This is a genomic window from Noviherbaspirillum massiliense JC206 (assembly GCF_000312045.1).
In the GTDB taxonomy this organism is placed as follows: Bacteria; Pseudomonadota; Gammaproteobacteria; order Burkholderiales; family Burkholderiaceae_D; genus Noviherbaspirillum; species Noviherbaspirillum massiliense.
Map to the genome: position 1 here is coordinate 1,027,281 of NZ_HE978634.1, position 55,487 is coordinate 1,082,767.

Consider the following 55,487-nt stretch of genomic DNA (forward strand, 5'->3'; position numbering starts at 1 on the left):
GTAAGCACGCAGTTCCGACAGAGACATCGGGGAAAGGCCGGCGCAGCGAGAAGCTGTGCCGGCCTTTATGCTTTCCGTGGACTCTCCAGCTCCGCGCCCGACCCGTGGCGTCGCCTTCCCCATGTCCTGCTGCCTGCGTCTCCGTCCTCGCTGCAGCGCTATATCTCGAACTCGATCCGGACGCAGGCAATGCGATTCATGCCCAGCACATCGGCTTCATGCAGGGTCGCGTGCTGGGTGATGATGTATTTCTGCGGGGATCTCGGGTCGCGGTTGGGATAGATGTTCAGGTAGAGCTCTTCCTTTGGAGGAGCATTTTCCAGGAACACGGGGCCGTTTTCGGATAGGCGCCCATCGAGGGTAAAGACGGTAATGGTGTCATTGTCGCCGATATACGCGTGTACCTTGTAGATCGGGTGGCGCGCCCGGGTAGTAAGGATCTCGACCGGCTGCTTGCTGGTAATGGTGCGTATCGGCAAGCTGAAATCCAGCGTATCGGGGTTGGGAGGTTCCGGCGGCGGTGCGGATTCAGCCTGCACGGGAGGCGTATGTTCCAATTCCGGTTCCTGAGGTGTTTGCGGCTTGCGGCGATTTCTCTGAAAAATTCCCATATTCATTTCTATGCTGCGCGCCTAGATGGTCACGACGACTCCCGCAGCAATATTCGTACCTTCCGGAAGAACCTCGGAAGACGCTCGTAGTTCTCGGTGCGCGTCAATCATTTCAACTTTGGGAACAAATCATTGCAAATAGTTCCATTTTTTTCTGAATGAGCAATATATAAACTGCACTTCATCGGTGAGGCCACAAATCTTTCTAGCCATTCATTGAAGCAGGCTCCAGCGGCAGCAGGACAAGCCGGCGTGAGCCAGGACCATGTGCCTGTATTTCGATCGGAGAAAAAAATGAACACCAAACAATTGCTCGCTGCTGCCTTGCTTGTCGCCACCGGTTCCGCTTTTGCCCAGCAGCCTGAATATGTTGCGCCCGACGCGACGTTCGTATCGACCAAGACGCGCGCCGAAGTTAAGACCGAATTGGAACTGGCCCGGACAGAAGGTGTATATGTGGCCGGAGGGGAGCAATACCCTGGGCAGTTCGCCCTTGTGGCGAAGTCGAATCGTGGTCGTGCCGACAGACTGGAGTCAGCGCGCAACTCGCAGTCCACATCCAAGGTTGCTGGCAGCTGAGACGGATACAGTCAAACGAAACGCCACCGCGAAAGCGGTGGCGTTTTTATTTTGGTCTGCGCTGCGGCAATAAAGCGTGTTCGGGATCGAATGCCAGTCCGGGTTGTCCCAAGGCTGCCGATACAAAAATATTTTGGTTTGGACGGCCAGAACCCGAATTGCAGTCAGTCATTGGTTCTTTCGAATTGATGCAAGCCCGTCTTCACTTCGCCTTTCATCGGCTTTGCATCTCTGACGGAATCCTCATGACTGCCGACTAATCACGAAGCTCCTGTGCGACAGGCAGGGGCACGTTTTTGCGAGGGCCGAACATGCATGCATATATAGTCAAGACTCCCGACGGCTTCGTCTATCCCTTTGCCGGCGATGCATCACTCACCGACAATGAAAAGCAGGCGTGGCATTTCCTGAGCACCGACGAGGCGCGGGATACTGCCGAAAAACTTGGCTACTACGACGATCGCTTCGAGATTCTTGCGGTCGAGGTCGAAGAGGGAAAACTGAACCGGCAATAAGTGCAGTCAGCTTATGGAAGCGGGGCGAGCCTTGTATGGAGGCGAGCTGGCCCGGGTCTTGATCGAGCCAGCGTTGGATCAAGCGCTGTTCAGCCCAGGGTGTTCATCCATCCCAGGCCTTCGAGCGTACCCTTGGCCGGGCGGTATTCGCAGCCGATCCAGCCCGTATAGCCTATCTGGTCCAGCAACCGGAACACGTAGGCGTAATTGATTTCTCCTGTATCCGGTTCATTGCGTTCCGGCACGCCGGCAACCTGGATATGACCGATCTGCGGCAGGTACTGGCGCAGCTTCATTGCAAGATCGCCTTCCATGATCTGTGCATGGTAGAGATCCATTTGCACTTTGAGGTTGGGCGCACCGACTTCTTCGCGGATCGCATGTGCCTGTGCCTGCGTATTCAGGAAATAGCCCGGCATGTCGCGGGTATTGATCGGCTCGATCAATACCGTGAGGGCGTGTTGCGCGGCTTCGGCGCAGGCGAATTTCAGGTTCTCGACGTAAGTGGCGCGATAGCGCGCAGCGTCGGCTCCCGGTGGCATCAGCCCGGCCATTGCGTGCAGACGCGGCGTGCCGAGAGCTTTTGCGTATTCAATCGCCTTGGCTACGCCGCTCCGGAATTCCGCCTCCCGGCCGGGAAGGGAGGCTATTCCACGTTCGCCCGCGGCCCAGTCTCCCGGCGGCATGTTGAACAGGACGTTGTCCAGCCGATTGGCTCGCAATTGTTCTGCAATTTCGCCTGTAGGAAATTCATACGGAAAGAGAAATTCGACGGCCTTGAAGCCGGCCTGCGCAGCGGCCTGGAAGCGCTGCAGGAAGGGAACTTCGTTGAACATCAGGCTGAGGTTGGCGGCAAATTTCGGCATGGGCATCCTTTAACAATATGCACGGAATTATAGGCCAAGGACATCGCTGCTTCAGGCCTGGGTTCTGCAAATTGCGCTGCCGGTCCATGCGAGGTGGGGGTGGATGCTGGCGCTATGCAGCCCGCCGGCCGCGCCGCTTGCGCAGAGCCATGTTCTGCGCCTGCAGAATGGCGTCCACCCGCTCGGAGGCCTCGCGTGCCAGCTCCTGTGCCAGTTCGACGCTGGGAAAATATTCCGGGCAGCGATAGCCGAGCCATGCATATGCGGAATACAGGCGGCACGCGTCCTCCACCTCCTGCAGGTTATGGCGGTAGGTTTCTTTCGGATCACGATGCAGGGTGCAGACCTTTCGCTTAGCCAGGGCATGCGCCCAGTCCTGCCAGGCCATGTGCAGCGCGGGCACCTTGGAAGAAATCGGCACTAGCGAGAGCGTGAATTTGTCCGCTATCGAAAGCGGCAGAGTGTCCAGCCAGAGCGCGCGGTCGGACTGCTCTTCGGTAATGCGCGGGAAGAAGAAGCCATCCGGGACGTCGATGTTGTGCACGAATCGCTTGAACAGTTTGCTCAGGGATTGTTCTCCCGTTACTGCCGCAATCCGATGCAGTTGTTCCAGGGTTGGCGCGACCGAAAATCCGGAAGGCGGCACCGGCGGGATTTTTTCCTTCAGTAGCGAGCGCATGATGTAATGGGTTTCTTCGTCAAAGCCGGCAACGAAGCCTTCCTCATGCACGCCGAAGCGGCCGGCGCGACCGGCGATCTGTTTTGCAAGCGCGGCCGGTATCTCTTCCTCTTCGTAACCGTTGTACTTGACGCTGGTGGTCATCACGACCCGCTCGATCGGCAGGTTCAAGCCCATTGCGATCGCATCGGTGCCAACCACGATGTCAGCCGCCCCCTCGCGAAAGCGCGCCGCCTGCGCACGCCGCACCTCCGGCGACAGGTTGCCGTACACCGTCGCCACCGAGAATCCGCTCTCCGTGATCATGTCGCGCCACATGAGCACCTCGCGGCGCGAGAAGGCAATGACCGCATCACCGCGGCGCAGGTTGCGGAGCTTGCGTACCGGTGCCGGCTCCATGGACAGCGGCCCCTTGCGTTTCATGACATGCACTTCGATCGGGCATTCCAGCCGTTCCGCAAGCGCTTCGACCGCGCGCCGCGCCTCGAGCGCGCCGACCAGGTAGACCACGTTGGCGGGCGCGCCGCACACCGCAGCAGTCCAGGCCGCGCCACGATCGCGGTCCCCCAGCATCTGGATTTCATCGATGACTGCGACATCGACCCGGGTGCGGGTGTCGAGCATTTCAACTGTACTGGCGACATGCGTTGCGCCTTCCACGATCCGGCGTTCTTCCCCCGTCACGAGGCTGACCTTGATTTCCCGGCCGCCCGGTCTGGCATTCTGCAGGCGCTCATAGTTTTCCAGCGCCAGCAGGCGCAGCGGCGCAAGATAGATGCCGGTTTTCGCCTTTGCCAGCGCTTCCATTGCCTGATGCGTCTTGCCGGAATTGGTCGGTCCCAGCAGGGCAATGAAGCGGCGTGGCAGGCGATAGGCCATTTCGAAGGAGGCCGGATATTCTGCCAGGTTGATGCTTTCCCTCGTGAGCGCGGCATGCCGTTCTTCCTGCTGCCGTTCGATTGCATGCGTGAGGCGTTGTTCGATGCGTTCGAATACGTACTCAGCCGGCTCCGAAGATTCCGGGGCCGACAGCGCCAGCAGAAACATCATGGGATCGAGCCCGGCATCTTCTGCCCGCGCACAGATGTCTGCCGCGAATGCGGTCACCATCCGATGCAGCTCCTCCTTCGCGTCGGCGCTGGCGCGCTGGGCCACGAGCTGTAGCTGTTCCTCCGCCCCCATCTTGCGCCACTTGCTGGGTTTGGCCAGGACGCCCTCGCGGGGGACGAGCTCATATGACAGCTGCAAGCCATTGACCTCGGCCATGCCGGAGAAGCGCAGCAGGACCCGGCCTTCCAGCTTGGCCAGCTCTGCGCCGAGGTCTTTAGCAAGCGCCTCCGGTGTCAAGGGCTCAGCGGTATCGGGAATGTCGCCGGGTGGAGGAGGAGACACTGTCATGCGGATGGATAAGATCGGGAAACACGGATTGGGACTGCATTTGTCGCAGCCAGTTCATCCAGCCGGGACGCTGCCCGAATGCGCTTTTCAATCGATTGACTCGGCCAGGCACGATTGCCTGGCAGCCATGTCATCACGCTTGTTTTCGGTCCTGCGAGTTACCCGGAATTTCCCGCCGCTCATTTCGGTGCGGTGGAGGGATAGTTTTCAGTATCTGGCCTTGGACAGAATGACCAGCCAGCGCCTGAACAGCAGGATCTCCAGATGGCCGGGCTGGAGTCCGGCGCTGCATTCGATGACCGGGTTGACCCAGTAATACCGTTTGCGGAAGTCGCGGCAGATGAAGATTTCCCGGTTGCCGAGCCGGATGGCAAAGGAATCCGGAGCGTATTGCAAGCCGAACTGGCTGTCGAAGGAATTATGAATGTGTGCCATGGTTTTTATTCTCCCTTTCTTAAAAATTCATCGGGATTTACTTTAGCACAACTACTGTATAAAAAAACAGTAAAAATTTTCAACTCGTGGCAGAAATGGCACCAAACTCAAGGTTGACTACTGTATATGAATACAGTAATTTGTCCAGCATTATTTACTGTACGGTTTCATGGCCCAGCCACCGGGACCTGCGAACAAGACATATGCGTGTCATTTTTCTGGAATTCGACGGCGTGCTCCATCCGGCCAGCGCTGCATCGCGATTTGTTCCGGCCCGGCCGCTCAAGCGTGCGGTGCAGCAGGCCTGGCTGTTTCGCTGGGCCTGGATACTCGATGAACTGCTGGAAGCCCATGCGGATGTCGGCATCGTCGTCCATTCGAACTGGCGCATGCTGGCTGCGGACGAGGAGTTGCAAAGCTTTCTGGGTCCGCTCGGCCGCCGTTTCCTTGGCAGCACGCCGCGCGGGTCGAAATGGGAGGGTGTTTCGCATGTCGTGCAGCACAATCAATTGCGCCATTACCGGATCCTCGATCACGCGCCCCAGGCGTTTCCCGCTGGATTGCCGGAACTTATCGCCTGCGATCCGGAAATGGGATTGCGGGCTTTCGGAGTAAGGCAGCAACTGCAAAGCTGGTTGGATATGTGCCAGCATGCATAGGAGATCTTGCGTGGTGAATTTCCATGACGGCTTTGCATTTGTCGGTGGCGATGCCTACCATGATCTGACAATGCCGATGACAGAGGGCTATGAAGCCATGAGCATGAAAAGCGCAGTCCGGGATTTTTTATCGGGGATGGGAGTGGACAGCCGGGGACGCAGGCTGGACACCATACTTGCCTGGTCCGACGATGCGCTCGAACTGCGTCATGACTTCATCCAATGGCTCTTTCCACTGGAACAGGCGAGCCGCTTCAACCCGGGCGCGCCGGTGCTGGCTCCCGCAGATTTCGCCGAACTTGGCAGGGATGAGGGCGTTGTTGCCGGGCTGCGGGCAGCGTTCCGGCGCATGCTGGCTTTCTATGGTCTCACCTTGCGCGGACCGGAAGTCGTGAAGGCGGAGAATTGGGCTGTACGCAGCGCAAACTGGGCATGGTCGCCAACCCACAACGACTTGCGCATCACGCGGATATTGCATTCGCTGGCCTTGTTCGGGCTCCATTCGGAGGCGGCGGCCTTGCTGCGCTTTGTCGAAACCTTGTTCAGCGAAACATCCCTGCAGCAAGGCCGGGCAGAGGCATTGAGGTATTGGCGCGATGCCCTGAAGCCCGAGGCTTTCAGTCAATAAAAGCAATCCTTTACATCGACTACATTGTCCGCACGAGTGCAATCCCGGCAGCGACCACTGCTACCACCGCTGCGGCCAGCGAAATCATTTTCTGCCGCCTGAGTTCCTGTTCGAGCTGGCCGAACCGGGCATCGATCTTTTGCGCGATTTCGGCAATCGCCGCGCCCTGTTTCGTCGCAACCTCCTGCAACTCGAGCACATCCTTGTTAAGAATTTCCAGGACTTGCTGTTCGCTGGAAACTTTCAGGTCCTTGTCCTTGCGCGACTTGAAGACACCCCTGACCAGATCGATCAAATGTGGCGTCAGCAGGGATACGGTTTCTGGCGTGATCACTGGCATCGTGTTTCCTTCGGTGGGAATCGGTATGAGCCGGGTTTTCTGTCGTTGGTATTACAGCATACGCGCGAAACCAGCATCTCTTCCATGAAGCAGCTCAGTGGCGCCTGCCGCGAGGGGCCTGCGTTTCACAATCCGGGTAGCGATACGCTCGCCTGAAGCCTTCTGGCAGGTGAGGAAATGGCCTGCATTCCTAGTGGGTCCGCTGGTACGCCGCCCGGATCATTACTAGGGCTTCCGGCAAAGCCTTGTGCCTTTTGAGATCGGCGGGCTCATCCACCTTCGGTACATAACCCCAGCGCGAGGAGCGCATCATGCGGATATATTTGCGGTCGAGGTCGCCAGCCTGTTCCAAGGTTGCCAGCGCTTCGCTCTCGATTTCATGAACCAGTTGCCAGGTAAGCACTTTCCCGTCCGTACGGTGGCGTTCCACGATTGAATTCACTGCAAGATTCAGTCTTTCCTTTACGGCAATCAGCTTGTGACCTTCAAATCCCTTCATTTACAAGTCTCTCTCAACAAGCAAAAACTGGATGAAGATACAGTATCGGGAGGGGACATGAAATGGAGAACTTTTAATTCCGGGAGAAATTTTCGCCTTGTCCGGGAGTTCAATGCCGGTGGCTGAATCTCTGCAGCACGTCAAGCCGGATGATGTCCAGGGCGCTTTCATGCGTGCTTTCAAGAACAACACGCGGCGCGACGCCAGCCTGTAGGGCTTCCGCCCAGCGCAGGGCGCACAGGCACCACTGGTCGCCCGGCTTCAGTCCGGGGAAACCCCATTCCGGCATGGGCGTGATCAGGTCATTGCCCCGGCTGAGACTGAACTCTAGGAATTCCTCGCTCATTATTGCGCAAATGACATGGGTGCCGACATCATCCGCGTTCGTCTTGCAGCAACCGTCACGGAAGTAGCCGGTCAGCGGCTCGAAGGAGCAGGGAACCAGGGGCTGGCCAAACACGTTTCTGGCAGGCGGAGGAGCAGGTTGCATCGTCATGGTCATGAACAGGTTTGCATGGCCTCACTTGCGTTCCGGGGGAATCTCCTTTTCGCCCGGTTCCTTTCCCTTGGGCGAAGAATGTTCGATCACAGCATTGACTTCCGCCCCGAACAGCAGCACGGCGGATGAAATGAAGAAGTACAGCAGCAGCACGATGATCGTGCCTATGCTGCCGTAGGTGGCGCTGTAGTCGGAGAAATTGCGCACGTAGTAGTTGAACGCGAGCGAACCGGCGATCCACACCAGCACCGCGACGACCGATCCCGGGGTAATGAAGCGGAATTGCTGTTCGACGTCGGGGGCAACATAGTAGATGAGCGCCACCGCAAGGCAGAGCAGGAACAGGGCGAAGGGCCAGCGCAGCCATGCCCACAGGGTTGCAAACAGCTGTTCCATGCCCAGCTGGCTGGTGAGCCAGTGTATCGCTTCCGGACCGACCGACATCAGCAGGCCGGCAACGACCAGCATGCCGGCGATGCCGATGGTGTACAGCACCGAGAGCGGATACAGCTTCCATGCCGGCCGGCCTTCCTTCACGTCGTAGGCAACATTCAGAGCATGCATGATGGCCCGGATGCCCCCCGATGCGGACCATATCGCCACGATGGCGCCCACGGAGAGCAGTCCGCCCTGGGGTTGCTTGAGTTCGCTGATCGCACGATTCACCCCGGTCATCGCTTCCTGCGGCAGCACAAGCTGGGCACGCTGCCGCAGCCATTCGAAGAAGGACGACATGTCCAGCATACCCAGCAGCGCAATGAGGAAAATGATGAAAGGGAACAGGGCGAAGAGAGCCTGATACGCCAGCGCAGACGCATAGGTCGTCATGTCATCGTCAGCAAAGTCCGACACCGATTTTTTAAGGAGCGCAAAGGCGCTCATTCCGCGTAGCCCTGGTATCCGCATGGTTGACCAATTCTCCTTTGTGAATGCGCAAGGCAGGAACATCTCCGGCATCCACCGCCTTGCCGCGCATGCAGGTGCCGGCAGATGTCATCTGCCGGACGCTTGTGCAAGCGGCGTGCGCTGCCCGAAGGCTTCCCGGCGCGCGCCGACAAAGTCTCCAGGCTCAGGCGTGGCGGCCGAAGGTGCGCCTTGCGAAATAGGTGCCGGCCAGCACTGCGCCTGCCGCCACCAGCATGGAAGTGGTCGGGAAGCCGCGCACGGTATTGACTGCAATCTCGCCCGCATGCGGCGCAACAAGCTGCAATCTGCGCTTGGTCATCTGCGCGCCGAGTTCGCCGAGACGGTCCGCCAGCAGGCGCTCGGCGGCGGGCAGCAGGGTGGTTTCTTCATCGGCCACGTGATGGATGACCACGCGCATCAATTCCATGAACGTCTGGTCATACTCCGAATCGGTCGGTTCCATGGAACGGAGTTTCGCGATCAGCTGGCGCATTTCATTGTGCTCGGGCACGCTCTTGTCCAGCACCGGCGTATCGGCGCCGACGTCGCGCATCGCGGGATAAAAAATTTCTTCTTCAAGTTCCGCATGGATTTCGAGGGCGAGGCAAGCCGTGTTGACGAGCGCCTGCTTGGTTTGCGGGCTGGAATCCATCTCGTATTGATGGAAGGTGGTCAGGACATGCGTGTGATCCATGCGGATCATGTTGGTGATTGACGGGGAAAGCTTGTCCGTGAGGGAACCCATGATGGAACCTCCAATAATGTTGACGTGGCGGGAGCGGTCAGGGTGGAAGCAAGCGACATGCCCGGCCGTTCGCGAGCAGGCACTTTGTGGATATGGAAGGGAAGTGGCACGAGGGTGCGCCGTGCCGGGGAATGCGGAGTGCTTCGGGAAAATTCGCTCTAATAATCGTAGCCGAGCATCAGGCCGCCACCCCAGTCCGAACCTCCATACGAGCCTTTCGACACATAGGTTTGTGCCTTCCATGACTTGTCGAGCTTGTGCACATAGGACGCGGACAGTTCGCGCTGAGTAAAGTTGGTATGCGGGTATTTTTCGCGGAAACCGAAAGCAACGCCGGCGTCTGCGCTATTCAGCCTGGGTACGGCAGCCGGCGCGCCATTCAGCATGCTGGTCATCGGACTGGCCTCAGCACTGTCCGCATAACCGGAACCGGACAGCACGCCTTGCCGGTTGTAGTGCTTGTAAATTTCCGCGTGGGCGCTGTAATCATTTCTCGCCGTGACCGATCCCCTGTCATTGATTCCGGGCCGTGGCCCCATATCGAAGCCATACAGGAAACGCTGATCCTTGAATGCGTTGTAGGTCACCTTGTTCCGAGGCCTCTTCTTGGAAAAAGGCTTTGGCTTTCCGGTTTTTGCCCGATCACCGGCCTTGTTTGTATTCATCGCGTGCCGGCCGGCGCGAGTGGACTTGGCAGCGTCTGGCTTGTGCAGCTTGCCGGTATCAGCGGCAAGTGCGGGATTCGCAAGAATGCCGCCAGCAATGAGAGCGAGAAAAAGGTGCCTGAATAACATTACTCGTCTCCAGGGAAATTCCTGCCTGCCAAATGAAGGATGCGCAATAGAGAAGTGGCAATGTAGATGATGTTTGTTGTCATTGGTGTAAGGAAAGGTAACAGCTGCGGCAACCCTAGAAAAATGGCCGATGGTTGTTGTGAAGTCGCACTTTCCATTGCATCGGAAGCAACAGCCGGCGTGAACCGGCGTCCATGTACTTTCACCAAAGCCCAAGGCGATTTCTTCCCCGTCAACATTCCCGGCGGTTTTTGAACTGCACGATTTTTGATTTCAGTGAATATCCATGTTCGTATTCCATTCGGCCCGAGCAGGCTTGTTGCAGAATGAATGCAAGGCTGCTGAGCCAGCCGAATTGATTGTCAGCATCGGGAGGAACCCATGGATGTCCTGGAACACTCGGTCTTGTTTGTTCTGGCAGGCTTTGCGGCTTTCGGACATTTGACAGAGCGACGCAGCAATATCCTGACGCTCCTCGTTCTCGTGCTGCCCAGCTTCGGCGTGTACTGGCTGGGCCCTTGGGCCTTGCTGACGTATGTGGTCGGGTATGTGATGGGCATGGGCTTGTTCGTTTCCCATTCTGCCAAGGACAAGGACCTCCATTAGTTCCTTGCGTCTGGTGCCGGAGGTTAGCCCGGCGTCAGCTGGCAGTTCCGATAGAAGGAAGAATCGAAAAGAAACGTGGGAGGAAAGTGGATGGCATTCACAACGCGGCACGCGGGCTGCCCCGGCATTCCAGCCGGAAGCCATAGGCTTCTGATCCCATCCGTTATTCCGGGCGGCTGACCACGTGATGGCCCGGCCTCTCTTTGCCGCCACCGTTTTTTCCGGTGCGTTTCTTCTTTTCCTGGTGCAACCGCTGATTTCGCGGCAGCTCTTGCCATGGTTCGGCGGCTCGGCGGCCGTATGGGCAACCTGCCTGGTGTTTTTTCAGGTCGTGCTGCTGGCCGGCTATGCCTACTCCGACTGGATTGCCCGGCACCTCAGGCCGCGCCATCAGGCAGGCGTGCATCTGGCTTTGCTGGCAATCAGTCTCATCAATCTGTCGGTGATCGCCGATCCATCCTGGAAGCCGAAGGGTGGGGAAGATCCGTCACTCTGGATCCTGTATCTGCTGGTCGCCACGATCGGCCTGCCGTACTTTCTCTTGTCGACCACTGGTCCCTTGGTCCAGTCGTGGGTGGCCCGCACCCTCACCGGATCGCAGGTCTACCGCTTCTTTGCGCTGTCGAACCTCGCATCGCTGATCGCCCTGATCTGCTATCCCTTCCTCATCGAGCCGCATGCCTCCATCGCGCTGCAAGCCCGGGCCTGGACTGCCCTCTACCTGTTCTTCGTGCTGGCGTGCGCGGCGTCTGCGCTGTTCTTCATGCGCCATGCATTGCCGGCGGCCGCTCATGCGAAGAAAGAAGAATCGGACAAAGATGTGAAACCCGGTCTTCGCAGCCATGTCTTGTGGCTGGCGCTGTCCGCCATGGGGACCTGGCTCTTGCTGGCCACCACCAATCACATCACCCAGAATATCGCCGCGGTTCCATTCCTCTGGCTGCTGCCTCTCACCATCTATCTGCTGACCTTCATTCTCTGTTTCGAAAGTGACCGCTGGTATGCCCGTTCGCGTCTCCTGCTCCCGACGGCGCTGATGCTCGTCGTGTGCGCCTACGGCTTGCAGCATCGCCATCTGGGCTTCGAGATACGGATCGCGGTTCCTCTCTACGCGGCCGGCCTGTTCCTGTTCTGCATGTTCCTGCATGGAGAGCTTGCCGGTATGCGGCCTGCGCCGCGACACCTGACCCGGTTTTACCTGATGGTTTCCCTGGGCGGCGCCCTCGGCGGGATTGCCGTCGGCCTCGTCGCTCCGCGCATTCTGCCTGCCTATTACGAGCTGGGCATCGGCTTCGTCATCCTCGCCCTGCTGGCGGCCTGCCTCTTCCCGGGCAGATTGTTGCCTGTCGGAGCGGGTGTTCTCGCGGTGCTTTGCGCCTACTTCCTCTCGGTCCAGGTATCGAATGATTCCCGGCAGGCGCGGCGCATGGAGCGCAGCTTTTACGGCAGCCTGCGGACGGTCGATACCCGACACGCGAATCCGGAGAAAGACGTGCGCGAGCTTTTCAACGGATCCATTCGGCACGGAGAGCAATACCTCGACCCGAAGCGCCGTTCCGAACCCACCACTTACTATGGGCGCACATCCGGGATCGGCCTCGCCATTGCCTGCACCCGGACGCAAGGGAGAAAGCTGGGAGTGATCGGCCTGGGCGCCGGCACGCTTGCCGCATACGGCCGCGCCGGCGACGTCTACCGCTTCTATGAAATCAACCCGCAGGTGATCGACATCGCCAGGAGCGAATTCAGCTTCCTGCGAGACAGCCGGGCGCGGGTAGACATCGTGCAGGGAGATGCGCGCCTCGCGCTGGAAAGCGAGGCGCCGCAGCGCTTCGACGTGCTGGCGATCGACGCCTTCTCCGGCGACTCGATTCCCATCCACCTGATTACCCGGGAAGCCATGGACGTCTACCTGCGCCACCTTGCGTCGCAGGGCATCCTCGCCTTCCACGTCACCAACCGCTTCCTGGAGCTGGCGCCGGTTGTGGCGAACCTGGCTAAGGAGCGCGGCTTGCATGCCGTCCTGATCGAGGATGAAGGGGAGGGTACGACATCGCACTCGACCGACTGGGTGCTGGTGGCGCGGGACAAGAACGTCCTGGAGCAAGGGCCCATCGCGGACGCGGCAAGTCCGATCGAGCCGATCGAGGGGCTGGGCATCTGGACGGATGACTTCAACAACCTGTTCGACGTGCTGAAATAAGCCGGATCCGTCTTCCGCGGCGCCCGGGCGCGGGAAGCCGCCGGCATAGGACTGTCAGGTGCTCGTGGCGAAAAAACAAAAAATTCTGCCGCCCCACGGCGCCGACGCGTTCAAATGATTGCTTTCCTTGCAGGTATCCGTATATTCCGCAATGTTGCGTCGATTTCAATGTATGATTCCGGCGCGATACTTCAGGGTGAAGCGGGATACAAAAACGATCATGGCGAACAGATTCGAAGGCCCCGGCGGAAAAGAGCAATTGGCGGAAGCACTCCTGCAGCAGTTCATTGTGGGGTCGGATGAAAACCTGGCGGCCCGGATGGCGCAAAAGTGCATCGTGGCGGAGCACCCGGCCGGAACGGAAATCATCAAGCAGGGCGATTACGGCAACGAGCTGTTCATGATCCTCGAAGGCAGCGTCAGCATCGTGGCGCACGGCCGGGAAATCGCAAAGCGGACCGCCAGCCAGCACATCGGGGAAATGGCCCTGATTTCACCGAATTCGCGTCGCTCCGCTTCGGTTCTCGCGATCGACGACACCATCACCGCCACCATCACCGAACCCGATTTCACCAAGCTGGCCGAAAAAAAGCCGGCACTGTGGCGGCTTCTCGCCGGAGAGCTCGGCGAGCGCATCGGCAAGCATAACGAATACGAGGCCCAGCTCGAATTCGCTGCCAATCATGATGCCCTGACCTGGCTGCCGAACCGCAAACTGTTCACCGAGCGCCTGGGCGACGCCATCCGTCACGCCCGGCAGGCGGGCGAAGAGTGCGCCGTACTGTACCTGGACCTCGACAAGTTCAAGCCGGTCAACGACACCTTTGGCCATCCGGTGGGTGACCAGCTTCTCAAGCAAGTCTCCGACCGCCTTCGTCACTGCGTGGACAAGCACACTACCGTTGCCCGCTTCGGCGGCGATGAATTCGCGGTTCTGCTTCCCGGTGCCGACGTCCGCCAGAATGCGAAGGAGCTTGCGGACAGGCTGGTCAGCGAGCTGCGCCGCCCCTTCCGTATCGATCCCATCTATGTTTCGATCTCCGCAAGCGTCGGCATCGCCTTCTACCCGCAGGACGGAGAAGACATCAAGACGCTCATGCAGCATGCCGACACTGCCTTGTACGACGCGAAACGGGCAGCGGGAAACTTTCCCACGGCGTCCGCATGAGCCACGCATGAATGCCGGTTGCTCGCCTGTCGAGAGTTGGTATTTCCGTCGAAACTTCGTATATTGGCAGGCGGAATATTTCCGGAAAGGATGATGCCGATGGCATCATGTGCAAGGCCAGGCACGGCAATGCCAGTCCGGAAGCGGTCGCAAGCTGAGGGAAACAAGGAGATGCAGATGAATCGAGGCCAGGCGGGAAGCAGTTTTCAATCCCTGGGAGCAGGAATGACATCCAAGCAGGACATGTGTGAAATGATTGCGGCCACGCAGCTGTTTGCGGATGCATCCTGGAACGACGTCGAGGCCTTCTCCAAATATGTCCAGTGCTTCGTGACACCCGCCGGCACGGTCATCTTCAAGGAAGGCGATGCCGGCAACTTCCTGTGCCTGCTGGTCAAGGGCGAAGTCGATATCTTCAAGGAAGACCATGCCGGCAAGGCGCAGCGGATCGCCTCGGTGTCCAAAGGAAAAACCATAGGCGAGATGTCGATCATCGACAGCGAACCGCGCTCGGCAACCTGCATCGCCTTTACAGACAGCGTGGTGCTGATGCTGACCAAGGATAATTTCGCACGCATCATCAAGGAGCGGCCGGGACTGGCCGTCTTCATCCTTTCGAAACTGGCGAAACTGATGAGTCAGCGCCTGCGCGGCATGAGCGGACAGCTCGTGGAGCATCTCGGGCGGGAAGCCGGCTGAGCGAAATTCGTTCGCACCGGGAATCTTCCACCTCCTTCTCCTTGCGCGCGGCGAGAACGATCGCCGCGCAATCGGCACTTCCATCCCCAAGCCCGGTTCATCGGCCGGATCCACGATATTGCCGCCTCTGCTCGGGCAGCTCCGACATGGGCCACCACTTTCAGCAATGCGGCAGAGGCTGCAATTGCCACCGGCAATAAGGTTTCGCCGGAAGCCGGAGTGTCAGCCGGTACGGGATGTGCTTCATCCGATGGTTGGGCATGATCTGAGGCACAGCTTTCATCGCGATTCATCTGCCCCGTCCTTGTGCTACCGTGCCCAGGAGGAAAAAACAAGAACATTTCGAGACAGGCTTTTTCCCGGATGATTGCCATCGGCCGGTGTGGCTTTTCATCGTCGCCGCTTTTTATGACCACATGAGAAATGAACGTTGTTCAAACTTTAAGTTCTTAGTCAAAAAGGTGATCCGATCAGATCATGGGCAATCCTGGCTTCAGCGAGCAAAACCGGCTCGATGTCCTGCAGTCCTTTCACATACTCGATACGCCACCTGAGGCGATTTTCGATCGTCTCGTGGAATTGGCTTCGCGCATCTGCGAAACGCCAATCGCGAGCATTTCGCTGATTGACAAACACCGGCAATGGTTCAAATCCAAGATCGGCCTCGATTTGCAGGAAACTGATCGCGAAATCGCATTTTGCCGATTCACCATACTTGGCATGGATCCGTTCATCGTGCACGACGCGAGAAAGGATCCGCGCTTTCACGATAATCCGCTGGTGACGGGAAAGCCCGGCCTAGTCTTTTATGCCGGAGTGCCGCTGATTTCGCCGCAAGGCTTTGCCATCGGCACGCTGGCGGTGATGGACTATGTACCTCGGACTCTGACCGATGCGCAACTTGCGGTCCTGAAAATGCTTGCCGAACAGGTGATGATGCATATCGAACTGCGCCGCCAGCGCGCGCAGCTGGAATCGCTGGCGACGGAACGCGACCGCATCAATTCCGCACTGGTTCGCAAGACCGAACACCTCACCAAGGCGCAGCAGCTTGCGCATCTCGGTAGTTGGGAGTTCAGAAGCCGAGGCAGGCAACTCACCTGGTCTCCTGAGATCACCCGCATTTTCGGAATAACCGATGAGAATTTTCCACGGACAGTCGAAGCCTTCCTGACCATAGTGCACCCCGATGACCGGCCACGGATGGAAGCGACGAGCCGGGAGGCCAAGGAGGGAAGAAAGCCTTTCGACGCCGAATATCGGATCGTGCGGCCGGATGGGGAAATACGCCATATCCATGCGCTGGCCGAACGATATCCGGATGACGGCGAGCAAGGGCAATACATACTGGCAGGCACGGTGCAGGACATCACAGTGCGGCGCAAGACCGAACAGCAGATGCACCTGCTGAAAACCTGCGTTGCACAATTGAACGACATTGTGATGATCACCGAAGCCGAACCGATCGAGGAGCCCGGACCGCGGATTGTCTTCGTTAATGATGCCTTCCAGCGCATTACCGGATACAGCCCCGAAGAAGTATTGGGCAGGTCGCCGCGCTTCCTGCAAGGGCCCAACACCCAGCGCGGAGAGCTCGAACGCGTGCGTGCGGCGCTTGAAAAGAAAGAGCCGGTCCTGGTCGAAGTGATCAACTATGCCAAGGACGGACGGGAGTTCTGGTCGGAAATCAGCATCTTCCCGGTGGCGCAGTCTTCAGACCACTTCACCCATTTCGTCGCGATACAGCGCGATGTCACCGACCGAAAAAAGCGCATGCAGGATCTGGCGTACACCACGCGGGCGCTGCAGATGCTGACGCGTTGCAATGAAGCAATGATGAAGATGGAGAGCGAGCCGGAACTCCTGGTGCAGATCTGCCGGGTCGCCGTGGACATAGGCGGTTATCGCATGGCCTGGGTAGGGTATGCACATGACGACGCAAGGCGCAGCATCGAGCCGGTTGCCCATGCCGGGGCAGGCGAAGAAAGGAATTACCTGGCTAATGTGGAATTCAGCTGGTCGGAAGATGATCCTGCCGGATGCGGCCCGGCAGGACGCTGCATTCGCAGCGGCAAGCCGATCGTGGTGGTGGATGTAGGAACCGATCCCGGTTTCCGTCCCTGGCTGCCCGCGGCACGGCGCTACGGCTTCAATGGCGTGATCGTGCTGCCCTTGCGCGAAAAGAACACTACGTTCGGATTGCTGAGCCTGCATATGCAAGACGTGCGACCAGTGCGGGAGGATGAGATCCTGCTCTTGCAGGAACTGGCGGACAACCTGGCTTTCGGCATCAGCAGCCTGCGTACTAAGGAAGAACAGCGGAGATTCGAATCGGCGGTAGTGAAGGTGGCTGCCGGCGTGTCCGCAAGCTCCGGAGGTGAATTTTTCGAGCGGCTTGTTTGCAACATGCTTGCCGCACTTGGAGCGGATGCCGGTTTCGTGGCCCGCTTTGTTCCGGAAAGTCCGGGGAAGGTGCGCACCATCTGCGCCGTGATCGACCGCGAGACGGTGCAAAACTTCGACTGCCCCGTAGAGGATTCACCGTGCGGGAGCCTTTCGGCGACCGTCGACTGTGTCGTGCGCGATCATGGCGCCGAGCTGTTTCCCGAGTGCCCGCAACTGGCCGCGATTGGTGCCCATGCTTATGTCGGGCGGCGCCTCGACAGTTCCGGCGGTGAGCCGCTGGGCATCCTGTTTGTCCTGTTCCGCGGGCCGCTCCGGCAGACCGAGCTGGTGATGTCCACTCTGCAGATTTTTGCGGCGCGCGCAGCGGCCGAGCTGGAGCGCCAGGAAGCCGATGCACGCATACGCGACCAGGCCTCGCTGCTCGACAAGGCGAAAGATGCGATTTTCGTATGCGGCATCGACTTTCGCATCACGTACTGGAACAAGGGGGCGGAGCGCCTTTACGGATGGACGGCTGAAGAAGCATTGGGCAAGACCAAGCTGGAGCTGATGTACGACGAGTCTTCCGAGCTCGCCCACGCAACTGCCATGGTCCTGCGTCAAGAGGAATGGCGCGGCGAAAACAGGCAGCGGCGCAAGGATGGCAGCCCGGTGGTGGTGGAGACCCATTGGACACTGGTGCGGGATGAGGAGGGAAAGCCGCAGTCGATCCTGGCAATCAATACCGATATTACCCAGCGCAAGGAAGCCGAGCGCGAGATCGAGCGCCTTGCCTTTTATGATTCACTGACCCGGCTGCCCAATCGTCGTCTCCTGCTCGATCGGCTTGAGCATGCGCTGGCTACCAGTGGCCGCAGCGGGCATTCCGGCGCGCTGCTGTTCATCGACCTCGACAATTTCAAGACCTTGAACGACACCCTGGGCCATGACAAGGGCGACCTGTTGCTGAAGCAGGTGGCGCGCAGGCTCGAGGGCTGCGTACGCAAAAGCAATACTGTCGCCCGCCTCGGCGGGGATGAATTCGTCATCATGCTGGAAGACTTGAGCGCGCATCCGCAGGAAGCTGCCGCCCAGGCGGAAATCGTCGGTGAAAAGGTTCTTGCCGCATTCATCCCGACTTTTCCGCTCGATAGCGTCGAGCACCACAGTTCTCCCAGCATAGGCATTGCCTTGTTTGGCGGGCGGTCGGATACCGTCGATGAATTGCTCAAGCGCGCGGACCTTGCGATGTACCAGGCCAAGGCGGCAGGGCGGAATGCCATCCGCTTCTTCGACCCGGAAATGCAGAACGTGGTGAGTGCGCGCCTGTCGCTCGAGGCAGATTTCCGGCATGGTCTGCAGCGTCAGGAATTCCTGCTGCATTACCAGGCGCAGACCGACGGCAATGGTCACGTCAAGGGTGTCGAGGCGCTGGTGCGCTGGAAGCATTCGGTGCGCGGTATGGTATCTCCCGCCGCTTTCATCCCGCTGGCGGAGGAAACGGGACTGATCACCAGCCTGGGAAAATGGGTGCTGGAGACGGCTTGCGCGCAGGTGGCAGCCTGGGCAGCGAGACCGGAGACTTCGCACCTGAGCGTGGCCGTCAATGTCAGTGCCCGCCAGTTCCATCACCCGAAGTTCGTGGATCAGGTGCTCGACGTGCTGGAATACACCGGCGCCGATCCGCGGCATCTCAAGCTCGAGATCACCGAGAGCATGCTGGTGAAAAACATGGAAGACACCATCGCCAAGATGGCCGCGCTCAAGGCCAAGGGCGTGGGCTTTTCCCTGGACGATTTCGGCACCGGCTATTCCTCGCTCACCTACCTCAAGCGCCTGCCGCTGGACCAGCTGAAGATAGACCAGTCCTTCGTGCGGGATGTGCTGGTCGATGCCAACGATGCCGCCATCGCCCGCACCATCGTCGCCCTCGGGCAGATCCTTGGGCTGGAAGTCATCGCGGAAGGCGTCGAGACCGAGGACCAGCGCGATTTCCTGGCGCAGCATGGATGCCACGCCTATCAGGGCTATCTGTTCAGCCCGCCACTGCCGGCGGAACAGTTCTGAAAGCGATTTTCCTGATCAAGGAATTTTTCCCTGCCTGTTCTCGCATGCCCTTTTACAGGCAATGCCCTGGAACACCGGCTGCGCAAATTTGACTAAGCCGAAGGAGGTGACGTATGGCTGGCAGCAACTGGTTCGAGCGGGGAGAGGTCTTTTCATCCATCCGGAATTTTTGGCGTCTGGCAATTCCGCTCTGGCACTTTCGCGATGCGAGCCGGGGAACCCTGGAGCAGCGCATGGCCAATTACCGCTACAACCGCTCCCAGCGCAAGATCCTGCCCTTTTATGTCATGAAGTGGATAGGCATTGCCACCTGCCTGCTGCTGATGATGCAGGTCTTGTCCGAGATGATGCTGCTGACGGCCGCTGGCAGCGCCAATCATTTATGCGCGACCCTGGCCTGCATGAGCGCCGGCATCGGCTTCGCCTTCGCCTGCGTGGTGGTCGCCGTTCTTTTCGCCAGCTACCTCTTCCTCACCTATATCAAGCGCTGAGAGGGGGCGAGCAGCGGCTTCCGGATCACGATGCCCTGCCGGGCGCCCATCCGAACAAATCGCGGAAAGCCCGCCGGTATGCGGAAGCGCCCACGCGCATGCTGTTGTTGTGCGTGCCTCCGGGTACCAGCAGCAGGCGCTTTCGCTCGGGCGCAGCCATATACAGCGCTTCGCTGAAGCGCGAAGGCACATAGCGGTCATCGGTGCCATGCACGATCAGGACCGGCATGTTCACCCTGGCGATCTTCGTGAGCGAATCGAATTTTTGCGACAGCAGCAGCTGTGCCGGCAGCCAGGGATAGCTCAGCGATTTTGCGATATCGGCCAGCGTGGTGAACGAGGATTCGACGATCAGGCCACGCGCCGGTGCCGGCATGCCTGCCTGTCGTCCTGCACTGAGGCTGGCGGCAAGATCGACGGCGATCGCGCCGCCCAGCGAGTGGCCGTAGATATAGCGCCGGGCCGGATCGGGCTGCAGCTGTGTCAGCTTTTCCCAGGCTGCGCGCGCATCTTCATACACCGTCTTTTCTGAAGGCAGGCCGCCGTCGCTCCGGCCGAAGCCGCGGTAGTCGATCGCCAGCACGGAAAAGCCGAAATCATGCAATTGCTCGATCCGGAAGGTCTGGCCGGTGAGGTTCCAGCGCGCGCCATGCAGATAGAGCAGGGCCGGTGCCTTCGGATTGGCGGCAGGCCACCACCAGGCATGAATATGCTGCGCCTTCCCATCCGTTTTGACTGGAAGGTCCGATTCCACCACGCCGTCGGGCAAGCCGCTGTACCAGCTTGCCGTGCCTTCGGCCACGCGGAAGGTGAGTTCGCGTTCTTTCTGTTCCAGCTGGCTGCAACCGGCTGCCACCAGCACTGACACCATGCCGATACCGGCAATGATGCGCAATCCGGCGCGGCGCAGCCGCACCATCCAGGAAAACCTGAGAGCTTGATCAAACATGTTCAAAGGGAATGACAACAGAAGTGACTGGCGTGGCAACAAATGCTGCACGCCGGAACTATGACAGGCAAATCAGGCGGAAAATTTCGTACGACGCAAGAAAATCAGTGCGTCCCGAGAACGACTGCAGAGCATTGCTGGCGAGGAAGAAACGTTTGGCGAGGAATTGATCCCTGTCATGCCAAAAACAGGAGAATTGCCATTCGGGCTATTGCCCTTGGGCAGATGCTCCGTATAATGAGCTTTCGCAATAGATTGCCTAATCTCAAAAGGGAGCCACATGAAAAAGGCCTTATCCCCTTCAGCCGTGCTGGAGCCGAAAAAGCCGGTTGCCTTCAACTACAACAAGTTGCATGCCACTCTCTGCATCCTGGCTTCCTCGGCAGTCAGCATCAGCCTGATCGTCTGGCTCGTCAAAACCCTCTTCTGAATGCCCTGCGTCCGTCAGGACAGCTTGTTGCAGCACCGTCGAGATCTCACACTTTCCTGAACAGGCTGCGGGAAAAATGCCCAAGCAGCATCCGCAATTTCTGAAAGAATTTCACTGGTTTCAGGGCAGGCTGCCGGCTTGATCGGCGGCGGCCGGAACCGGAGCGACGACGCACATCCTGGGCTTTTTTTTCCGTTGTGCCACCTGCGGGCCTTGAAGATTTTCTTTCCGTTGCCGCTTCCTGCGCCTCCGCCCTGGCTATCCATTCATCATGCTCCTGGCGCTTGACTGGGTCGGAAAGTACTTCATAAGCCGAATTGATGATCTGGATGATCCTGATTGCATCCGCGCTGTTGGGGTTGCGGTCCGGATGATACTTCTGCGATAGCGTCTTGTAAGCCGCACGGATGACTTCAGGGGGAGCATTGCGCGCGACCTTGAGGTTGTCATAGTGTGTATGGATGCGCGCCATCAGTCTAAACCCGAGAGGGAATATTAATCAGTAATCGTATTGAAACTTCAGCCGGAAACGCGAAGGTTTCAAGCCGTTTCTCCACCGCTTTTTTGTTGTATGCAACTGCACGCCAATAGTAAATGGGTTGAATGCAAAATCTACTGCTATATATCAACTAAGCAGGCAAATCTTGTGAATTGACTGATTAAAAGCCTGCATTTGCAGGCTTTTTGATCCGGGCAAGTACTTCTCTTGCAAAGACCCAATAATCCAGGCCCTGAGAAATTCGGACTGGAAGCCGGCTTGTCGCTGCCGCTCGGAAAGGACATTGCCGGCCAGAATGAGTACGGGTGCAGGAAGACGAAGCAGCGCTCATCCTGATGCCAGTCGTCTTCGTCCCGCCTGCATGTGAGCGCGTTTCTATGTCGGATCAGTGCATCGAGCTCGGCTGCTGTTGCTGCTGTTGCTGAGACGAGGCCATATTCTGATCCATGGGTTTTGGTTTCCCTTGGGCATCGCTCAGGCGGTACTTGGTCCGCCGGTCGCCCATCAGGTCACGCAACTCCCGGATATTCATGCCGGAGACTTCATGCATGCGGATCAGCAGTGAAGCTCCCACAGGAAGCCGCCTGTGCCGGATTTTGCTGATGACAGGCGGCGCAACTTCCAGGGCGCGGGATAGCGCTGCGTCGTTTTTCAGGCTCATTTTTTGAAGCAGAGTGTCAAGCAGGCGATTGGGATCATAGGTTTCCTGCCCTACTAATGCGTGTTCGGCCATGATTTCATCTCCAATGGTTGATTGTTAGGGACAAGCGTGTAACAAATGACATCTTGTCGACGATTAAATTCCCGACATGACATAAATTTTGCCAACCGCTGGACGCAAACAGTTTGCCGAAACCAATTGAGCAAGTGCATGAAAGAAGTTGCGGCCGGGGTGAAAGCCTGTATCCCACCGCGTAAAAAGCTGGAATGAGCCGATGCGCTTTCAAGGGCTCAAGACTTGAAGAACAATAGGGGAGATGGCGGCAAGCGCCGCCTGCCGTTTCAGCCGAAGGGGTTGTTCACCCGGTCGGTTGGCGCCAAGGGCACCTGATCGGGTAACTTTTCCGACTGCATCACCTGCAGTACATCATCGATCAGTGCCTTCAATTCCTGCGCCAGCTGCAATCCCGCCTTGTCCCGGGTGATTTGCAGGGAGCCATACAGGGAAATGCGGTCCACCCGGTTTTCAACCGTCAGATCGCCGATGGCGGCGGAGTCTTCCTCATTCTCGAAAGGCTTGATTACAGACATGGCCTTACCTCGTGGATGTGTTCGGTTCGGATGGCGCAGTGCGCGGCTTCCTGAAATTGCGGGGCGTCGGGGTCGGCAATTCCATCTTTGCTTCTTTCACTTCGGGCGGCAGCTTCGGAAAAACATTGATGCCGATCCGTGTTTCCAGCTCCGCGATGGACAGAGTTTCATATTCCATGCCCGGCGCATTTGCCGTGAAGTAGGCCGCAGCCTGCTGCCGCGAGGGAATGTAGATTGCCTTGAATATGGAAGTGGGGACCAGAACCCGACCATTCAGGCGCTCCAGCGACGTGCCTTCGAAAATCGGGCCGGTGACGACATAAAGTTCTCCTTCACGGCGCGCAAGATTGCGTGTGGCTTCTTCCATGCCTTCCCACAGGACCTGGTTCTTGTTCGGATTCTGCGGAATCATGTTTGCCAGCGAAAAGCTCTCGTACTGGGCGCTCTCGGTAGGCATGTCGCCAGATGGGCTCATATGGCCGCGGTCGTAGCCGGAGCGAACATAGTCCCGCAATTCGGCGCGATCATTGGCAGGCAGCTTCTCTTCCGCATGGAAAGTATTCTTGCGCTTTAGTCCCCGCGCCTGTTCGACGCTCGCCGCGGTCAGGTGTTCAGCAGACCATAGCGGGGTGCGTGACACGCCGCTGTGCAGCACCCCATAGGCTTCGAAGCACAGCATCGCCGTCCTGGTTTCCAGCTTTTCATTGACGATGACAGGTGCTTGTCCCTGCGCGAAATGCTCGGAGCAGGTAGGCGTCTGCTTGCATGCGGCAAGCAGGGTGAGCAATGCGATGCCAAATAGAGTGCGTAGAGTGCGCAGGCTCATGTCAGATTCAGGATCTTTCTGGGGCGGTAAATATTTGTAACGGTGGTCTTGTCTCTGGAAGCGGGTTGCTATATTGATTATGCGTCTCTTGATTCTCTAAGGTTGAGATTTGGCCCGCGACCACATGGTTCGCGGGCTTTTTTATTTGCAAGCATGCTTTGCGCCAGCGCGCCTCTGTGCAGCAACCTGTCTTCCAGACTAAATAATGCACGGAGTAGAAAGATGCTGCACGGAAAGTTACGCAGCTTCACATGTTGCGGCATATCAATGGAAAATTGAAGGCCAAGCCTAGAATGAAAACCATCCCTCAAGGATGGTTGTTATCAGCCTTTCGCCCGCCGGCAAAACCGGCGGGCTTTTGTTTTGGCATAGATGGGTATCTCGTATCCGGTTGCTCAGGACTTTTCGGAATGACTGCCACCTGCCGTACTTCTGATTCAGTTGCAGGAGGGGCGGAAGATCCAAGACGTTCCGGTAAGTGAATTGCCGGCGTGTTTCGTGCGCCAGCTTCCGCTGCCGGAAGGCAGGAATAAAGGCGCAGCTCATGGCGAAACGGAAGAACGTCAAAACGGGCCTAAAGAAAAATCGCGGCGACATCGACTTTTGCCTCAGGTTCCCGATGTTGATCTTGCTCAACTCGAAAAAACCATTGCAGATCAAAGTTTTACGTATGCTTATTCTTGGTTGTCCACAGTTTTGAGCACAACAGGCGGGACGGGTAAAGCGCAGTTTTGCAGCTTGCCTGGATTGATTGGGACGCTTGAAGGAAAGGTGACAAAGGGCAGGGGCGTGGAAGGAATGCGCGGACCCGCAGATCTCAAGGAACGTCAGATAGTCATGGGTCCGAAGTCCGGCCTTATTCATGCACGCGCCTGCAAACAAAAACCGCTTATCCCGTAAGAGGATAAGCGGTTAGCTGTTCATGCAATGCACGTTGCGGATGCCATCTTGCAGTGCAGCGATGTGCACGGCGAGCGCAGATCTGGCAGACGCTGTAGCCAGTGACCTGGTTCAGCTTTTCATTGCTTCACTCGAACGCTCTTGCCAGCAGTTCGCGGAATCGGGCTGAACAATGCCCGACACAGTGGCTGGCAGCATGACTGCATCCAGCCGTTCATCCGCAGCCAATCCTGATGGAGCGCCAAGAACTTCAGAAAACCAGGCGGCCTACGCAGCTGCCTGCCCATTCGATGATGAAGTGTCCTTGGGCTTGAACTGCTTGTCGCTGATGCGGAATTTGGTGCGGCGGTCGCCCATCAGCTCGCGCAAATCCTTGATGCTCAGCTCCGAAACTTCATGCATGCGGATCAGCAGGGACGCGCCTACCGGCAGCCTGCGATGACGGATCTTGCTGATCAGCGGAGGAGCCACTTCAAGGGCACGTGACAATGCTGCATCGTTCTTGAGGTTCAGCTTTTTAATTAATGATTCCAACAGATTGTTTGGATCATACCGAAACTGTTCGGTCTGTTTTGTCTCGTTCATCTGGCCTCTCACCCTTTTGTTGTTGCGATCTGACTCTATTGTGTCAAAACGAATAGATGCGATTTTGATAATTCTCAGTGATATTTATTTCTATGGCTTATAAGAGAAAGCCATGGTCCCGAACAGCAGGACTGCGCCGACCCAAGGATCGCATCGGGTACTGAAGGCTCATACGAAATAAGCGGCACCGAGTATCAGCGGCGCGCCCCCGACGCCGGCAACGACAAGACGACGGGCGACGCTGTGAATCTGGTCTTCGAAAGACCAATAAATCTCCATGAAGTCCTGCTGGCTGCCCTTCAACCGGCGCAGATGCGCCAGCGCGTTTTTGGAAACCAGGCATTCACGATCGGTAAAACCGACTTCCACGGTGAAAAATACGCCTTCATCTTCAAGCCGGGGTTCCGCTGCAGTCTTGATCATCGTCATCCTCATCATTAAAACCATCGCCCAAGCCGGGATGAGGCGATGGTAATGAGAGGGTTCTCATGAAGTATTGACAAGCGTCAACCTTGTGCTGTCTGCGCCCTTTAGCCAACAAGGGGGAACCCGGACTGGCCGGGAAAGTCCGTTCGCATCTGGCGCGGGCGCGGGCGGCGCCGCTTCACAAACCGGGGGCGCGATACAGGGTGAGCTGCCACTCCAGGTTCAGTTCGTCATGGCGCAGGATGTAGGTGGCGCCGTCATCGGCGCGGATCTTGAAGTAGCTGTGGTCGCGGGCAATCCAGCGGTCGCAAATTTCCAACACCGAGAAGCGGCGGCCACCGAGCAGGAAGCTGCGCGGTTCGATATCGCCATGCAGGCCGGTCCCGCTTTCGACGCTCAGGTTCATTGATTCGCTTCAGAGAAAATCAGGTGCAGCCATTCTTCCTCCCGCAACCAGGCCTTGCATGCATCGGGGGACGGGCTGAGAGGACCAAGCACGGTCCATGCCCTTGCCTCTGTGACGAAGCGCATGGCCGCGCTCGTCATCGAGCGCCGATCTCCCGATGAAAAGAAGTTGCGGACGCCAATGAAGAAGGGCATGCGAATTGCTTGGCATGCGGCCAGGCTGATGTTCGTCAACGACGGTCGCGCGCTTTTGCGGCGTAGTATGGGTCCGACGACTTTTTTATCCGGCGCTTCAATGCGTCCTGGTTGCGACTATACTTTTCTGAGCGCTGTCGCGAGCTTACATTGGAATTGATCCTTATTCTGGGTAGATGAATCATGGATGATGCAAAGCATATCGACAATCGTTTTGAAATGAATGCGCTTGCAGCGCAGCAAGCCGCAGCCAGCATGGCCGCTTTGAAACCGAAAGGTTCCTGCTGGTACTGCAATCAGCCTCTCGACAATGTCCGGCGCTTTTGCAGCAAGGCCTGCGCCGACGACTACCGCACTGAAGAAGAAGTATTCAAGTCATTCTGAACCGGCCCGGTGCAGACGGCGCCGGGCCTTCCCCGTTTTGTTTTCTTGCGTGCGCGGGTAGTTGCTGCCCGCATGCGGGATCATGTCACCCTCATGAGGACAGCACGTTGGCTGGCGATCGAAGCATGAAAGCTTGACTCCCCGCAATGCTGCCCTGCCTGCCAGGACAAATTTTTGCGCGGGCATTGCTCCATAATTGAAGGCCGCCCTAACTGGGCCATCATCAAATACCTGCGAGGAGCAGAGATGACGCCAGAAGAAATCGCCGCGGATATCAATAGCAAAAACCGCCAGATGCTGTATGCGCGCAAGGACTATCAGAATTTGAGCCATCAGCAGGTGCTTGCACTGATGGATGCCGCCGCAATGCAGGGCTTTCGCATCGGGAGCAATATCGCCTTGTCGATGATGAAGGGAGCGATGCTGGTGCGGACCACGAAGAACATGGGTGCGAAAACAGGGATGTAAGCATGGGCGCAGCGCCCGGCCCGTTTTCATACTAAGAGAGTTGGAATGGACCAGCCCGGAAACATTCGATTACATTTCTTCTCTAGCCGTGTTGTCATTTCCATCGTTTAATCTTCCGTCATTCATGACAAAAGGCAAACGGGGAGGGGGGAATGAGAGGAATGCTGAAGATATGCACGGCCGTGCTGGGCCTGGTCGTGATGTCCTTTGCGGCGGCAGATGAATTCGAAGACTATGCGCAGGTAACCAAGGTGACGCCGCGCGTCGAAGAAGTGAACCAGCCTCAGCAGGAATGCCGCCTCAATACCGTCGCCGGGCATGCGATGCGCCAATGCCGCACGGTGGACCAGTGGCTGACAAGGGCCAATGGATATGCCGTGACTTACGAATACCACGGGCACAGCTACACAAGCGTCATTCCCTACGACCCGGGCAACAGATTGAGGATTCGCGTATCGATTTCTCCGGACATGTAGCGCTGTCCGGGAGCACGTCCCCTCCAGGCCTTTCGCCCCATCGCTGCGCAGCAAAGCAAAGATCCATCCTTCCTTGTCCCCGTGATCCAGGCTATCTGCGGTCACATTCCCAAGCCACTTGGGCCTTCCACATGATGCTCGTCGTGGCACGCGATTCTCTTCTTCGGCATTCCGCCCCGGATTCCATGAAACCCCGTTTTTGAACGTTTTCCTGCTCGCTCTGTCAGGAGCTATTGCAAGGGATTAAGCAATTTTTTCTTCATGGCAGGAGGGATGTCTCCTTGCCCCGCATCAAACATGGCGTGCCGGGAGAGGAGCCAGAGACCTGTATCAAAAAGGAGGTTTGCCGGCAGGGTAGAGTGTCGTTGAGTTCTTGGGGCAAACCGATTTTCCCATCCAAGCTTCCTCGATATGAATTCAATCAACAACAATACTTCCGACGTCTCCACGCAGCAGACACTAGAACTTTGGGGCGGCATCGAATGCACGGTCGTCCGCATACAGGATCAATACCGAAACCAGATCAAAGAAACAGGACATGCGGACCGCATGGAAGACCTGGACGCAATCGCCGCACTCGGGATCAAGACCTTGCGCTACCCGGTGCTGTGGGAAACGATCTCGCCCGATCACCCGGACCAGGCGGAATGGGGCTGGCATGACAAGCGGCTGGCGCGCCTGCGCGAGCTCGGCATTGCGCCGATTGCCGGCCTGGTCCACCATGGCAGCGGGCCGCGCTATACCAATCTGCTCGACCCGAATTTTCCGCAAATGCTGGCAAGGCATGCGGAGCGCGTCGCGCGCCGCTACCCGTGGATCGACATGTTCACGCCGGTCAACGAGCCTCTGACCACGGCGCGCTTCAGCGCGCTCTACGGGCACTGGTATCCGCATGCGCGCGATACGCTGACGATGCTGCGCGCACTCTACATCGAGTGCCGCGCGACGGCGCTGTCGATGGAAGCCATCCGCAAGGTCACGCCCCATGCCCGCCTGGTGCAGACCGAAGACCTGGGGAAGACGTTCAGCTTTCCCGACCTGAAGCATCAGGCCGATTACGAGAACGAGCGGCGCTGGCTCAGCTTCGACCTGCTGTGCGGCCGCATCGATGCGCGCCATCCCTGGTATGACACCTTCATCAAGGCCGGTATCGGCAAGTCGGAGCTCGCATTCTTCACCGAGCAACCCTGCGCCCCTGACATCATCGGGATCAACCACTATGTGACCAGCGAGCGCTTCCTCGACCGGCGCGCCCGCGAATATCCGCCGGAATTCTGGACCGATGCCGTGCCCTACGTGGATGTGCATGCAACCCGGGTGCCGTATGTGGAGGGCCTGACCGGACCGGAGGCGCGCCTGCGTGAAGTCTGGGAGCGCTACCGGTTGCCGATAGCGGTGACGGAAGCGCACCTCGGCGGCTCGCGTGACGACCAGCTGCGCTGGCTGAATCAGATCTGGAAGGCCGCCGTGAAGCTGAAGGGCGAAGGCGTCGACATCCGCGCGGTCACCATCTGGTCGATTTTCGGGTGCGTGGACTGGAACTCGCTGCTGTTGCAGAACAGCGGCTTTTACGAGAGCGGCGTGTTTGATGTGCGAGGCGGGCAGCCCCGGCCCACGGCGCTGGCTCACGCCGCGGCATCACTGGCGAAGAACGGCGAGTTCGACCATCCGGTGCTGGATGGGCTGGGGTGGTGGCATCGGCCGGACCGCTATTTCCAGCGACCCAGCCAGGCCGTCGAGGCCCCGCAGATTATCCGGTCGGACCGCAGGCTGGTGATTACTGGTGCGCGCGGCACGCTGGGTCAGGCATTGTCGCGCATCTGTTCCGCACGCAGCCTGGAGCATGACTTGCTGTCCCGTGCCGAGATGGACATCGCGGACCAGGCATCGGTGGAAGCCGCGCTGATGAGACACCGGCCATGGGCAGTAATCAATGCCGCCGGTTATGTGCGCGTGGCCGACGCCCATCGGGAGTCGGAGCGCTGCATGCGCGAGAATGCGATGGGGGCGGAAGTGCTGGCCAAGGCATGCGCCAAGCTCGGCATTCCTTATGTCACCTTTTCCTCGGACCTGGTATTCGATGGGAAGCTGGGGCGCGCCTATGTGGAAAGCGACAAGCTGTCCCCGCTATGCGTCTATGGAAACAGCAAGGCAGAAGCGGAGCGACGGGTGATGGCCGCCTTTCCCGATGCGCTGGTTGTGCGCACCAGCGCATTCTTCGGTCCGTGGGACCGCTACAACTTCGTGCATGCGATCCTGCGCGAACTGGCCGCGGGTCGTCGGGTGGAAGCAAGCGATGATGCGCATGTTTCGCCGACCTACGTACCGGACCTGGCCCATGCCGTCCTGGACCTGTTGATCGACAGGGCAAATGGCATCTGGCACCTTGCCAACCAGGGAGCGCTTTCCTGGTACGAGTTCGCGGAACGGGCAGCACGGGAAGCACGGCTGGATGCTTCCGCGCTGGTCAAGACGCATGGCGGCGGCAGGAGCATCACTGCCTTGTCAAGCGAGCGCGGCTTGCTCCTGCCCACCTTCGGCAATGCCTTTGATCGCTATTTCCGGGAAAACACAATTGCCTGGGATGCCGATCCTGCAGAACGCGCAGTCGCTTAGCCTTCCAAGACGACGTTTGTTTCGATGCACGGCCTGCGCCAACCCGGAACATTGGGGGCGCAGGCGCTACTTTGGCTTCCATCGGGAACGGGCTTGACTGCCGATAATCAAATCGGCATGTCCATCGCTGCAAGGAAGAAGAATGCCTGATACCGCTTACCCGCGACCGCAACTTGTGCGTGAACACTGGCAATCCCTTGATGGCCAGTGGAAGTTCACCTTCGACAACGAGAACAGATACAGCCAGCCTCAAGATCCCATCCAGTGGACCCATGAAATCCGCGTCCCCTTTCCGCCGGAATCCGAAGCCAGCGGCATCGGGGATCGTGGCTTCCACAGCCATTGCTGGTACCAGCGTGAATTCGACATTCGCCCTGAAGGCGGGCGAGTGCTTCTGCATTTCGGCGCTGTTGATTACCGTGCATGGGTATGGGTGAACAGCCATCTGGTGGCCGAGCATGAAGGCGGGCATTCCTCCTTCCATGCCGACATCACCCATGCGCTGGGCGACGCCAGCCATCATGTCCTGACGGTGCACGTCGAGGATGACCCATTGGACCTTGCCAAGCCGCGCGGCAAGCAGGACTGGCAACTGGAGCCGCATTCCATCTGGTATCCGCGCACCACCGGCATCTGGCAGACCGTCTGGCTGGAGCGCGTTTCGCACACTTATATCAGCAAGCTGCGCTGGACGCCGAATTTCGAGGGCTTTGAACTCGGCTATGAAGTCTTCGTCACGGGTGACCAGCGTGAAGATCTGACGGTGGATGTCAGGATCTGGCACGGAAACAAGGTGATCGCCGACGACCACTATCACATCATCGGCGGCGAAGCCCATCGCAAGATCAGCCTTTCCGACCCCGGTATCGACGACTCGCGCAATGAATTGCTGTGGAGCCCTGAGCGCCCGACGCTCCTGGATGCGGAAATCATCCTGCGTCACAAGGATGAAGTGCTGGACAAGATACGCTCCTATACGGCATTGCGTTCTGTGAATATCAACCGTGACCGCTTCATGCTCAATGGCCGGCCCTATCATCTCAAGCTGGTGCTGGACCAGGGTTATTGGCCGGACACGCTGCTCGCCGCACCATCGGACGAAGCCTTGCGCAAGGATGTGGAGCTGGCCAAGGCGATGGGCTTCAACGGCGTGCGCAAGCATCAGAAGATTGAAAGCCAGCGCTACCTGTACTGGGCCGACAAGCTCGGCCTGCTGGTATGGGAAGAGATGCCGTCCTCCTATCGCTTCACGCCGGAAGCCATCGGACGCATGGTGCGCGAATGGACCGAAGTGATCGAGCGCGACTACAGCCATCCCTGCATCATCGTCTGGGTGCCGTTCAACGAGTCCTGGGGCGTGCCGAACCTGACCGCAACGCAGGCGCATCGCAATGCGGTAGAAGCGCTGTACCACCTGACGCGTACCCTGGATTCGACGCGGCCGGTAATCGGCAATGACGGCTGGGAAGCTTCCGCCACCGACCTGCTCGGCATCCATGACTACGATCCCGATCCGGAGCGGATTGCCGCGCGCTATGCGCCCTCGAATGTGCAGGACCTGTTCGACCGACGGCGTCCCGGCGGACGCATCCTGACGCTGGATGGTTACCCGCATCGCGGCCAGCCCATCATCCTGACCGAATTCGGCGGCATTGCCTACCGCAAGAAGCCGGAGAAGGGCGTCAAGGAAGTCTGGGGCTATTCCGAAGCCGACAGCGACAAGGAATTCCAGGAAACCTACCGCCGGCTGCTGGAAGTCGTGAACGAAACCCAGATGTTCAGCGGCTTCTGCTATACCCAGTTCGCCGATACCTTCCAGGAAGCGAACGGCTTGCTGACTGCCGACCGCACACCGAAAATCCCGATCGAAAAAATTTCGGAAGCAACCCGCAATATCAAGCCGAACGCAAAGAGGTCGTACGGCATCTGATTGGCATGCTGCCGGGCTTGCGGTTCAATCGTCCGCCTGACCGGCGCCGCAGCATTTCTTGTACTTCTTGCCGCTGCCGCATGGGCAGGGATCGTTGCGGCCGACCTTGGATTCGTCGCGCCGCACCGTGGCAACCGCGGATTTCCGGTGCGGCAGCCAGAACTTGTAGATGTGCGGAATCGCCGCTTCCAGTTCGATCGCGAGCTTGTGACGCTTGACCGGATCGTCGACCAGCGGCATTTCCTCTTCCTCGATCTCTTCGGCGCCAAGCAGGTAGACCGGTTCCAGTATGCCGGCGAGATCCGATGACCAGATCGGCTCCCATGCCAGTGCACGCAGGTTCATGCCTTCCCAGAATCCCCAGGCCCAGCCTTCGGCATCGATCAGCCTGCGGCCGTCGACTTCATGCTCGCAATACAGCGGCTCGTACTCCTTCGGCGCGACTTCGAACGTGATCGCCACTTCATTCATGAAGCGGCCGATCAGACTGACGATGCGCTGCGCTTCCTTTTCCGACTTGAACTTCGGTCCTTCATCGGCATACGAGCCCCATACCCGCGGCAGCCATTCCGTCATCGGCACCACTTCCGGACCGATCGCCAGCGCGGTGAGGTAGCCATGCAGCGAATCCATCGTCATGCCGTCGTCCGCGCAGCGGTCGGATAGCAGAAACTGGTCGAGTTCGTCGAATTCCTTGTCGGATAGGGGTTGGTCAGGGTGCATGGGACTCGGGATGGAAAAAGGCGGTGAAAGATCCGTAGTGTAGCGCTTTGCCGGCGGAATCTGATACGAAACGGTGTGGCCATCATACGGGAACTTGCGGATGGCCGAGATGCCGGTCCCCACGTACAATGTGATGATGAATACCGCAGCGCCTTCTTCATACGCCGCTCTCACTCCCGACACTGTCCTCAATGCCTTGGAAAGTGTCGGCTTGCATGGCGACGGCCGGTTTCTTGCTCTCAACAGCTATGAAAACCGGGTCTATCAGATCGGCATGGAGCAGGGCCCGCCGGTGGTCGCCAAGTTTTACCGGCCACTGCGCTGGAGCGATGCGGCAATCCTGGAAGAACATGCCTTCGTGCACGAATTGGCGGAGCGCGAGATTCCGGTGGTGCCGCCGCTGGCATTGGCCGGTTCCACGCTGCATGAGTTCGAGGGATTCCGCTTTGCCGTGTTTCCCCGGCATGGCGGGCGGGCACCGGAACTCGGCGACAGCACCACCTTGGAATGGATGGGGCGCTTCATCGGGCGCATTCACGTAATCGGGGCGATGCGCCCGTTTTCCGAACGGCCGACGCTTGACATCGCCAGCTTTGGTGAAGAGCCGCGCGACTATCTCCTCAAGCATGATTTTGTGCCGCCCGACCTGATCGATTCTTACCGAAGCACGGTTAACCACGCTCTGGAAGGCGTGCGGCGCTGCTATCAGCGCGCAGGGGAGGTTGCAGTATTGCGCCTGCATGGCGATTGCCATGGCGGCAATGTGCTGTGGACCGATGCGGGGCCGCATTTCGTCGATTTTGACGACAGCCGCATGGGACCGGCGGTGCAGGATCTGTGGATGCTGCTTTCGGGTGAACGGGCCGAGATGGTGCGCCAGCTGTCCGATCTGCTGGCGGGATACGAGGATTTCTGCGAATTCGATCCGCGTGAACTGTACCTGATTGAAGCGCTGCGCACCCTGCGCCTGATTCATTACTCGGCGTGGCTCGCCTTGCGCTGGGACGATCCTGCTTTTCCAGCAGCCTTTCCCTGGTTCAATACCCAACGTTACTGGCAGGACCGCATCCTGGAATTGCGCGAACAGATCGCGCTGATGGATGAGCCGCCGCTATGGCCGGTGTGAACGCTCCTGCCACTCACACTTTTTGTGCAGCGGCAGCAAGCTTGTCCAGCGTCTGGATAACCTTGTCCGGCTCCGGGTCGCTGTTGGCGATCAGTACCGCGCGCTCGAGTGCGGCATCGCGATTGTTTTTCCCGTAGAACCCCAGCAGATAGTCGGCATTTTCCATTCCCGGGATGCCGCGATGATCATCCTTGCCGAGGCGCCGGACATACCATATCGAGTAGCCGTTCGCTTCTTCGCAGCAGTAAATCTCGATGGAATGGTAGGGTCCCAAAGGATGAACTTCCGGATCGGTATGCCAGATGATCTTGCGCCAGAGATGGCTCTTCTTGGATTCGGGTATGGAATTCATCCATTCCTCCTTTTGTGCTGAGCAGATGCGTTGATTACGGCATGGCAAGCGAATTGTTTAGACTCGACGCAATTGCCATTCTTGCAGAGCGGTATTGCTTGCGCTTGATCGCTGGAACATCCTGTTACAAGGATTTCTTTCCAACTATAGCGAGGTGCACTGTTTTATTCTTTAATGTAGATAGGACTTCGGGAGATTTTCATGAACAAGCGCCTTGCCTTGCTTGCCGGGTTTGTCACCGGCTTTCTCATGCTGACCTGCGCAGCACCGGTCTGGGCGCATGGAACGGTGCAATGGTCCGTCACGGCCGGCACACCGGGCTATTACTATGCTCCACCACCACCCAGGGTGTATTCACAGCCGCAGTTCATTTACGGCGCACCTCCCTCCGTCTATGCACCGCCACCTCCGGTGATCTACGTACAGCCGGCGCCAGTCTATCAGGATAGGTGGCCGGGTTATCGCGATCCCTATTATCCTGACCATTCCTGGCGCGAACGTGAATGGCGCGAGCGCCACTGGCGTGATGGCGACGGTCGCCGCGACGATCCGCACTGGAGAAATGGCGAGCAGCGGCGCTAGGCCGGAAGCGGCTCAGGCTGCGTCGATCATTTGCCGCAACTTTCCGCTGATGCGGGCATATTCGGTTTCAATCGCAGCCAGTCTTTGCGCGCACGCTGTGCCGGCCTCCCGCTTGGCCCACACTTCCAGCTCCCTGCACAACACGCATAAGGCGGTCGCGCCGATCGACGCGCTGCTGCCGCTGAATGCATGTGCGACTTTCGCCAGCGCTGCACGGTCGCCGGCGTCGGCCGCCTCGCGCAAGGCCGCGATGCGTTTCGGGCCATCGGCAAGATAAAGCTCCGCCAGTTCGACGAAATCATCCGGGAAGTCGGCCCGGAACGCTTCCAGTTCGTCTGCCGGCTGGCCAGGAGAGGAAGGGGCGACAGATAACAGCCAGCGCTCCAGCATGTCCTTCAGCGCGGGCAGCCGGACCGGCTTCGGCATCACATCATCCATGCCGCTGCGCAGGCATTCTTCATGTTCGCTGGGCAAGCCGAACGCCGTCATGGCGATGACGGGCGTGTGCCGGGGCGGCCTATCGATCGCACGGATTTGCCCGGTCGCCAGATAGCCATCGAGCTCCGGCATCTGGCAATCCATCAGGATCAGGTCGTACGCATGGGTGCGGTGCCTTGCCACGGCTTCCTTGCCGTCCCTTGCAGCATCTACGCGGCAGCCAAGCTTTTCCAGCATGCGTACCGCGATTTGCAGATTCACCGGATTGTCGTCCGCTACCAGGATGCGTTTGCCGGAAAGCGACACCGCTGTGCCGGCAGCGGCTTCTCCAAGCGAGGCCGGTTCTGCGTATTGTCTGTCCACGGACATCATTGCCCCCTTGTCTGCTGGCGCACGGTTCTTTGCCGGACCGCCTGCGTGGTCGATTACATAACAGCAATATAGCGCAAGCCTGCCGTCCGGAGTCAAGCAATCCATCCCGGCTCCCAACGCATTTCGATGAATTGAACACAGTTTTTCCTTCTTATCCGCGGCTCGCTTGCAAAGCGCACGACGATAATTCAGCTTAAGAAAATCCGAACAATGCCGTTATCCACGGCCCGCCAACATCATCCGACAGCGGCAGCAGGGGAAGCAGGAAATGAAATCACAGCATGCGATGAGCGACGACCCGGTCCTGGAAGGCTTGGCCGCAGCAGACGCCATGGCCGAGGCCGGCTCGAAACCCGGGCAGGCAAAGCCCGCGCATGCCGGTATTGAATTGAAGGCGATACGCGAGGCGATCGCGCGCGTCGAAGCCGAAGCGAAGGCCACCGTTGCCGCTGAAAACCGCGCCTATGCCGAAGCCCGCGCCCGGGCGCTGGCGGAAGACCGGGCCCGCATCGACGCGGCCGCCGCGGCCGAGGCTTACCGCAATACGAAAGCGGTCGAGGAAGAGGTCCAGGCAAGCCGGGCTCGACTGGACGCGGAACGTGAAGCCCGCGCAGCCGCCGAAGCGCGGATTGAAGCGGCAAGGAAGGAAGCTGCCGAACTTCGTGCGCGTGCCGAGGCGGAAGAGCAAGCCAGACAACTTGCGGAGCAAAGGGTCCAGGCCGAAGAGCAGGCCCGCAAGCGGGCTGCGGAACAGATCGCAAGCGAAAAGGAACTGGCGGCGCGTGCGCTCGCCACTGCCGAAGCCCTTGCTCAGGAAAATGAAAAGGCGCGCCTGCTTGGCGCGGAACGGATCGCGGCAACCCGCGCTGCAGTCGAAGAAGCCGAGGCGCGTGCCCGTGCGGACGCTCGCATGGCGGAATTGGCGCGCGAGCGGGAAAAACTCGAAAGGGAAGCACGCCTGAAGGCGCAAATGCTTGCCCAGGCGCGCAATGAGGAATTGCAGCTCGCCCGCGAGCGCGAAATAGCCGAAACCCTTGCACTGCAATCCCTGCTCAGCCGCGTTCCTGCGGAAGTGCGCGCGCGGGAAGAGGCGCGCGCCCTCGCATTGACCGAGCAGGAGCAGGAGGCGGCGGCACGTGCCCGGGCCGACTCCGAACGCCAGGCGGCAGAAGCCTTGCAATTGCGCCTGCAGGCGGAACTCGAACTGAAGGAAGCGGCGGCCAAGCGCGGACACGTCGAAACGGTCGCGGCCGAGGCCGCGCAGGCAAGACGTCAAGCGGAGGAACAGATTCGCGCCGCTGCGGAAGCGCGGATCAGGACGGAACGCGAATTGCATGAGTTGGCGCTGGCCCGGGCCGAAGCCGAGTGGCGCGCCGAGGCCGAGGCGCGCGCACGCGCAGCGGAGGAAGCGCGTGCGGTGGAACAGGCCCGAGCCCGTGCCGAAACCGAGCAACAGGCGGCGCAAGTCATGAAGGCGCGCGGTGAGGAAGAGCAGCGCGCACGGGTGCTGGCAGAACAGCGGCTGGTTGCCGAAAAGGCTGCCGCCGAGAGCGCCGCAGCGCAGGCCGAGGCGGAACGGCAGACCTATGAAAAGGCTGCGGAACAGGCCGAATGGCAGCGCAGGAATGCGGAACTGGCGGAGCGCAAGGCGCGCGAAGCAATCGAGCTGGCCCGCGCCGAACGCGAACGCGCCGCAGCCGAAGAGCAGGCACTTGCAGCCATGCAGGAAAAACTGGCCGCAGAGCAGGCGGCCAGTGCCGAACTCAAGGCACGAGCAGCAGCCGAACAGGAGCAGGCGGATTTGCTGCGGATGCAGGAGCAGGCGGAGCAGGCCGCACGCGTGGCGAAGGAACAGGAATGCGCAGCCACGCAGCTGGCAGTCGAGCAGGCGTTGGAGCAAGCTGAAGCGCAGCGGCGTGCTGCCCAGGCGGCGACGCTGAAAGCCGCGGAAGCCGTCGAGCTGGCAAGGCTGGAACGCCAGAGGGCGCAAGCTGAAGAGCAGGCGCTCGCCGTGCTGCAACAGAAGGCGGAAGCCGAGCGGCAGCGCGCTGCGGCCGCACAGGCTGCGCTGGAGGCGGCCGAGGAAAAATTGGCGGCAGAACAGGCCGCCTGCACAGATGCTGAAGCCCGTGCACGTGCCGAGGAAGAACATGCTGCGGCGATGCAGGCGCGCAGGCAGGCCGAGCAGGAGGCGCGCGATGCCAGCGAAAGGAAAAGCGCTGCCGAGAAACAGGCACTGGAACAGGCCAGGCAGCACGCTGAACAGGAGCGTCAGGCCGCAGCGATGGCCGAGGCCCGGGCACGCGAAGCCACTGAACTGGCACGGCTGCAGCAGGAGCGCGCGGCGGAAGAACAGCGCGCATTGGAAGCGATTCAAAAGAAAAAGGCTGCGCAGCTCGCCGCCCGCAACTATGCGCAAGCCCGTGCCCATGCTGAACAGGAGCATGCACGGCTGGCCCAGGCTTGCGAGCAGGAAGAACGTGCTGCGCGCGAAGCGGCCGAAGCCAGGACCGCGGCAGAAAAGGACCGCCTGCAGAAGCTCTCGCGCATTGCCGAGCTGCAGCGCAAGCTGGCAGAAGCCGCGGCAGCCAAGGCCCATGATGTCGCCGAGCTGGCGCGCGCAGAGCATGAGCGCGTAGAGTCCGAGCAGCGCGAACTGTACGCAATCCAGGAAAAACTGCGGGCGGAGCGTGCTGCGCAAGACGCCAGCGAAGCTCGTGCGCGCGCCGAAAAGGAAGAAGCGAGCCGCTTGCAGCAACGCGAAATGGCAGAGCGCGCCGCGCGTGAGGCGAGCGAGGCGAGAGCGCTCGCCGAGCAGGAGCAACTGCAAAAGGCAGCCGAGCAGCTTGAACTGCAGACGCAGGCGGCCGAACTGGCGAAAGCCCGTGCGCATGAAGCCATTCGTCTTGCACAGGAAGAGCGCGAGCGTGCGGCGCTCGAGCAGCGGGCTTTCGAAGCCTTGCAGCAGCAAGTGAAAGTCGAACAGGAACGCAAGGCCGCGCAGCAGGCGACGCTGGATGCGATCGAGCAGAAGCTGGCGGCAGAAAAGGCTGCCTGCGCCGAGGCGGAAGAAAGCGAACGCATCGAGGCAAGGCAGGCACGCCTGAGGCAGGCACGCCAGCAACTCGAGCGCAAGACGCGCGAAGCCAATGACGCCAGGCTGGCAGCCGAGCGGCACCTGCTCGAAAAGGCGCGGGAACAGTCGGGCGCGCAGAAGAGGGCTGCCGATGCCGCCGAAGCGCGGGCCAGGGAAGCGATTGAACTGGCACGCATGGAATGCGAGCGCGCGAAGGCGGAACAGGATGCGCTGGAAGCGGTTCGGCAAAAAATACGCGAGGAAGAAAAGGCACGTATCGATGCCGAAGCGCGTGCCGCGGCCGAGCGTGAAGCAGCGGAACTTGCCGCAAGGCGCGCGCAAGTGGAACAGGAAGCGAAAGAAGCGGCACAAGCGCGCCTTTCTGCGGAGCGCAGGGCACTGACGGCTGCGCGCTGGCAGGCAAGAAAAGAGACGCGGGCTGGCAGCGCGGCGAAGACCTTGAGCGATCAGCTCGAACGCGCACGCGCCGAGGCGCAAGCGGCAGCGATGGAACTGCTGGAGCGCATGGAGCAGCAAAGCGGGGAAATCACGGACTGGCACGCCCGTGCGAAGGCCTTGCTGGACGAAGCTCCGGTACCGGTCGCCAAGCAGCCAGGCAGCAAGCGGCGCATGGCTGCATTGCTGGGCGGGGCCATGATGTTCGGTGGCGTGACAGCAGCCACTACTGCATGGATGATGCAGGGCGAGCGGCTTGCGATACCTGCGGCGCACGCGGCCAGCCTGGCTGCAACCGTTCCCGTCACTGCCGTGCCTGCAGGATTCCCGTCTGCTGCGGGCGGACAGCCCTCGCAACTGCAGATGTCTTACGCACTTAGCGCTCCAGCCGATGTGCAGCTCGCGAGCCGCACGGTCCCGAATGCGGGAGAAGCGGAATAGCCGTTTCGGGCGGCCGCACGCGTCTGGCTATGCGAGGCGTCGCGCATTTTTTGCCACGTATTCCAGTCATTTGTCGGATTGGTAAGTGCGCTGCCTCCAAATGGCGTATTTAACTTAGTCCGTATAGAATGCTCGGGTTTGCGGCCAGCGGGACAGGAAGGGCACCCAAGCTTTACCGCTGTCCTTGCAAAGACGGCAAACCGCCTGCGCATGCGCAACCATTCATTGCAGCGTGCGTCAGCCGGAACAGATCGGGATCGGCGGCCGTATCGAATGCTTCATCCTGTCGCAATAAAATACGAGCGAAAATCATGATATTCACGTCACGTCCGACATTCCGCTTTCCGCTGCGTCCGATGACAGGCAAAGCCCTGGCGCTCGCCGGCCTGCTCGCTGCCCTGCATGCGGCGCCGGTCTTCGCTGACGAGGTGGGCGATGTCAACAAGCTGGTACGCGCCGGACAATATGCCGAAGCGCTGAGCAAAGCCGAAGCCTATCTTGGCAAGCACCCGCGCGACGCGCAAATGCGGTTTCTGAAAGGCGTCATCCTGACGGAGCAGAACCGCTCCGCCGAAGCGATCACGATCTTCAGCAAGCTCACCGAGGACTATCCGACGCTGCCCGAGCCTTACAACAATCTCGCGGTCCTGTATGCGGCCGCCGGTCAGTACGAAAAAGCGCGCACCGCGCTGGACGCTGCTATCCGCACCAATCCGGCCTATGCCACTGCCTATGAAAACCTGGGCGATGTCCATGCCAAGCTGGCAAGCCAGGCCTATGACAAGGCCTTGCAGCTCGACTCCGGCAATTCCACTGCAAAGTCGAAGCTGACCCTGGTGCACACGCTGGTCGGCAGCATGGATGGCGGCAATGCGAAAGCCGCTGCCGCTACCGCTGCAGCCCCGGCGAGGTCGGCGCAGCAGGCGCAGACACCGGTGGCGCCATCTTCCCAAGGCAAGGTGGCGGCGATCGCGCCTGCACCGGCGTCGCCCAAGCCGGCTGCGGCAGCGCCTGCGGCGCCGGAGCGCCCGGCTGCAGTTGCAGTGGCAAAGCCGGAGCCGGTGCAGCCACAGCCAAAGGCCAAGCCGGAGTCCAACCCGGAACAGGATGACGTCCTGGCAGTCGTGCATGGCTGGGCCAAGGCCTGGAGTTCGCAGGACGTGAAGAGTTATCTTGCTTTCTACGGAAACGATTTCCAGACGCCGAAGGGGCTATCCCGCAAGGCTTGGGAACAGGAGCGCCGTGCGCGCATTGCGGGCAAGGACCGCATCAGCGTGAAAGTGGAATCGCCGCAGGTGACGTTCAAGGGCGACACGGCCACGGTGAGATTCCGTCAGGCGTATGTTTCCGACCGCCTGACTGCAAATACCCGCAAGACGCTGGTTCTCGCCAAGCAGGGAGGCAGGTGGAAGATCAAGCAGGAGCAAGCAGGCAGCTGATGTCGCGTTTTCATTCATGTCTCGCCCCGGTACGCATAATCAGGCAGGCGCTGCTGCCGGGATTTTCCGCTTTGCTGATCGCTGCCGGCTGGGCACCAGTCCCCGCATCCTTTGCGAAAGATCAGCCGGCTTCCAGAGTCCAGCAAAAGCCTGATCCCGAAACACTCCTGATCGAGGTGTACAAGGCGCTTGGCGCCAATCAGTTGCGCATTGCACAGGCAAAGGCAGATGCCCTGGTCGAGGCTTATCCGAATTTCCGGCTGGGGCACCTGATCCGTGGCGACCTGCTGATGATGCATACGCGGCCCGTGACGGCCCTTGGTGCGGCGGCTGGTGCTCCGGAGGACAAGCTCAGGGACTTGCGCGACGAAGCGATGGTGCGGCTGAGGTCCCTTCGCGAAAGGCCGAGCCCGGACCGGGTGCCTCGTCCGGTGTTGCAGCTGCGCGAAGACCAGAAGCATGTCCTGGTCGTGGATGCGAAGCGTTCCCGCCTGTATGTGTACGAAAACCAGGGCGGCCAGCTCAAATTTCTCACCGACTATTACGTCAGCCAGGGCAAGCTCGGCATCCACAAGGTGAAGGAGGGCGACCAGCGGACGCCGGTCGGCGTGTATTACATTACCAGCCGGCTGTCGGGCGCACGCCTGCCGGATTTCTACGGCTCAGGCGCCTTGCCGATCAATTACCCGAATGAATGGGACAAGCTGCACGGACGCAGCGGTTCGGGCATCTGGCTGCATGGCACGCCTTCGGACAATTTCAGCCGTCCGCCGCTGTCTTCCGATGGCTGCGTCGTGCTGACCAATCCGGATTTGCACAAGCTGAGCGAGTCGGTCGAGATCGGCAAGACGCCGGTGGTGATCAGCGAGCAGGTGGAATTCGTCGATCAGGCGCAATGGAACAAGGAGCGTGAGCTCGCGGCAGGCCTCGTGGATGGCTGGCGCCGCGCAATCGAAAGCGCCGACCTGACGAAACTGATGTCGATGTACTCGCGCCAGTTCCGTTCCGAACGCGGTGAAGACCTGTCTACATGGTTCGCCAGGCATCAGCAGTTTGCCGGCGCTCCGAAGAACGTCTCGCTTACACTGAGAGAGATGACATCCTTCTTCTACCCGGGTAGCGACAACCTCATTGTCAGCACCTTCACCCAGGATGCGGTCATCGGCAAGGTGAAAAGCTCGGTGCGCAAGCGCCAGTATTGGGCGAAGGAAGGCGCCCAGTGGAAGATCGTCTACGAAGCAATCATCTAACCCGCACAGTGTGCCATCGCTGCGCGGGCACTCCCGAATTCCCCGGTTCTTTCCATTCATGTTTGCCGCCAGGCGGCAAATTCCTTAATGCAGAGCAAAACCGCCGACGGAAAGCATGACGTCGATCAAGCATGCATTGATTTCTGTCCGATCTCGCTGCAAAGCTTGGTGTAAGGAACATATCCTTTCCAGATTGGTCACAGCTGTGAAGCGCCTGACAACATGTTCCTGGCCTTGCACATCCTTGTCGTACCGCCAGCGCCGCTGTGTCTTGCTTGTCGGGAATCGCGTTGCTCATGTTGTCAGACGCGTTTCGTCTGCTTCAACTCCGTGTGATGTTCATTCTGTCGCCAGGACGGCCTATCCAATATGCAGTGCCGATATTGTGGGATTGAGAACTCCAGCTCGGCGCGCGCGTGCGCATCGTGCAATCGCTCCTTGCCCGTGCCCAGTTTGCAGAACAGGGGGCATGGAACGGAGCATGCGGGCAATCGCCGGGCCCATCACTCCCTGTCCGGATTTCATGTGAAGTCCGGCACTGAGTCGCGTGCCGGAAGGCATGCAGCAACCCAACGAACCTCGCTCGATTCGGCTCCGCATGCAGCAGGGGCGGAAGCGGCAGGGGTGCAGTCAAAAGGCGAGCGCGCGCCTTCGGTATCGTCCCGGACATCCAATCCCTCTGGCGTGCAGGCTGCTTCTTCCCCGTTGTCTGCGCCGGCTTCTCCGTCGCTCTCCCGGTCTGATGCCTCTGTCAGTGGCAGTGGAGCCGGTGGCGCATTGAAGCCGGCAGCACATGCATCCTTCAGTGCATTTCCAAGAGAGCCCGTCCAGCAGCATCGCGATGCTGCTGGGCCAACCGGTCCGGTTCCGAATGCAGTCGGGCCGGCATTCTCGGAAACGAGACCGTTTCCTGCACCTGACCCGCACGGACGCCAGGAGCCATCGTTTGTGCGATCGCCCCTGGCGGGATTGGGCGACCTCGCCTCGCTCTACGAGACGAAGCCGCGTTCCGCGAGAAGAGGCATTCGGCTTGCAATGATGCTGTGCATTTTCCTGGTTGGTGTTGCTGCCGGCTTGTCCGCATTGTGGTGGATCGATCGCGGCAATCTGCAAAGGCTGTTCGTCAACGTGCCGCCCGTGCGGATATTCGGAGAAGCGCGGACCGCTGCCGCTGCCCATGAAAGCAGGCAGGCTGACGCGCAGGCGCCGGCCCGGGTACCGGCAATCAGTCGGGATGAACTGCCTTATGACGGGAATCCTCCGGAATACCAGCAGGCCCCATTGGCGCCGAGCACCAGTGTTGCGGTCAGGACCGTGCCGCAGGAGCCGGTTGTTGCAGCCGAGCCAGCAAGATCCTCCGGCAGCAGCGCCGACGAGGAGAGCAGCAGCGAGCAAGCGAGCATCGGGACACAGGACTCAGGCAAGGAGGTGCAGCAAGCGGCAGAGAACGCACCCGATCGTCATGCGGCTGATTCCTCGGCTCCGTCCCGTACGGTGGCAAGAAAAGCCGCCAAACCATCGCACAAACACCGCGCACAGACAAAGGCTGCGAAGGATACGGAAATCAGTCGCATCAGGCAGCAGGCAGCGGACGAACTCAAGAAAAAGAGTGATGGTCCGAACCCGGCAGGGGCGCCGGCATCGCAAACCAGCCGTTCGCAAGCTGGCTCGATCGGGAAGGAAGCGAATGCCCGGACGGTTTCACCCCAGGGCAGTGCAAGCGTGGTACTGGCCCGGTGCGAGCGTGCCTCCAATATCATCCTTCGTGAGAAATGTAAGTGGGAAATCTGCAGCGGGAAGTGGGGGAAGAACGGATGCCCTTCCTATCAGACGACCACCACGATGCAATGATGCGTCGATGTCATTGTGGTCCGTTGCAAGATGTGGCACGGCAGTCTGATTCAATTCCGTCTGCCGTGCAGTGAAGGCTGAAAATCGACCTACTTTTCCAAAGGACATTCAGCATGCAAACCATCCTTGGTTCCGTCAGGCAGGCACTGGTTTCGGGTACCGTTGCGGCAGCTACTACCAGCCTTGCGGCAGCGCTGGCTGGCAAGCGCGAGACCGGTTCATATGTAGCCCCTTTGAATGCAACCAGTCATATCATCTGGGGCGATCAAGAGGCAAGGCAGAATGACACGTCATTCAAGTACACCCTGACGGGCGTCCTGCTTAACTATGGAGCAGGAATATTCTGGGCTGCATTCTATGAGAGATGGTTTGGCAGAGGCGGGCATCCGGATGCACAGCGCTCGCTGTCGAGGCCGCTGATCGGCGCGGCAGTCGTGACTGCCGGCGCCTATCTCACCGATTACTACCTAGTGCCGAAACGCTTCACCCCGGGCTACGAATTGCGCCTGTCAGGCAAATCGCTGCTGGCAATTTATGGAGCGCTGGCGTTAGGCCTTGCCATGCGTGATATGAGAGCAGACATCAGGGCAGGCACCTGATGGGGCTCAGGTGCCGGCAAAGCTTATCAGACGATGCGCTTGGCGCTTGATGCAAAGCCACGACAAGTTCACGTACAGCCCATAAACAAAAAGCCCAGCTTGCGCTGGGCTTTTTGTGGTTGTCTGGTGGGTCGTGCAAGATTCGAACTTGCGACCAACGGATTAAAAGTCCGCTGCTCTACCGGCTGAGCTAACGACCCGTCAACGAAAGAACAAGATTATAAAGAGCTTTTAGGGATCCTGTCAAATATGTTGATGCAAAAAATCGATTTATTTTTTGCATCCAGTCGTGGCTCATTGTCGGGCCACGACGTGGACACAAGAGGTACAACCACTTACCGCAATGATGCCAGTCGCTCCTTGGCAGTTTGTGCCGCAGGCGAGTCGGGATATTGCGCTGCAAGAGTTTCCAGCGTCTTCTTCGCCGCCGGTTTGTCCTTCAACTCCAGGTAGCAGCTCGCGATGTTCAGCAGCGCATCTGCCGCCTTCGGACTATCCGGATAATTCTTGACGACTACCTGTTGAGCAGCAATCGCGTTACGGTAATCGCGCTGCGCATAATAGGTGTTGCCGAGCCAGTACTGGGCTGATGCCATCAGTCCAGACTGCGGATAGCGGCGCGTGAAGTCATAAAACGATGCGCCCGCGTTCTTGTAGTCACCTGCCTTGAAATAGGCAAGCGCTGCGTCATAGGCGCTTTGCTCGCCCGGCGCGATGCTTACTTCCTTGCCGTCGACGTTCACCTTCTGTGGCTCCACCTTGCGCAGGCGGGTGTCAAGGTCGGTATAGAAATCCTTCTGACGCCGCTGGACGTTGGCCAGCTCATTGGTCAGCACCTCGATCTCGCCACGCAGTTTCGCGATTTCCTGACGCAGCTGCTCGTTCTGATTGATAAGCTCGAGGTTGCTCGTCTTGTCCGATTTGACGTTGATCTCGCTCTGCATGTTGTCCAGCCGCTTGCGGATGTCGAGGATGGCCTGACGTGCCTCGTCATCCGCAAACAGGGCTGCATTCGCATGCAGAGGGGCGTAAGAAAAAGCGGCCATGAAGGCCGCAGCAATGGAACTCTTGAGAAGTCTGTTCATGGTTATTGATAAACGATGTCAGCGCGGCGATTCTCGGCCCAGGAGGCTTCGTCGCTACCAGTCGCCTTCGGCTTTTCCTTTCCGAAGGAAACCGCTTCCATTTGGGTCTCGGCTACGCCAAGCGCGGAGAGCGACTTGCGTACGGCTTCGGCGCGCTTCTGGCCGAGAGCGAGGTTGTATTCGGCGCCGCCGCGTTCATCGGTATTGCCCTGGATGACGATCTTGCGGCCCTTATTGGCAGCCAGATATTTTGCATGGGCTTGCACTACCGGCGCGAAGTCGTTCTTGACGACGTAGCTGTCGTAATCGAAGTAGACGCTGCGCTTGGCCAGCACGCCGTTCGGATCTTTCAGCGGATCGGTGGCGCCGGCATTGACGGTGCCGACGGTACGGGAATCGGTGTTGGTTTGTGCAGCGGGGGTACGGTCTTCGACTTTGGCTTTATCGTCGAGTGGAACCGACGAGCAGGCAGCCAGGAGGGCAGCGCTGGAAAGGATGAGGGCAAGAGTCGTGGTGGAACGCATCAGTTTCTCCTAATTAGTGATGATGGTAAATGTTGCAAAGGCGAATTATTTCATAAATGGGCCCCATGTGGGCTCCCGAATGTCGCCAGCCTGGGTCGTCAATGTGGTTTTTACGCGTCCGTCCACCGACACGACTGCAAGCGCGCCCCGGCGGCCGGACTCCGTGGCATACAGAATGTATCTGCTGTTCGGGGCAAAGCTCGGCGACTCGTCCCTGCCGCTATCGGTCAGACGCTGTTCCTGGCCGCTCGCCAGATCCAGTGCATAAAGCTGAAATCCTCCGTCGCGCCGCGAGATGTAGGCCAGGGTCTTCCCGTCGGGCGAGATGCGGGGGCTGATGTTGTAGCTGCCGCTGAAGGTCACGCGCTGGGGTTCGCCGCCGTTGACGCCCATCTTGTATATCTGCGGGCCGCCGCTGCGGTCACTGGTGAAATAAATGGCTTGCCCGTCCGGTGAAAATTGCGGCTCGGTGTCGATGCCATTGCTGTACGTCAGGCGGCGCAGGCCCGAGCCGTCGGCATTGGCGATGAAGATCTGGGTCAGCCCTTCACGCGACAGTGCCAGGGCGATCCTGCTGCCGTCGGGCGACCAGGCCGGCGCCGAGTTGCTGCCCTTGTAATTCGCAACTACGGTGCGCTGGCGGGTCGTCAGGTTCTGCACGAAGACCACCGGCTTCTTGTTCTCGAACGAGACATAGGCGAGTTTCGTACCATCGGGCGACCAGGCCGGGGAAATGATCGGCTCGGGCGAGCGCAGTGCCACTTGCACGCCCTCGCCATCGGAATCGGCGACTTCCAGACGATATTCGCGACCGATCTTCGTGACATAGGCGATGCGGGTCGCAAACGGGCCGCGCACGCCGAGCAGCTTCTCGTAGATGTCGTCGGAAATCTTGTGGGCGGCGAGCCGGACGCGGTCGGGACCGGCGGCCTGTCCAAAGCCGGACAACTGGGTCGACTTGAGCGGGTCCAGCAGCTTGTATCGCACGTCGTAGCGGCCGTCTGCGAGACGCTGCACGCTGCCCACGACCAGGGCATCCGCGCCGCGCGCCTTCCATTCATCGTAATTGACCGGCGTGGTTTCGGACATCACATTGCCGGTATCGATGATCTTGAAGTAGCCGCTGCGGGCCAGGTCGGCCTTGATGATCGCCGTCACCTGTTGCGGCGCGACCGATTCGTTGGCAAAGCCTGCAATGGCGATCGGGATCTGGTTCGCGCCGACGCCGGAAATTTCCACTCGCAACTGGGCATGGGCGAGGGCAGACATCATCAGTAGGACTGCTGCGATACTGCGTAGAAAAGTGGCTTTCATCATGGCTTATTGGTCTTTCGGTTTTTGCGACACGGTGAGGCTCGACGGAACGGAACCGGACTTATCGCGCGGGAAGGGTTGCGACTTTTCAATGGCTCGCAACACTGCATCGTCAAAGCCGGGCACGCCCGAGGATTTTAACTTGCGGGGAGTTCCTCTCAATGACCCGTCCGGCAGCAACTCGACGGTATATTCCACAGCCGGGTTGCCGCTCAGGTCTTCCGGGACATTGAATATGGTGTTCGATTTGATCTTGGCAGCGATACGGCCGACGTAGTTGGCATCGGCACGGCCACCCTGCGCCTGGTGTGCGTCGCCGGTACCGCCCAGGCCGGCAGTCATGCGCTTGAGGTTTTCCTCGCGCATTTTTGCCATCTGCTTCTCGTAGGCTTCCTCTTCCTGCCTGCGCTTGGCCTCAGCCAGGGCTTTCTTTTCCTTTTCAGCCTTTTCCTTTTTTGCCTGCTCTTCGGCTTCCTGCTTCTTGCGCTTGGCAATCTCTTCCTTCTCACGCTTCAGCTTTTCCTGGCGTGCCTCTTCTTCCTTCTGCTTCTGCTTGGCCAGGCGCTCAGCTTCCTCTTGCTCACGCTTTTTCTGTTCCAGCGCCTTGCGCTTCTTCTCCTGCTCGAGCGCGATATCCGGCTTCTGAACAGGCGGCTCGGTGACCGTCGGTTTCGGGATCTCCTTGACGGGCGGTTCCGGTTCGGGCTGCTTGGGCGGCTTGGGCGGCTGGGGTTCGGGGGTCGGCTGGGGAGCCGCCTCGCGCGGCTGCGGGCTCCAGACTTCCGCCTCAATCGTCATCGGCGTTTCATTCTGCCAGCGCACGCCGATCCACAGGAAAACCAGCAGAGCGACATGCACCAAGGTCGCCAGCAGGATTGCCCGCCAACGGCCTGGTTCCTTGGGAACGCGATAAAGAGTTGCGTCAGTCATAGAGTTCAGGCTTGCCTCTTACCTATTGCTTGGTTGCCAGCCCCACACGCTCGATGCCGAGTTTTTTGGCTTCCGAAATCACCTGGATCACCTCGTCATACTTGATGTCCTTGTCCGCCGAAATCATCAGCGGCATCTCCGGATTGTCCTCGTGCAGGGCCTGCAGCTTTTGCACCAGAGCCTTGCGGCTGGCGGCAACCTCGTCTTTCGAATTGCTGCCCTTCTTGCCATTGATGCGGATACTTGATGTGGTGTCGGGCTTCAGCGTGACCTGGATGTATTCGGTTGGCGGCAACGCCGACTTGGCAGCGGTCGGTACATTGATCATGCCGGGATTGGCCATCGGCGTCGCCACCATGAAGATCACCAGCAGCACCAGCATCACGTCGATATAGGGAACGACGTTGATCTCGGACTTGAACTTGCGGCCACGTCCGCCGCGCATCGAGCTAGCCATCAGTGCGCCTGCCGCTGCAAGATATTGGAAAATTCTTCGATGAAGCTTTCAAAGCGTATTGCCAGCCGGTCGATATCGTGCGAATACCGGTTGAAAGCAACCACAGCCGGGATCGCTGCAAACAGGCCGATTGCCGTCGCCACCAGCGCTTCCGCGATGCCGGGTGCCACGGACGCCAGTGTGGCCTGCTGCACATTGGCCAGGCCGCGGAAGGCGTTCATGATACCCCACACGGTACCGAACAGGCCCACATACGGCGAGACCGAGCCTACGGAGGCAAGGAAGGCGAGATGCGATTCGAGCGCATCCATTTCGCGCTGATAGGCAGCCCGCATGGCGCGACGGGCCCCGTCGATCATGCTGGCAGGGTCGCCTCCGCCCTTGCCTGCAAACGAGGCCTTGGCCTTGATGAATTCGCTCATGCCGGATTCGAAAATCCGTTCCAGGGCTCCGCTGCTGTTGTTGTGACGGCGATTCGAGGTTGCGTCCTCGTACAAGGCATTCAGATTGCCACCGGACCAGAAGGTGCGCTCGAATTCCTCCGTCTGCACGCGCGCGCTGCGGATCGCGAACATTTTGCGGAAGATATAGGTCCAGCTCATGATCGACACCAGCATAAGCAGCGCCATGACGAGCTTGACCAGCAGGGAAGCGTTGGAGATAAGGGCGAGAAACGAAAGATCTTGTGTGACGGTCATGAAATGTCTTCTTATGCTGCTGAAGGGCAGAATTGTATCTGCAAAGAACGCTTATGAAAGCCTTTAATGCATGACGGCCTTATGCAGACGGCTTGTCACGCGTTTTTATGCTTGCCAATACGGCATCCGGCATCGGGCTGGGACGGAAGTGCACACTGTCCACGCAGCCGACCTTGATCCGGCCGCTGGCGAGCAGTTGCGCTTCCGTTCCGTTGACGCGCCACGCCTCCTGAAAAAAGTGCACCGAAGCACGTCCGAGCTTTTCGACCACGACGGAAAGTTTCAGTTCATCATCTAATTTCGCCGGAGCATGATAATCGACGGCGGTGCTCTTCACGACGAACATAACCTGGTGCGACTGCACTAAAGCCTGCTGGCTGATGCCTGCCGCGCGCAGCCACTCGGTGCGCGCGCGTTCGAAAAACTTCAGATAGTTCGCGTAAAAAACGACTCCGCCAGTGTCAGTGTCCTCGTAATAGACGCGCACCGGCCAGATGAAATCAGCCTGCATGCCCTAGATGTTCCGCTTGATCGTGAATGGCGAAAAGCCCTGGCAGGTAGGCATCATCTCGATGTAGTTGATGTTCACATGCGGAGGCAGGGTGGCGATCCAGTACGCGGCTTCCGCAATATCGCTAGCCGTCAGCGGCACCGTGCCTTCATAGACTTTCGCCGCGGCGGCATCGTCCTTCAGGCGCACGTTCGAAAATTCCGTGCCGCCGCAGAGGCCCGGCGCGATATTGGTTGCACGCACGCCGGTGCCAACCAGGTCGGCCCGCAGGTTCAGGGTGAACTGGTCGACGAAGGCCTTGGTCGCGCCATAGACATTGCCGCCCGGGTAGGGATAGGCGCCGGCAACCGAACCGATATTGATTACCATGCCGGAGCCACGCGCCACCATGGCGGGCAGGATCGAATGGGTCATCGTCACCAGGCCCTTGCAGTTGGTGTCGATCATGGTTTCCCACTCCTCGAGCGAGGCCTTGTGCGCCGGTTCGATCCCGAGTGCAAGGCCGGCATTGTTGATCAGGACATCGATGTTCCGCCAATCCGCCGGCAGGGCGGCAAGCGCCTGCTGGATCGATGCCTTGTCGCTGACATCCATGGCGACCGGCAGCAGCGACCCGCCCAGTTCTGCCGCCAGTGCATCCAGCCGCTCCTTGCGGCGGCCGGCAGCGATCACCCTGTGACCATGCCTGATGAATTTGCGGGCCATTTCGGTGCCGAAGCCTGAGGTCGCACCTGTGACGAGGACGAGCATGAACCTTCCTTTTCTCGGTATATTTGCCAGAAGCCAAAATTGTAGCCGAAAGGCGTTGCGCCCCGCACCCTTGCGCCTGCCGCCGGGGACCAATCTTGCTGAAAACGGCCCGCTATCTTACAATTTGCTACCATTTTGTCTCACGTAACTGGCGACAGCCGGGCACCGATGCCGGCACAAGGTGGACACCCACCGGGGAACGTGAGATTTCAATAGCCGTTCGCCTGGGCAGCCCAAATGGAATGCACGACTGAGGCTGCCTCTCATCTTCCTGGCCTCATTCGATTTCGGCAAACCCTTTTGCACATTCAATCGATTGGAGTTTTCATGTTCACGAAAGACCATACCATTGCCAAAGTCGATCCCGAGCTTTGGTCTGCGATCCAGCAGGAAAACAAGCGCCAGCAGGATCACATCGAACTGATCGCTTCCGAGAATTACACTTCGCCGGCAGTGATGGAGGCCCAGGGCTCGCAACTGACCAACAAGTATGCGGAAGGCTATCCCGGCAAGCGCTATTACGGCGGCTGCGAGTACGTCGACATCGCCGAGACGCTGGCGATCAACCGCCTGAAGGAGTTGTTCGGTGCGGAGGCCGCCAATGTGCAGCCGAATTCCGGCTCCCAGGCCAACCAGGGCGTGTTCTTCGCCATGCTCAAGCCGGGCGATACCATCATGGGGATGTCGCTGGCCGAAGGCGGCCACCTGACCCACGGCATGTCGCTCAACATGTCCGGCAAGTGGTTCAACGTCGTGTCCTACGGCCTGAACGACAAGGAAGAAATCGACTATGACGCGATGGAGCGCCTGGCACGCGAGAAGAAGCCGAAGCTGATCATCGCCGGCGCATCTGCCTACTCCCTGCGCATCGACTTCGAGCGCTTTGCCCGCATTGCGAAAGAGGTCGGCGCCTATTTCATGGTCGACATGGCCCACTATGCCGGCCTGATCGCTGCCGGCGTCTACCCGAACCCGGTGCCGCATGCCGACTTCGTGACCTCGACCACGCACAAGTCCCTGCGCGGTCCGCGCGGCGGCGTGATCCTGATGAAGGCCGAGCACGAGAAGGCGATCAATTCGGCGATCTTCCCCGGTATCCAGGGCGGCCCGCTGATGCATGTCATCGCGGGCAAAGCGGTTGCCTTCAAGGAGGCGCTGACGCCGGAATTCAAGGCTTACCAGCAGCAGGTGGTCAAGAACGCCGACGCGCTGGCCAAGGCTTTGATCGCCCGTGGTCTGCGCATCGTATCCGGTCGCACCGAGTCGCACGTGATGCTGGTCGACCTGCGCGCCAAGAAGATCACCGGCAAGGAAGCGGAAGCCATCCTTGGATCAGCGCACATCACCTGCAACAAGAACGCGATTCCGAACGATCCGGAAAAGCCCTTCGTCACTTCCGGCATCCGTCTCGGCAGCCCGGCAATGACGACGCGCGGCTTCAAGGAAGCGGAAGCCACCAAAGTGGGCAATCTGATTGCCGACGTGCTCGACAATCCGCATGACCCGGCCACGATCGAGCGGGTGAAGGCGGAGGTCCGGAAGCTGACCGAAGCTTTCCCGGTCTACGCCTGAGTCTCTGCAAGCCATGCACATGGGGCGGCCACATGCGGTCGTGCCATGTGCGAAAGCTGAAATACAAAACCTGTATTGCCCCGTTTGTGGAATTTCCGTAACACCATATTTATGGGATTGATCCTCGCAATCCCCTTTATTTACAAGGCATTGCGGTTTTTTCGCCTGTATGACGCGCAAGGTGTCACACAGTGCGCGGCTTGATATTTTTTTAACGCGGCAACAGAATTCGCCGATCAATAATTTGATGAAGCCGTGCGCCGCAAGCGGCACTATGCAGGACCAGTCTCAAGGATCACCTACATCGCCATGAAATGCCCCTTCTGCCATCACGAAGATACACAGGTTCTGGACACGCGCGTGTCGGAAGAAGGGGATGCGATTCGCCGCCGCCGCCGCTGCATCCATTGCGACAAGCGGTTCACCACCTACGAGCGCATCGAACTGATGATGCCTGTCATCGTAAAAAAGAATGGCAGCCGCGCGGAGTTCGACCCGGCAAAGCTGCGGGCCAGCCTTATGCTTGCCCTGCGCAAGCGGCCGGTTTCGGCGGAGGCCGTGGACGAGGCCATACATCGCATCGAAGAAAAACTGCTGTCGAGCGGGGCCCGTGAAGTCGTGTCCGGCCAGATCGGGGAACTGGTCATGCGGGAATTGAAGCGCCTCGACAAGATCGCGTATATCCGGTTCGCATCCGTCTACAAGAGTTTCGAGGACGTCGCCGAATTTCAGGATGCTATCGCGGAAGTTCGCCAGGAACGCAAATCCACCAGACAGTGAATTGATGCATTGATGCCGCATTGGGAGGCAGCTTTCGTGCGGCTTGAATGTTGCAATAATGGCAATAAAGGCGAGCGTTGGAGACATCAAGGGAGGCATGCCACGCCCGGAGCAGGCAGTCCGGCATGCAAGAAGAGCAGGGGAGCAATTGCAATGAAAACGCGGAGAGAAAACGGAATTTCGCTGCTGGAGGTGCTGGTCTCGATTTTCGTGCTGTCTTTTGGCGTCATCGGGGCCGTCGGCATGCAATTGACGGCGATGCGTACCGCGCAGGAGTCTGCATTTCATACCGCCGCATTGCAGCTGGCTACCGAGATGGCTGAAAAGATGCGGGCGAATACCGAACAGATGAAACTCGGCGACGAAGAGAACCCCTTTATCGCTGTGGATTACGCGCCGACCGGGGAAGCCGAGCCGGGCGTCCCGGGCAAGCTCTGCTACTCGACGCACTGCGACAGTGCCGAGCTTGCGGATTTCGACATCTATGAATGGAAAAAGCGCATCAATGCTCTGCTGCCGCACAGCCGCGCACGCATTTGCCGTGACGCTGCATGGGATGCAGCGCAAGCCCAGCTCACATGGGCTTGCCATCCTGGCAGCGGCAACTCGGGACCGTATGTCATCAAGCTCGGCTGGCGCATGAAAGATCCGGACGGCCGTTTTGGTGCGGGTGCAGACAAGGACTTTCCGCCTGCCGTAGCCGTCATTGTCGAACCTTACTTCCAATGAACAGTGAGCGTCGGACAAGCAGATGGCAGCCGAGGGGATCGGTCCTTGGACGCGAGAGCGGTGTGACGCTGGTCGAACTCATGATTTCCATCACCCTGGGGCTGCTGGTGGTGCTGGCGACCACGGCGCTGCTTTTATCCGCCAAGTCAGGCTATCTCGCGCAGGAGGATGGCATCCGTATCCAGGAAAGCGGGCGTTATGCAATTGAAGTCCTGACGCGGGCGATACGGCAGGCCGCATATGAAAACTGGGACGGCCAGACAGCTCCCGTCCTCGCCACGGAAGACCTGAGCGCCTACATCATCGGGCTTGACGCTGCCAGCCTCAAAAGCACTACGCCCGGCATCGAATCCGCGCTTGCCAAATCCGTCAATGGCAGCGATGTGCTGGCCGTACGGTTTTTCGGTTCGGGTGCCGGCCCGAGCGGCGACGGGACCATGATCAACTGTGCCGGCTACAGCGTCCCTGCGGTGATTTCGCAAGACAGAGCAGAGGATGACAGGGGCTGGAGCATTTTCTACGTTGCAGAGGACGCCAGCGGCGAGCCGGAACTCTATTGCAAGTACAAGGGCAGCAGCAGCTGGTCTTCCCAGGCCATCGTGCGCGGCGTCGAATCCTTTCAGGTGCTGTACGGGATCGATGCCGATGGCGACGGCTTGCCGGAGCGCTTCCTGAATGCCGTGTCTCTTCATGCACTTGATGACGCACTTGTGCTCGATGGCCCGAATGCAGCGGCGAGAGCTATCGACGGAAATCGGAAAACAAACTGGACGAAAGTGGTGGCGGTCAGGATCACTCTCCTGATACGCGGCGCGGAGGCAGCGCGCACCGATGTGCTCGACAAGGACTATGACCTGTTCGGCAAGGACTATTCGGATGCGCACGCAGGCTCGGACATCGGCACAAGAATCAGCGAACTGCGTTTGCCTAAGGCGACGAGAAACAGGATCCGCAAGATTTTTGCAACCAGCATCCTTCTGCGCAACCGCCCGGTGGGGAGTCCTGCATGACGACCACATGCTGCTGCCAACTGACACCAGGCGGCCAACGCGGGCAGCGGATGCATCACCGGCAAGGCGGCATCTCGCTGGTTGTTTGCCTGGTGATGCTGCTGGCGACGCTCCTGCTCGGGGTCTCGGCTGCACAAATTGCCCTGCAGGGAGAGAAGGCGGCACGTGGCGACCGGGACTACCAAATTGCGCTGCAGGCCGCTGAAGCCGGGCTGATGGATGCGGAACTGGACATCGAGAATTCCCCAGATCCTTCGATTTCCCGCAGCGCGCTGTTTGCCGGCGGCGGCGCGGAGGGATTCATCGCAGG

At 59.4% G+C, this 55,487-nt stretch carries 60 protein-coding genes, 1 tRNA gene and 1 riboswitch (1 of these 62 only partly in view); of the genes, 31 read left to right on the forward strand and 30 right to left on the reverse strand.

The genetic code is table 11. The features are described from left to right. Positions 1-158: 158 nt before the first annotated feature. On the reverse strand, positions 159-557 hold the full coding sequence (locus HGHM_RS05210; RefSeq protein WP_148415382.1) for a hypothetical protein: 399 nt from the start codon (positions 555-557) through the stop codon (positions 159-161). Between the two features lie 348 nt (positions 558-905). Here HGHM_RS05210 and HGHM_RS20735 point away from each other — a divergent pair, with 348 nt between their 5' ends. Further along, positions 906-1,190 (forward strand): DUF4148 domain-containing protein, encoded by a 285-nt coding sequence (locus tag HGHM_RS20735; protein ID WP_019140455.1) that lies wholly within the window; start codon positions 906-908, stop codon positions 1,188-1,190. Positions 1,191-1,501: 311 nt separating this feature from the next. Then, positions 1,502-1,705 (forward strand): hypothetical protein, encoded by a 204-nt coding sequence (locus HGHM_RS05220; RefSeq protein ID WP_019140456.1) that lies wholly within the window; start codon positions 1,502-1,504, stop codon positions 1,703-1,705. Positions 1,706-1,794: 89 nt separating this feature from the next. On the opposite strand, the gene otnI is transcribed toward HGHM_RS05220, so the two are convergent. From otnI to HGHM_RS05235, 3 genes are all read right to left on the reverse strand, one after another. After that, positions 1,795-2,571 (reverse strand): 2-oxo-tetronate isomerase, encoded by a 777-nt coding sequence (otnI, locus tag HGHM_RS05225; protein WP_019140457.1) that lies wholly within the window; start codon positions 2,569-2,571, stop codon positions 1,795-1,797. Between the two features lie 112 nt (positions 2,572-2,683). Continuing rightward, the gene (locus HGHM_RS05230; RefSeq protein WP_019140458.1) at positions 2,684-4,648 is read right to left on the reverse strand and encodes a helicase-related protein; all 1,965 of its coding nucleotides are present in this window, start codon (positions 4,646-4,648) and stop codon (positions 2,684-2,686) included. 207 nt (positions 4,649-4,855) lie between these two features. Beyond that, positions 4,856-5,083, reverse strand: a complete 228-nt coding sequence (locus HGHM_RS05235; RefSeq protein ID WP_019140459.1) for a hypothetical protein — start codon at positions 5,081-5,083, stop codon at positions 4,856-4,858. Between the two features lie 203 nt (positions 5,084-5,286). On the opposite strand from HGHM_RS05235, the gene HGHM_RS05240 reads away from it, so the two are divergent. Continuing rightward, entirely contained in the window at positions 5,287-5,742 is a 456-nt protein-coding gene (locus HGHM_RS05240; RefSeq protein ID WP_019140460.1) for an HAD domain-containing protein, read from the forward strand. A 10-nt stretch (positions 5,743-5,752) separates the two neighbouring features. Continuing rightward, entirely contained in the window at positions 5,753-6,370 is a 618-nt protein-coding gene (locus HGHM_RS05245) for an opioid growth factor receptor-related protein (protein WP_019140461.1), read from the forward strand. Between the two features lie 19 nt (positions 6,371-6,389). Here the strand turns inward: HGHM_RS05245 and HGHM_RS05250 are convergent, their stop codons facing one another. The 6 genes from HGHM_RS05250 to HGHM_RS05275 all read right to left on the reverse strand — a co-directional run bounded on the left by HGHM_RS05250 (position 6,390) and on the right by HGHM_RS05275 (position 10,153). Beyond that, positions 6,390-6,710 (reverse strand): hypothetical protein, encoded by a 321-nt coding sequence (locus tag HGHM_RS05250; RefSeq protein ID WP_019140462.1) that lies wholly within the window; start codon positions 6,708-6,710, stop codon positions 6,390-6,392. A gap of 190 nt (positions 6,711-6,900) precedes the next feature. Then, a complete protein-coding gene (locus tag HGHM_RS20740; protein WP_019140463.1) occupies positions 6,901-7,209 on the reverse strand; it encodes a DUF2471 family protein in 309 nt (102 codons plus the stop codon). Positions 7,210-7,318: 109 nt separating this feature from the next. After that, positions 7,319-7,711 carry a DUF2237 family protein gene (locus HGHM_RS05260; RefSeq protein WP_019140464.1) on the reverse strand — a complete coding sequence of 131 codons (393 nt, stop codon included), beginning with the start codon at positions 7,709-7,711 and terminating at the stop codon, positions 7,319-7,321. An 18-nt stretch (positions 7,712-7,729) separates the two neighbouring features. Further along, on the reverse strand, positions 7,730-8,590 hold the full coding sequence (locus tag HGHM_RS05265; RefSeq protein ID WP_019140465.1) for a YihY/virulence factor BrkB family protein: 861 nt from the start codon (positions 8,588-8,590) through the stop codon (positions 7,730-7,732). 187 nt (positions 8,591-8,777) lie between these two features. Next, positions 8,778-9,359 carry a hemerythrin domain-containing protein gene (locus HGHM_RS05270; RefSeq protein WP_019140466.1) on the reverse strand — a complete coding sequence of 194 codons (582 nt, stop codon included), beginning with the start codon at positions 9,357-9,359 and terminating at the stop codon, positions 8,778-8,780. 158 nt (positions 9,360-9,517) lie between these two features. Further along, on the reverse strand, positions 9,518-10,153 hold the full coding sequence (locus HGHM_RS05275; RefSeq protein WP_019140467.1) for a hypothetical protein: 636 nt from the start codon (positions 10,151-10,153) through the stop codon (positions 9,518-9,520). Positions 10,154-10,219: 66 nt separating this feature from the next. Here HGHM_RS05275 and HGHM_RS23065 point away from each other — a divergent pair, with 66 nt between their 5' ends. The 7 genes from HGHM_RS23065 (at position 10,220) to HGHM_RS20755 (ending at position 19,772) form a co-directional block, all read left to right on the forward strand. Then, positions 10,220-10,408 carry a hypothetical protein gene (locus HGHM_RS23065; RefSeq protein ID WP_148415384.1) on the forward strand — a complete coding sequence of 63 codons (189 nt, stop codon included), beginning with the start codon at positions 10,220-10,222 and terminating at the stop codon, positions 10,406-10,408. 126 nt (positions 10,409-10,534) lie between these two features. Continuing rightward, a complete protein-coding gene (locus HGHM_RS05280; protein ID WP_019140468.1) occupies positions 10,535-10,759 on the forward strand; it encodes a hypothetical protein in 225 nt (74 codons plus the stop codon). Positions 10,760-10,946: 187 nt separating this feature from the next. Next, the gene (locus HGHM_RS05285) at positions 10,947-12,962 is read left to right on the forward strand and encodes a fused MFS/spermidine synthase (protein ID WP_019140469.1); all 2,016 of its coding nucleotides are present in this window, start codon (positions 10,947-10,949) and stop codon (positions 12,960-12,962) included. Between the two features lie 220 nt (positions 12,963-13,182). Beyond that, positions 13,183-14,130: a GGDEF domain-containing protein gene (locus HGHM_RS22200; RefSeq protein WP_075111731.1), complete on the forward strand. Its 948-nt coding sequence runs from the start codon at positions 13,183-13,185 to the stop codon at positions 14,128-14,130. 225 nt (positions 14,131-14,355) lie between these two features. Continuing rightward, the gene (locus HGHM_RS20750) at positions 14,356-14,829 is read left to right on the forward strand and encodes a cyclic nucleotide-binding domain-containing protein (protein ID WP_019140472.1); all 474 of its coding nucleotides are present in this window, start codon (positions 14,356-14,358) and stop codon (positions 14,827-14,829) included. A gap of 477 nt (positions 14,830-15,306) precedes the next feature. Continuing rightward, positions 15,307-19,281: an EAL domain-containing protein gene (locus tag HGHM_RS05305; protein WP_019140473.1), complete on the forward strand. Its 3,975-nt coding sequence runs from the start codon at positions 15,307-15,309 to the stop codon at positions 19,279-19,281. Between the two features lie 113 nt (positions 19,282-19,394). After that, positions 19,395-19,772 carry a hypothetical protein gene (locus tag HGHM_RS20755; protein WP_019140474.1) on the forward strand — a complete coding sequence of 126 codons (378 nt, stop codon included), beginning with the start codon at positions 19,395-19,397 and terminating at the stop codon, positions 19,770-19,772. 25 nt (positions 19,773-19,797) lie between these two features. Here the strand turns inward: HGHM_RS20755 and HGHM_RS05315 are convergent, their stop codons facing one another. Further along, entirely contained in the window at positions 19,798-20,721 is a 924-nt protein-coding gene (locus HGHM_RS05315) for an alpha/beta hydrolase (protein ID WP_218918033.1), read from the reverse strand. Positions 20,722-21,001: 280 nt separating this feature from the next. Between HGHM_RS05315 and HGHM_RS23070 the strand changes: the two genes are divergently transcribed. Further along, on the forward strand, positions 21,002-21,151 hold the full coding sequence (locus HGHM_RS23070; protein WP_154652076.1) for a hypothetical protein: 150 nt from the start codon (positions 21,002-21,004) through the stop codon (positions 21,149-21,151). Positions 21,152-21,197: 46 nt separating this feature from the next. On the opposite strand, the gene HGHM_RS23870 is transcribed toward HGHM_RS23070, so the two are convergent. The 4 genes from HGHM_RS23870 to HGHM_RS05340 all read right to left on the reverse strand — a co-directional run bounded on the left by HGHM_RS23870 (position 21,198) and on the right by HGHM_RS05340 (position 23,727). Beyond that, on the reverse strand, positions 21,198-21,623 hold the full coding sequence (locus tag HGHM_RS23870; protein ID WP_019140477.1) for a J domain-containing protein: 426 nt from the start codon (positions 21,621-21,623) through the stop codon (positions 21,198-21,200). A gap of 412 nt (positions 21,624-22,035) precedes the next feature. Beyond that, positions 22,036-22,383 (reverse strand): hypothetical protein, encoded by a 348-nt coding sequence (locus HGHM_RS05330; RefSeq protein ID WP_019140478.1) that lies wholly within the window; start codon positions 22,381-22,383, stop codon positions 22,036-22,038. Positions 22,384-22,652: 269 nt separating this feature from the next. After that, the gene (locus tag HGHM_RS05335; protein ID WP_019140479.1) at positions 22,653-22,901 is read right to left on the reverse strand and encodes a hypothetical protein; all 249 of its coding nucleotides are present in this window, start codon (positions 22,899-22,901) and stop codon (positions 22,653-22,655) included. Between the two features lie 4 nt (positions 22,902-22,905). After that, positions 22,906-23,727, reverse strand: coding sequence for a DNA/RNA non-specific endonuclease (locus tag HGHM_RS05340; protein WP_019140480.1), 822 nt, complete (start codon positions 23,725-23,727; stop codon positions 22,906-22,908). A 498-nt stretch (positions 23,728-24,225) separates the two neighbouring features. Here HGHM_RS05340 and HGHM_RS23075 point away from each other — a divergent pair, with 498 nt between their 5' ends. Beyond that, positions 24,226-24,627 (forward strand): hypothetical protein, encoded by a 402-nt coding sequence (locus tag HGHM_RS23075; RefSeq protein WP_148415386.1) that lies wholly within the window; start codon positions 24,226-24,228, stop codon positions 24,625-24,627. A gap of 267 nt (positions 24,628-24,894) precedes the next feature. Here HGHM_RS23075 and HGHM_RS05355 read toward each other — a convergent pair whose 3' ends face one another. The 3 genes from HGHM_RS05355 to HGHM_RS05365 form a co-directional block, all read right to left on the reverse strand. Beyond that, the gene (locus HGHM_RS05355) at positions 24,895-25,212 is read right to left on the reverse strand and encodes a hypothetical protein (protein WP_019140482.1); all 318 of its coding nucleotides are present in this window, start codon (positions 25,210-25,212) and stop codon (positions 24,895-24,897) included. Positions 25,213-25,380: 168 nt separating this feature from the next. Next, positions 25,381-25,635, reverse strand: coding sequence for a hypothetical protein (locus HGHM_RS05360; protein WP_019140483.1), 255 nt, complete (start codon positions 25,633-25,635; stop codon positions 25,381-25,383). Between the two features lie 181 nt (positions 25,636-25,816). Next, positions 25,817-26,044 (reverse strand): hypothetical protein, encoded by a 228-nt coding sequence (locus HGHM_RS05365; protein WP_019140484.1) that lies wholly within the window; start codon positions 26,042-26,044, stop codon positions 25,817-25,819. 123 nt (positions 26,045-26,167) lie between these two features. Here HGHM_RS05365 and HGHM_RS23080 point away from each other — a divergent pair, with 123 nt between their 5' ends. The 6 genes from HGHM_RS23080 to HGHM_RS20760 all read left to right on the forward strand — a co-directional run bounded on the left by HGHM_RS23080 (position 26,168) and on the right by HGHM_RS20760 (position 32,112). After that, positions 26,168-26,398: a hypothetical protein gene (locus HGHM_RS23080; RefSeq protein ID WP_148415388.1), complete on the forward strand. Its 231-nt coding sequence runs from the start codon at positions 26,168-26,170 to the stop codon at positions 26,396-26,398. A 23-nt stretch (positions 26,399-26,421) separates the two neighbouring features. After that, positions 26,422-26,622 (forward strand): hypothetical protein, encoded by a 201-nt coding sequence (locus tag HGHM_RS23470; RefSeq protein WP_019140486.1) that lies wholly within the window; start codon positions 26,422-26,424, stop codon positions 26,620-26,622. Positions 26,623-26,868: 246 nt separating this feature from the next. Beyond that, on the forward strand, positions 26,869-27,090 hold the full coding sequence (locus HGHM_RS05380) for a hypothetical protein (protein WP_019140487.1): 222 nt from the start codon (positions 26,869-26,871) through the stop codon (positions 27,088-27,090). A 161-nt stretch (positions 27,091-27,251) separates the two neighbouring features. Continuing rightward, complete coding sequence (locus HGHM_RS05385; RefSeq protein ID WP_019140488.1) at positions 27,252-27,566, forward strand: hypothetical protein; 315 nt, start codon at positions 27,252-27,254, stop codon at positions 27,564-27,566. Positions 27,567-27,977: 411 nt separating this feature from the next. After that, positions 27,978-30,182 (forward strand): family 1 glycosylhydrolase, encoded by a 2,205-nt coding sequence (locus HGHM_RS05390; RefSeq protein ID WP_019140489.1) that lies wholly within the window; start codon positions 27,978-27,980, stop codon positions 30,180-30,182. A 142-nt stretch (positions 30,183-30,324) separates the two neighbouring features. After that, positions 30,325-32,112, forward strand: coding sequence for a glycoside hydrolase family 2 protein (locus tag HGHM_RS20760; protein ID WP_019140490.1), 1,788 nt, complete (start codon positions 30,325-30,327; stop codon positions 32,110-32,112). A gap of 24 nt (positions 32,113-32,136) precedes the next feature. Here HGHM_RS20760 and HGHM_RS05400 read toward each other — a convergent pair whose 3' ends face one another. Beyond that, a complete protein-coding gene (locus HGHM_RS05400; protein ID WP_026075722.1) occupies positions 32,137-32,835 on the reverse strand; it encodes a UPF0149 family protein in 699 nt (232 codons plus the stop codon). A gap of 109 nt (positions 32,836-32,944) precedes the next feature. Here HGHM_RS05400 and HGHM_RS05405 point away from each other — a divergent pair, with 109 nt between their 5' ends. Continuing rightward, a complete protein-coding gene (locus HGHM_RS05405) occupies positions 32,945-33,961 on the forward strand; it encodes a serine/threonine protein kinase (protein ID WP_245549159.1) in 1,017 nt (338 codons plus the stop codon). Positions 33,962-33,974: 13 nt separating this feature from the next. Here HGHM_RS05405 and HGHM_RS05410 read toward each other — a convergent pair whose 3' ends face one another. After that, positions 33,975-34,313, reverse strand: coding sequence for a hypothetical protein (locus HGHM_RS05410; protein WP_019140493.1), 339 nt, complete (start codon positions 34,311-34,313; stop codon positions 33,975-33,977). 201 nt (positions 34,314-34,514) lie between these two features. On the opposite strand from HGHM_RS05410, the gene HGHM_RS20765 reads away from it, so the two are divergent. After that, positions 34,515-34,895 (forward strand): hypothetical protein, encoded by a 381-nt coding sequence (locus tag HGHM_RS20765; protein ID WP_019140494.1) that lies wholly within the window; start codon positions 34,515-34,517, stop codon positions 34,893-34,895. Between the two features lie 12 nt (positions 34,896-34,907). Here the strand turns inward: HGHM_RS20765 and HGHM_RS20770 are convergent, their stop codons facing one another. Continuing rightward, positions 34,908-35,696, reverse strand: coding sequence for a response regulator (locus HGHM_RS20770; RefSeq protein WP_161603772.1), 789 nt, complete (start codon positions 35,694-35,696; stop codon positions 34,908-34,910). 277 nt (positions 35,697-35,973) lie between these two features. On the opposite strand from HGHM_RS20770, the gene HGHM_RS22205 reads away from it, so the two are divergent. The 5 genes from HGHM_RS22205 (at position 35,974) to HGHM_RS05450 (ending at position 44,817) form a co-directional block, all read left to right on the forward strand. Next, a complete protein-coding gene (locus HGHM_RS22205; protein WP_075111690.1) occupies positions 35,974-39,678 on the forward strand; it encodes a hypothetical protein in 3,705 nt (1,234 codons plus the stop codon). Positions 39,679-39,989: 311 nt separating this feature from the next. Then, entirely contained in the window at positions 39,990-41,117 is a 1,128-nt protein-coding gene (locus tag HGHM_RS05430; RefSeq protein ID WP_019140497.1) for a L,D-transpeptidase Cds6 family protein, read from the forward strand. Continuing rightward, positions 41,117-42,367, forward strand: coding sequence for a L,D-transpeptidase family protein (locus tag HGHM_RS05435; RefSeq protein ID WP_019140498.1), 1,251 nt, complete (start codon positions 41,117-41,119; stop codon positions 42,365-42,367). The genes HGHM_RS05430 and HGHM_RS05435 overlap by 1 nt, the downstream gene beginning before the upstream one ends. A 948-nt stretch (positions 42,368-43,315) precedes the next feature. Next, positions 43,316-44,218 (forward strand): hypothetical protein, encoded by a 903-nt coding sequence (locus tag HGHM_RS05445; RefSeq protein ID WP_148415390.1) that lies wholly within the window; start codon positions 43,316-43,318, stop codon positions 44,216-44,218. A gap of 113 nt (positions 44,219-44,331) precedes the next feature. Next, positions 44,332-44,817: a hypothetical protein gene (locus HGHM_RS05450; RefSeq protein WP_019140500.1), complete on the forward strand. Its 486-nt coding sequence runs from the start codon at positions 44,332-44,334 to the stop codon at positions 44,815-44,817. Positions 44,818-44,941: 124 nt separating this feature from the next. Here the strand turns inward: HGHM_RS05450 and HGHM_RS05455 are convergent. The 9 genes from HGHM_RS05455 to HGHM_RS05495 all read right to left on the reverse strand — a co-directional run bounded on the left by HGHM_RS05455 (position 44,942) and on the right by HGHM_RS05495 (position 51,086). Next, a tRNA-Lys gene (locus HGHM_RS05455) sits at positions 44,942-45,017 on the reverse strand. A 135-nt stretch (positions 45,018-45,152) separates the two neighbouring features. Next, a complete protein-coding gene (gene ybgF / locus HGHM_RS05460) occupies positions 45,153-45,902 on the reverse strand; it encodes a tol-pal system protein YbgF (protein WP_019140501.1) in 750 nt (249 codons plus the stop codon). 2 nt (positions 45,903-45,904) lie between these two features. Next, positions 45,905-46,426 (reverse strand): peptidoglycan-associated lipoprotein Pal, encoded by a 522-nt coding sequence (gene pal, locus HGHM_RS05465; RefSeq protein WP_019140502.1) that lies wholly within the window; start codon positions 46,424-46,426, stop codon positions 45,905-45,907. Positions 46,427-46,471: 45 nt separating this feature from the next. Next, a complete protein-coding gene (tolB, locus tag HGHM_RS05470; protein WP_026075724.1) occupies positions 46,472-47,743 on the reverse strand; it encodes a Tol-Pal system beta propeller repeat protein TolB in 1,272 nt (423 codons plus the stop codon). Positions 47,744-47,746: 3 nt separating this feature from the next. Beyond that, the gene (tolA, locus tag HGHM_RS05475; protein ID WP_019140504.1) at positions 47,747-48,670 is read right to left on the reverse strand and encodes a cell envelope integrity protein TolA; all 924 of its coding nucleotides are present in this window, start codon (positions 48,668-48,670) and stop codon (positions 47,747-47,749) included. 22 nt (positions 48,671-48,692) lie between these two features. Continuing rightward, positions 48,693-49,130 carry an ExbD/TolR family protein gene (locus tag HGHM_RS05480; protein WP_085940170.1) on the reverse strand — a complete coding sequence of 146 codons (438 nt, stop codon included), beginning with the start codon at positions 49,128-49,130 and terminating at the stop codon, positions 48,693-48,695. Then, positions 49,127-49,825 carry a protein TolQ gene (gene tolQ / locus HGHM_RS05485; protein ID WP_019140506.1) on the reverse strand — a complete coding sequence of 233 codons (699 nt, stop codon included), beginning with the start codon at positions 49,823-49,825 and terminating at the stop codon, positions 49,127-49,129. Before tolQ ends, HGHM_RS05480 begins: the two co-directional genes overlap by 4 nt. 79 nt (positions 49,826-49,904) lie before the next feature. Next, positions 49,905-50,336 carry a tol-pal system-associated acyl-CoA thioesterase gene (ybgC, locus tag HGHM_RS05490; RefSeq protein ID WP_019140507.1) on the reverse strand — a complete coding sequence of 144 codons (432 nt, stop codon included), beginning with the start codon at positions 50,334-50,336 and terminating at the stop codon, positions 49,905-49,907. A gap of 3 nt (positions 50,337-50,339) precedes the next feature. Next, on the reverse strand, positions 50,340-51,086 hold the full coding sequence (locus HGHM_RS05495; RefSeq protein ID WP_019140508.1) for an SDR family NAD(P)-dependent oxidoreductase: 747 nt from the start codon (positions 51,084-51,086) through the stop codon (positions 50,340-50,342). A 134-nt stretch (positions 51,087-51,220) separates the two neighbouring features. Beyond that, positions 51,221-51,323, forward strand: a riboswitch (ZMP/ZTP riboswitch). 90 nt (positions 51,324-51,413) lie between these two features. Between HGHM_RS05495 and glyA the strand changes: the two genes are divergently transcribed. The 5 genes from glyA to HGHM_RS05520 all read left to right on the forward strand — a co-directional run. Beyond that, complete coding sequence (gene glyA / locus HGHM_RS05500) at positions 51,414-52,658, forward strand: serine hydroxymethyltransferase (RefSeq protein WP_019140509.1); 1,245 nt, start codon at positions 51,414-51,416, stop codon at positions 52,656-52,658. Positions 52,659-52,967: 309 nt separating this feature from the next. Further along, positions 52,968-53,438 carry a transcriptional regulator NrdR gene (gene nrdR, locus HGHM_RS05505; protein WP_020693824.1) on the forward strand — a complete coding sequence of 157 codons (471 nt, stop codon included), beginning with the start codon at positions 52,968-52,970 and terminating at the stop codon, positions 53,436-53,438. 153 nt (positions 53,439-53,591) lie between these two features. Then, positions 53,592-54,167 carry a type IV pilus modification protein PilV gene (gene pilV / locus HGHM_RS05510; protein ID WP_019140511.1) on the forward strand — a complete coding sequence of 192 codons (576 nt, stop codon included), beginning with the start codon at positions 53,592-53,594 and terminating at the stop codon, positions 54,165-54,167. A 62-nt stretch (positions 54,168-54,229) separates the two neighbouring features. Then, complete coding sequence (locus HGHM_RS05515) at positions 54,230-55,177, forward strand: PilW family protein (protein ID WP_019140512.1); 948 nt, start codon at positions 54,230-54,232, stop codon at positions 55,175-55,177. Beyond that, a protein-coding gene (locus tag HGHM_RS05520) for a pilus assembly PilX family protein (RefSeq protein WP_245549160.1) crosses the window boundary here: on the forward strand, positions 55,174-55,487 show its start. Its footprint extends 340 nt past the window's final position; 314 of the gene's 654 nt are visible here — the first part of the coding sequence; its start codon is at positions 55,174-55,176; the stop codon falls past the right edge of the window. Before HGHM_RS05515 ends, HGHM_RS05520 begins: the two co-directional genes overlap by 4 nt.

Coding starts and splice junctions, on each gene's coding strand:
- HGHM_RS05355 (WP_019140482.1), bottom strand. CDS start 25,212: ATGAACGAGACAAAACAGACCGAACAGTTTCGGTATGATCCAAACAAT.
- HGHM_RS05380 (WP_019140487.1), top strand. CDS start 26,869: ATGACGCCAGAAGAAATCGCCGCGGATATCAATAGCAAAAACCGCCAG.
- HGHM_RS05340 (WP_019140480.1), bottom strand. CDS start 23,727: ATGAGCCTGCGCACTCTACGCACTCTATTTGGCATCGCATTGCTCACC.
- pilV (WP_019140511.1), top strand. CDS start 53,592: ATGAAAACGCGGAGAGAAAACGGAATTTCGCTGCTGGAGGTGCTGGTC.
- HGHM_RS20735 (WP_019140455.1), top strand. CDS start 906: ATGAACACCAAACAATTGCTCGCTGCTGCCTTGCTTGTCGCCACCGGT.
- tolB (WP_026075724.1), bottom strand. CDS start 47,743: ATGATGAAAGCCACTTTTCTACGCAGTATCGCAGCAGTCCTACTGATG.
- HGHM_RS20755 (WP_019140474.1), top strand. CDS start 19,395: ATGGCTGGCAGCAACTGGTTCGAGCGGGGAGAGGTCTTTTCATCCATC.
- HGHM_RS05265 (WP_019140465.1), bottom strand. CDS start 8,590: ATGAGCGCCTTTGCGCTCCTTAAAAAATCGGTGTCGGACTTTGCTGAC.
- HGHM_RS05330 (WP_019140478.1), bottom strand. CDS start 22,383: ATGGCCGAACACGCATTAGTAGGGCAGGAAACCTATGATCCCAATCGC.
- HGHM_RS23065 (WP_148415384.1), top strand. CDS start 10,220: ATGATGTTTGTTGTCATTGGTGTAAGGAAAGGTAACAGCTGCGGCAAC.
- HGHM_RS05240 (WP_019140460.1), top strand. CDS start 5,287: ATGCGTGTCATTTTTCTGGAATTCGACGGCGTGCTCCATCCGGCCAGC.
- HGHM_RS05270 (WP_019140466.1), bottom strand. CDS start 9,359: ATGGGTTCCCTCACGGACAAGCTTTCCCCGTCAATCACCAACATGATC.
- glyA (WP_019140509.1), top strand. CDS start 51,414: ATGTTCACGAAAGACCATACCATTGCCAAAGTCGATCCCGAGCTTTGG.
- HGHM_RS05280 (WP_019140468.1), top strand. CDS start 10,535: ATGGATGTCCTGGAACACTCGGTCTTGTTTGTTCTGGCAGGCTTTGCG.
- pal (WP_019140502.1), bottom strand. CDS start 46,426: ATGCGTTCCACCACGACTCTTGCCCTCATCCTTTCCAGCGCTGCCCTC.
- nrdR (WP_020693824.1), top strand. CDS start 52,968: ATGAAATGCCCCTTCTGCCATCACGAAGATACACAGGTTCTGGACACG.
- tolQ (WP_019140506.1), bottom strand. CDS start 49,825: ATGACCGTCACACAAGATCTTTCGTTTCTCGCCCTTATCTCCAACGCT.
- HGHM_RS05315 (WP_218918033.1), bottom strand. CDS start 20,721: ATGTTTGATCAAGCTCTCAGGTTTTCCTGGATGGTGCGGCTGCGCCGC.
- HGHM_RS05275 (WP_019140467.1), bottom strand. CDS start 10,153: ATGTTATTCAGGCACCTTTTTCTCGCTCTCATTGCTGGCGGCATTCTT.
- tolA (WP_019140504.1), bottom strand. CDS start 48,670: ATGACTGACGCAACTCTTTATCGCGTTCCCAAGGAACCAGGCCGTTGG.
- HGHM_RS05235 (WP_019140459.1), bottom strand. CDS start 5,083: ATGGCACACATTCATAATTCCTTCGACAGCCAGTTCGGCTTGCAATAC.
- HGHM_RS05220 (WP_019140456.1), top strand. CDS start 1,502: ATGCATGCATATATAGTCAAGACTCCCGACGGCTTCGTCTATCCCTTT.
- HGHM_RS23080 (WP_148415388.1), top strand. CDS start 26,168: ATGGCCGCGCTCGTCATCGAGCGCCGATCTCCCGATGAAAAGAAGTTG.
- HGHM_RS05435 (WP_019140498.1), top strand. CDS start 41,117: ATGTCGCGTTTTCATTCATGTCTCGCCCCGGTACGCATAATCAGGCAG.
- HGHM_RS23870 (WP_019140477.1), bottom strand. CDS start 21,623: ATGGCGCGCATCCATACACACTATGACAACCTCAAGGTCGCGCGCAAT.
- HGHM_RS05285 (WP_019140469.1), top strand. CDS start 10,947: ATGGCCCGGCCTCTCTTTGCCGCCACCGTTTTTTCCGGTGCGTTTCTT.
- HGHM_RS20750 (WP_019140472.1), top strand. CDS start 14,356: ATGACATCCAAGCAGGACATGTGTGAAATGATTGCGGCCACGCAGCTG.
- HGHM_RS05305 (WP_019140473.1), top strand. CDS start 15,307: ATGGGCAATCCTGGCTTCAGCGAGCAAAACCGGCTCGATGTCCTGCAG.
- HGHM_RS22205 (WP_075111690.1), top strand. CDS start 35,974: ATGAAATCACAGCATGCGATGAGCGACGACCCGGTCCTGGAAGGCTTG.
- HGHM_RS05405 (WP_245549159.1), top strand. CDS start 32,945: ATGCCGGTCCCCACGTACAATGTGATGATGAATACCGCAGCGCCTTCT.
- otnI (WP_019140457.1), bottom strand. CDS start 2,571: ATGCCGAAATTTGCCGCCAACCTCAGCCTGATGTTCAACGAAGTTCCC.
- HGHM_RS23470 (WP_019140486.1), top strand. CDS start 26,422: ATGGATGATGCAAAGCATATCGACAATCGTTTTGAAATGAATGCGCTT.
- HGHM_RS05230 (WP_019140458.1), bottom strand. CDS start 4,648: ATGACAGTGTCTCCTCCTCCACCCGGCGACATTCCCGATACCGCTGAG.
- HGHM_RS22200 (WP_075111731.1), top strand. CDS start 13,183: ATGGCGAACAGATTCGAAGGCCCCGGCGGAAAAGAGCAATTGGCGGAA.
- HGHM_RS05430 (WP_019140497.1), top strand. CDS start 39,990: ATGATATTCACGTCACGTCCGACATTCCGCTTTCCGCTGCGTCCGATG.
- HGHM_RS20765 (WP_019140494.1), top strand. CDS start 34,515: ATGAACAAGCGCCTTGCCTTGCTTGCCGGGTTTGTCACCGGCTTTCTC.
- HGHM_RS05450 (WP_019140500.1), top strand. CDS start 44,332: ATGCAAACCATCCTTGGTTCCGTCAGGCAGGCACTGGTTTCGGGTACC.
- HGHM_RS05410 (WP_019140493.1), bottom strand. CDS start 34,313: ATGAATTCCATACCCGAATCCAAGAAGAGCCATCTCTGGCGCAAGATC.
- HGHM_RS05495 (WP_019140508.1), bottom strand. CDS start 51,086: ATGCTCGTCCTCGTCACAGGTGCGACCTCAGGCTTCGGCACCGAAATG.
- HGHM_RS05385 (WP_019140488.1), top strand. CDS start 27,252: ATGCTGAAGATATGCACGGCCGTGCTGGGCCTGGTCGTGATGTCCTTT.
- ybgC (WP_019140507.1), bottom strand. CDS start 50,336: ATGCAGGCTGATTTCATCTGGCCGGTGCGCGTCTATTACGAGGACACT.
- HGHM_RS05250 (WP_019140462.1), bottom strand. CDS start 6,710: ATGCCAGTGATCACGCCAGAAACCGTATCCCTGCTGACGCCACATTTG.
- HGHM_RS05400 (WP_026075722.1), bottom strand. CDS start 32,835: ATGCACCCTGACCAACCCCTATCCGACAAGGAATTCGACGAACTCGAC.
- HGHM_RS05360 (WP_019140483.1), bottom strand. CDS start 25,635: ATGATCAAGACTGCAGCGGAACCCCGGCTTGAAGATGAAGGCGTATTT.
- HGHM_RS05365 (WP_019140484.1), bottom strand. CDS start 26,044: ATGAACCTGAGCGTCGAAAGCGGGACCGGCCTGCATGGCGATATCGAA.
- ybgF (WP_019140501.1), bottom strand. CDS start 45,902: ATGAACAGACTTCTCAAGAGTTCCATTGCTGCGGCCTTCATGGCCGCT.
- HGHM_RS23070 (WP_154652076.1), top strand. CDS start 21,002: ATGAAAAAGGCCTTATCCCCTTCAGCCGTGCTGGAGCCGAAAAAGCCG.
- HGHM_RS05390 (WP_019140489.1), top strand. CDS start 27,978: ATGAATTCAATCAACAACAATACTTCCGACGTCTCCACGCAGCAGACA.
- HGHM_RS05335 (WP_019140479.1), bottom strand. CDS start 22,901: ATGTCTGTAATCAAGCCTTTCGAGAATGAGGAAGACTCCGCCGCCATC.
- HGHM_RS05260 (WP_019140464.1), bottom strand. CDS start 7,711: ATGACCATGACGATGCAACCTGCTCCTCCGCCTGCCAGAAACGTGTTT.
- HGHM_RS20740 (WP_019140463.1), bottom strand. CDS start 7,209: ATGAAGGGATTTGAAGGTCACAAGCTGATTGCCGTAAAGGAAAGACTG.
- HGHM_RS20760 (WP_019140490.1), top strand. CDS start 30,325: ATGCCTGATACCGCTTACCCGCGACCGCAACTTGTGCGTGAACACTGG.